General features: G+C 36.5%; 55 protein-coding genes, 1 other RNA gene and 1 pseudogene (1 of these 57 running past the window's edge). 20 read left to right on the top strand and 37 right to left on the bottom strand.

Annotated elements, in window-relative coordinates:
• From M2139_RS04180 to rbsK, 8 genes are all read right to left on the bottom strand, one after another.
• On the bottom strand, positions 1 to 489 hold the 5' end (the start) of the coding sequence (locus M2139_RS04180) for an ABC transporter substrate-binding protein (RefSeq protein ID WP_280737551.1). Its footprint begins 792 nt before the window's first position; 489 of the gene's 1,281 nt are visible here — the first part of the coding sequence; its start codon is at positions 487 to 489; the stop codon falls past the left edge of the window.
• A gap of 41 nt (positions 490 to 530) precedes the next feature.
• On the bottom strand, positions 531 to 1,631 hold the full coding sequence (locus tag M2139_RS04175; RefSeq protein WP_280737552.1) for a glycoside hydrolase family 172 protein: 1,101 nt from the start codon (positions 1,629 to 1,631) through the stop codon (positions 531 to 533).
• 71 nt (positions 1,632 to 1,702) lie between these two features.
• Entirely contained in the window at positions 1,703 to 2,524 is an 822-nt protein-coding gene (locus M2139_RS04170) for a carbohydrate ABC transporter permease (RefSeq protein ID WP_280737553.1), read from the bottom strand.
• On the bottom strand, positions 2,521 to 3,444 hold the full coding sequence (locus M2139_RS04165) for a sugar ABC transporter permease (protein WP_280737554.1): 924 nt from the start codon (positions 3,442 to 3,444) through the stop codon (positions 2,521 to 2,523). The genes M2139_RS04170 and M2139_RS04165 overlap by 4 nt, the downstream gene beginning before the upstream one ends.
• A 121-nt stretch (positions 3,445 to 3,565) precedes the next feature.
• On the bottom strand, positions 3,566 to 4,834 hold the full coding sequence (locus M2139_RS04160; protein ID WP_280737555.1) for a sugar ABC transporter substrate-binding protein: 1,269 nt from the start codon (positions 4,832 to 4,834) through the stop codon (positions 3,566 to 3,568).
• A 6-nt stretch (positions 4,835 to 4,840) separates the two neighbouring features.
• Positions 4,841 to 5,434 (bottom strand): SIS domain-containing protein, encoded by a 594-nt coding sequence (locus M2139_RS04155; RefSeq protein WP_280737556.1) that lies wholly within the window; start codon positions 5,432 to 5,434, stop codon positions 4,841 to 4,843.
• Between the two features lie 30 nt (positions 5,435 to 5,464).
• Complete coding sequence (locus M2139_RS04150) at positions 5,465 to 6,451, bottom strand: LacI family DNA-binding transcriptional regulator (protein WP_280737557.1); 987 nt, start codon at positions 6,449 to 6,451, stop codon at positions 5,465 to 5,467.
• A gap of 22 nt (positions 6,452 to 6,473) precedes the next feature.
• A complete protein-coding gene (rbsK, locus tag M2139_RS04145; RefSeq protein ID WP_280737558.1) occupies positions 6,474 to 7,394 on the bottom strand; it encodes a ribokinase in 921 nt (306 codons plus the stop codon).
• A 663-nt stretch (positions 7,395 to 8,057) separates the two neighbouring features.
• On the opposite strand from rbsK, the gene ssrS reads away from it, so the two are divergent.
• The 5 genes from ssrS to gpmA all read left to right on the top strand — a co-directional run bounded on the left by ssrS (position 8,058) and on the right by gpmA (position 11,672).
• Positions 8,058 to 8,251: non-coding RNA, 6S RNA (gene ssrS, locus M2139_RS04140), on the top strand.
• A gap of 86 nt (positions 8,252 to 8,337) precedes the next feature.
• Positions 8,338 to 8,616 (top strand): hypothetical protein, encoded by a 279-nt coding sequence (locus M2139_RS04135; RefSeq protein WP_280737559.1) that lies wholly within the window; start codon positions 8,338 to 8,340, stop codon positions 8,614 to 8,616.
• A gap of 152 nt (positions 8,617 to 8,768) precedes the next feature.
• Positions 8,769 to 9,239, top strand: a complete 471-nt coding sequence (locus M2139_RS04130; protein WP_280737560.1) for a universal stress protein — start codon at positions 8,769 to 8,771, stop codon at positions 9,237 to 9,239.
• Between the two features lie 257 nt (positions 9,240 to 9,496).
• Positions 9,497 to 10,843 (top strand): branched-chain amino acid transport system II carrier protein, encoded by a 1,347-nt coding sequence (gene brnQ / locus M2139_RS04125; protein ID WP_280737561.1) that lies wholly within the window; start codon positions 9,497 to 9,499, stop codon positions 10,841 to 10,843.
• A 142-nt stretch (positions 10,844 to 10,985) separates the two neighbouring features.
• A complete protein-coding gene (gene gpmA / locus M2139_RS04120; protein ID WP_280737562.1) occupies positions 10,986 to 11,672 on the top strand; it encodes a 2,3-diphosphoglycerate-dependent phosphoglycerate mutase in 687 nt (228 codons plus the stop codon).
• 92 nt (positions 11,673 to 11,764) lie between these two features.
• Here gpmA and M2139_RS04115 read toward each other — a convergent pair whose 3' ends face one another.
• From M2139_RS04115 to M2139_RS04050, 14 genes are all read right to left on the bottom strand, one after another.
• Positions 11,765 to 12,943 carry an iron-containing alcohol dehydrogenase gene (locus M2139_RS04115; RefSeq protein WP_280737563.1) on the bottom strand — a complete coding sequence of 393 codons (1,179 nt, stop codon included), beginning with the start codon at positions 12,941 to 12,943 and terminating at the stop codon, positions 11,765 to 11,767.
• A 96-nt stretch (positions 12,944 to 13,039) separates the two neighbouring features.
• Entirely contained in the window at positions 13,040 to 13,747 is a 708-nt protein-coding gene (gene deoD / locus M2139_RS04110) for a purine-nucleoside phosphorylase (RefSeq protein ID WP_280737564.1), read from the bottom strand.
• 19 nt (positions 13,748 to 13,766) lie between these two features.
• Positions 13,767 to 14,582, bottom strand: a complete 816-nt coding sequence (locus M2139_RS04105; protein WP_280737565.1) for a purine-nucleoside phosphorylase — start codon at positions 14,580 to 14,582, stop codon at positions 13,767 to 13,769.
• A 35-nt stretch (positions 14,583 to 14,617) separates the two neighbouring features.
• Positions 14,618 to 15,784, bottom strand: a complete 1,167-nt coding sequence (gene deoB, locus M2139_RS04100; protein WP_280737566.1) for a phosphopentomutase — start codon at positions 15,782 to 15,784, stop codon at positions 14,618 to 14,620.
• Positions 15,785 to 15,960: 176 nt separating this feature from the next.
• Positions 15,961 to 16,914, bottom strand: a complete 954-nt coding sequence (locus M2139_RS04095; RefSeq protein ID WP_280737568.1) for an ABC transporter permease — start codon at positions 16,912 to 16,914, stop codon at positions 15,961 to 15,963.
• Complete coding sequence (locus M2139_RS04090) at positions 16,914 to 18,062, bottom strand: ABC transporter permease (RefSeq protein WP_280737569.1); 1,149 nt, start codon at positions 18,060 to 18,062, stop codon at positions 16,914 to 16,916. Before M2139_RS04090 ends, M2139_RS04095 begins: the two co-directional genes overlap by 1 nt.
• Entirely contained in the window at positions 18,055 to 19,623 is a 1,569-nt protein-coding gene (locus M2139_RS04085) for an ABC transporter ATP-binding protein (protein WP_280737570.1), read from the bottom strand. Before M2139_RS04085 ends, M2139_RS04090 begins: the two co-directional genes overlap by 8 nt.
• 187 nt (positions 19,624 to 19,810) lie before the next feature.
• The gene (locus tag M2139_RS04080; protein WP_280737571.1) at positions 19,811 to 20,914 is read right to left on the bottom strand and encodes a BMP family protein; all 1,104 of its coding nucleotides are present in this window, start codon (positions 20,912 to 20,914) and stop codon (positions 19,811 to 19,813) included.
• A gap of 66 nt (positions 20,915 to 20,980) precedes the next feature.
• Positions 20,981 to 21,376: a cytidine deaminase gene (locus M2139_RS04075; RefSeq protein ID WP_280737572.1), complete on the bottom strand. Its 396-nt coding sequence runs from the start codon at positions 21,374 to 21,376 to the stop codon at positions 20,981 to 20,983.
• Between the two features lies 1 nt (position 21,377).
• Positions 21,378 to 22,043: a deoxyribose-phosphate aldolase gene (deoC, locus tag M2139_RS04070; RefSeq protein WP_280737573.1), complete on the bottom strand. Its 666-nt coding sequence runs from the start codon at positions 22,041 to 22,043 to the stop codon at positions 21,378 to 21,380.
• Between the two features lie 201 nt (positions 22,044 to 22,244).
• The gene (locus M2139_RS04065; protein WP_280737574.1) at positions 22,245 to 23,546 is read right to left on the bottom strand and encodes a pyrimidine-nucleoside phosphorylase; all 1,302 of its coding nucleotides are present in this window, start codon (positions 23,544 to 23,546) and stop codon (positions 22,245 to 22,247) included.
• A gap of 163 nt (positions 23,547 to 23,709) precedes the next feature.
• Positions 23,710 to 24,726, bottom strand: a complete 1,017-nt coding sequence (locus M2139_RS04060) for a LacI family DNA-binding transcriptional regulator (RefSeq protein WP_280737575.1) — start codon at positions 24,724 to 24,726, stop codon at positions 23,710 to 23,712.
• Positions 24,727 to 24,909: 183 nt separating this feature from the next.
• On the bottom strand, positions 24,910 to 25,512 hold the full coding sequence (locus M2139_RS04055) for a class I SAM-dependent methyltransferase (RefSeq protein ID WP_280737577.1): 603 nt from the start codon (positions 25,510 to 25,512) through the stop codon (positions 24,910 to 24,912).
• A 22-nt stretch (positions 25,513 to 25,534) separates the two neighbouring features.
• On the bottom strand, positions 25,535 to 26,098 hold the full coding sequence (locus M2139_RS04050) for a GDSL-type esterase/lipase family protein (RefSeq protein ID WP_280737578.1): 564 nt from the start codon (positions 26,096 to 26,098) through the stop codon (positions 25,535 to 25,537).
• Positions 26,099 to 26,368: 270 nt separating this feature from the next.
• Between M2139_RS04050 and coaA the strand changes: the two genes are divergently transcribed.
• The 5 genes from coaA to M2139_RS04025 all read left to right on the top strand — a co-directional run bounded on the left by coaA (position 26,369) and on the right by M2139_RS04025 (position 30,378).
• The gene (gene coaA / locus M2139_RS04045) at positions 26,369 to 27,292 is read left to right on the top strand and encodes a type I pantothenate kinase (RefSeq protein WP_280737579.1); all 924 of its coding nucleotides are present in this window, start codon (positions 26,369 to 26,371) and stop codon (positions 27,290 to 27,292) included.
• A gap of 66 nt (positions 27,293 to 27,358) precedes the next feature.
• Entirely contained in the window at positions 27,359 to 28,915 is a 1,557-nt protein-coding gene (gene guaA / locus M2139_RS04040) for a glutamine-hydrolyzing GMP synthase (RefSeq protein ID WP_280737580.1), read from the top strand.
• Between the two features lie 120 nt (positions 28,916 to 29,035).
• Complete coding sequence (locus M2139_RS04035) at positions 29,036 to 29,524, top strand: DUF4303 domain-containing protein (RefSeq protein WP_280737581.1); 489 nt, start codon at positions 29,036 to 29,038, stop codon at positions 29,522 to 29,524.
• Between the two features lie 22 nt (positions 29,525 to 29,546).
• Entirely contained in the window at positions 29,547 to 29,759 is a 213-nt protein-coding gene (locus tag M2139_RS04030) for a hypothetical protein (RefSeq protein ID WP_280737582.1), read from the top strand.
• 49 nt (positions 29,760 to 29,808) lie between these two features.
• Positions 29,809 to 30,378: an NAD(P)H-dependent oxidoreductase gene (locus M2139_RS04025; RefSeq protein WP_280737610.1), complete on the top strand. Its 570-nt coding sequence runs from the start codon at positions 29,809 to 29,811 to the stop codon at positions 30,376 to 30,378.
• An 84-nt stretch (positions 30,379 to 30,462) separates the two neighbouring features.
• Here the strand turns inward: M2139_RS04025 and M2139_RS04020 are convergent, their stop codons facing one another.
• Positions 30,463 to 30,774 (bottom strand): hypothetical protein, encoded by a 312-nt coding sequence (locus tag M2139_RS04020; protein ID WP_280739530.1) that lies wholly within the window; start codon positions 30,772 to 30,774, stop codon positions 30,463 to 30,465.
• 260 nt (positions 30,775 to 31,034) lie between these two features.
• On the opposite strand from M2139_RS04020, the gene M2139_RS04015 reads away from it, so the two are divergent.
• Positions 31,035 to 31,514, top strand: coding sequence for a DUF4274 domain-containing protein (locus tag M2139_RS04015; protein ID WP_280737584.1), 480 nt, complete (start codon positions 31,035 to 31,037; stop codon positions 31,512 to 31,514).
• Positions 31,515 to 31,552: 38 nt separating this feature from the next.
• Here M2139_RS04015 and M2139_RS04010 read toward each other — a convergent pair whose 3' ends face one another.
• Positions 31,553 to 32,527 carry a MerR family transcriptional regulator gene (locus M2139_RS04010; protein WP_280737585.1) on the bottom strand — a complete coding sequence of 325 codons (975 nt, stop codon included), beginning with the start codon at positions 32,525 to 32,527 and terminating at the stop codon, positions 31,553 to 31,555.
• A 570-nt stretch (positions 32,528 to 33,097) separates the two neighbouring features.
• Here M2139_RS04010 and M2139_RS04005 point away from each other — a divergent pair.
• On the top strand, positions 33,098 to 34,657 hold the full coding sequence (locus M2139_RS04005) for a MucBP domain-containing protein (protein WP_280737586.1): 1,560 nt from the start codon (positions 33,098 to 33,100) through the stop codon (positions 34,655 to 34,657).
• A 74-nt stretch (positions 34,658 to 34,731) separates the two neighbouring features.
• Here M2139_RS04005 and M2139_RS04000 read toward each other — a convergent pair whose 3' ends face one another.
• From M2139_RS04000 to M2139_RS03990, 3 genes are read right to left on the bottom strand one after another with little or no spacing between them, the layout of a single operon-like run.
• The gene (locus tag M2139_RS04000) at positions 34,732 to 35,949 is read right to left on the bottom strand and encodes an OFA family MFS transporter (protein ID WP_280737587.1); all 1,218 of its coding nucleotides are present in this window, start codon (positions 35,947 to 35,949) and stop codon (positions 34,732 to 34,734) included.
• 27 nt (positions 35,950 to 35,976) lie between these two features.
• A complete protein-coding gene (locus tag M2139_RS03995; protein WP_280737588.1) occupies positions 35,977 to 38,406 on the bottom strand; it encodes a flavocytochrome c in 2,430 nt (809 codons plus the stop codon).
• Positions 38,406 to 39,029: an NADPH-dependent FMN reductase gene (locus M2139_RS03990; RefSeq protein WP_280737589.1), complete on the bottom strand. Its 624-nt coding sequence runs from the start codon at positions 39,027 to 39,029 to the stop codon at positions 38,406 to 38,408. The genes M2139_RS03995 and M2139_RS03990 overlap by 1 nt, the downstream gene beginning before the upstream one ends.
• A gap of 232 nt (positions 39,030 to 39,261) precedes the next feature.
• Between M2139_RS03990 and M2139_RS03985 the strand changes: the two genes are divergently transcribed.
• Entirely contained in the window at positions 39,262 to 40,209 is a 948-nt protein-coding gene (locus tag M2139_RS03985) for a LysR family transcriptional regulator (RefSeq protein ID WP_280737591.1), read from the top strand.
• 58 nt (positions 40,210 to 40,267) lie between these two features.
• Here M2139_RS03985 and M2139_RS03980 read toward each other — a convergent pair whose 3' ends face one another.
• The 3 genes from M2139_RS03980 to M2139_RS03970 all read right to left on the bottom strand — a co-directional run bounded on the left by M2139_RS03980 (position 40,268) and on the right by M2139_RS03970 (position 42,807).
• A complete protein-coding gene (locus tag M2139_RS03980) occupies positions 40,268 to 41,194 on the bottom strand; it encodes an FAD:protein FMN transferase (RefSeq protein WP_280737592.1) in 927 nt (308 codons plus the stop codon).
• A 70-nt stretch (positions 41,195 to 41,264) separates the two neighbouring features.
• Positions 41,265 to 41,957: a DUF2461 domain-containing protein gene (locus tag M2139_RS03975; RefSeq protein WP_280737593.1), complete on the bottom strand. Its 693-nt coding sequence runs from the start codon at positions 41,955 to 41,957 to the stop codon at positions 41,265 to 41,267.
• Between the two features lies 1 nt (position 41,958).
• Positions 41,959 to 42,807: a sigma-70 family RNA polymerase sigma factor gene (locus tag M2139_RS03970; RefSeq protein ID WP_280737594.1), complete on the bottom strand. Its 849-nt coding sequence runs from the start codon at positions 42,805 to 42,807 to the stop codon at positions 41,959 to 41,961.
• A gap of 242 nt (positions 42,808 to 43,049) precedes the next feature.
• Between M2139_RS03970 and M2139_RS03965 the strand changes: the two genes are divergently transcribed.
• The 3 genes and pseudogenes from M2139_RS03965 to M2139_RS03955 all read left to right on the top strand — a co-directional run.
• Positions 43,050 to 43,589, top strand: a complete 540-nt coding sequence (locus tag M2139_RS03965) for a DUF1697 domain-containing protein (RefSeq protein ID WP_280739529.1) — start codon at positions 43,050 to 43,052, stop codon at positions 43,587 to 43,589.
• A gap of 414 nt (positions 43,590 to 44,003) precedes the next feature.
• Positions 44,004 to 44,546, top strand: coding sequence for a MarR family transcriptional regulator (locus tag M2139_RS03960; protein WP_280737596.1), 543 nt, complete (start codon positions 44,004 to 44,006; stop codon positions 44,544 to 44,546).
• A 47-nt stretch (positions 44,547 to 44,593) separates the two neighbouring features.
• A pseudogene (locus tag M2139_RS03955) lies at positions 44,594 to 45,646 on the top strand (ABC transporter ATP-binding protein); the annotation flags it as partial.
• A gap of 535 nt (positions 45,647 to 46,181) precedes the next feature.
• Here M2139_RS03955 and M2139_RS03950 read toward each other — a convergent pair.
• The 4 genes from M2139_RS03950 to M2139_RS03935 all read right to left on the bottom strand — a co-directional run bounded on the left by M2139_RS03950 (position 46,182) and on the right by M2139_RS03935 (position 49,325).
• Positions 46,182 to 46,541 (bottom strand): antibiotic biosynthesis monooxygenase, encoded by a 360-nt coding sequence (locus M2139_RS03950; protein ID WP_280737597.1) that lies wholly within the window; start codon positions 46,539 to 46,541, stop codon positions 46,182 to 46,184.
• Between the two features lie 100 nt (positions 46,542 to 46,641).
• Positions 46,642 to 47,364: an ABC transporter permease gene (locus M2139_RS03945; RefSeq protein ID WP_280737598.1), complete on the bottom strand. Its 723-nt coding sequence runs from the start codon at positions 47,362 to 47,364 to the stop codon at positions 46,642 to 46,644.
• Between the two features lie 27 nt (positions 47,365 to 47,391).
• Entirely contained in the window at positions 47,392 to 48,270 is an 879-nt protein-coding gene (locus M2139_RS03940) for an ATP-binding cassette domain-containing protein (protein ID WP_280737599.1), read from the bottom strand.
• Positions 48,271 to 48,593: 323 nt separating this feature from the next.
• The gene (locus M2139_RS03935; protein WP_280737600.1) at positions 48,594 to 49,325 is read right to left on the bottom strand and encodes a GntR family transcriptional regulator; all 732 of its coding nucleotides are present in this window, start codon (positions 49,323 to 49,325) and stop codon (positions 48,594 to 48,596) included.
• Positions 49,326 to 49,496: 171 nt separating this feature from the next.
• On the opposite strand from M2139_RS03935, the gene M2139_RS03930 reads away from it, so the two are divergent.
• The 3 genes from M2139_RS03930 (at position 49,497) to add (ending at position 52,901) form a co-directional block, all read left to right on the top strand.
• Positions 49,497 to 50,792 carry a PTS transporter subunit EIIC gene (locus tag M2139_RS03930; RefSeq protein ID WP_280737601.1) on the top strand — a complete coding sequence of 432 codons (1,296 nt, stop codon included), beginning with the start codon at positions 49,497 to 49,499 and terminating at the stop codon, positions 50,790 to 50,792.
• Positions 50,785 to 51,804, top strand: a complete 1,020-nt coding sequence (locus M2139_RS03925) for an ADP-ribosylglycohydrolase family protein (protein ID WP_280737602.1) — start codon at positions 50,785 to 50,787, stop codon at positions 51,802 to 51,804. Before M2139_RS03930 ends, M2139_RS03925 begins: the two co-directional genes overlap by 8 nt.
• 95 nt (positions 51,805 to 51,899) lie before the next feature.
• A complete protein-coding gene (gene add / locus M2139_RS03920; RefSeq protein ID WP_280737603.1) occupies positions 51,900 to 52,901 on the top strand; it encodes an adenosine deaminase in 1,002 nt (333 codons plus the stop codon).
• A gap of 44 nt (positions 52,902 to 52,945) precedes the next feature.
• On the opposite strand, the gene M2139_RS03915 is transcribed toward add, so the two are convergent.
• From M2139_RS03915 to M2139_RS03905, 3 genes are all read right to left on the bottom strand, one after another.
• Positions 52,946 to 55,027, bottom strand: coding sequence for a DNA topoisomerase III (locus M2139_RS03915; RefSeq protein WP_280737604.1), 2,082 nt, complete (start codon positions 55,025 to 55,027; stop codon positions 52,946 to 52,948).
• On the bottom strand, positions 54,948 to 55,337 hold the full coding sequence (locus tag M2139_RS03910; RefSeq protein ID WP_280737605.1) for a DUF1033 family protein: 390 nt from the start codon (positions 55,335 to 55,337) through the stop codon (positions 54,948 to 54,950). The genes M2139_RS03915 and M2139_RS03910 overlap by 80 nt, the downstream gene beginning before the upstream one ends.
• A gap of 284 nt (positions 55,338 to 55,621) precedes the next feature.
• Positions 55,622 to 56,479 carry an NmrA family NAD(P)-binding protein gene (locus tag M2139_RS03905; protein WP_280737606.1) on the bottom strand — a complete coding sequence of 286 codons (858 nt, stop codon included), beginning with the start codon at positions 56,477 to 56,479 and terminating at the stop codon, positions 55,622 to 55,624.
• Positions 56,480 to 56,579: 100 nt separating this feature from the next.
• Between M2139_RS03905 and M2139_RS03900 the strand changes: the two genes are divergently transcribed.
• Entirely contained in the window at positions 56,580 to 57,491 is a 912-nt protein-coding gene (locus M2139_RS03900) for a LysR family transcriptional regulator (RefSeq protein WP_280737607.1), read from the top strand.
• Positions 57,492 to 57,671: the final 180 nt, after the last annotated feature.

The following is a 57,671-nucleotide window of genomic DNA, read 5'->3' as shown; positions in this document are numbered from 1 at the left end:
TTCAGCTAGCAAATCAATATCATAAAATAGTGCAACTAAATCTTGTTCGGTTGGTACTGCTATAATTTGCCCTTTTTCATCTGTTACCGCCTCAATTGACGCCGGTGAGTAATCAGCTCGTACGGTTTCAGAAAAAATATCATCTAATGAATATAAAACACCGGCAGTTTTAAAACTACCTATGGTTCCTGGACTAGCAACAAAAATGTCAGGTCCTTCGCCAGAAGCAAATGCTGTTGCCAATTTTGTTCCCATATAATCATCAACGGGTATATTACTGTCGACAATCTTGATATGTGGGTTCTGTTCTTCAAACTCAGCAATTCTTTTTTTGAAAAACTTATCTTCTCCACCATCTTTCGACCAAAAATGCCAAAATTGTAATTCAATTTGTTCATTATTTGAAGCTTCTTCCTTTTTTCCACAAGCAGTAAAGCAGATACTCACAACGCTTAATAAAAAAATGAACCAAAAGACTTTCTTTTTCAATAGGATACGCCTCTTTTCTTTTTTGAAAACAATTTATTTAACTAATAATTAAAGAAATTTTCGGTTTCGCTAGCATGTGGAGCAACAATATCAGGTAATGGTAGGCGTTCTTCGACCGGTAGAATATCATTAAAAGTTTGATGTGGTTCTGTTTGATACCAATAAGCAGTACTACTGTAATCATCACTTCGATGATTATTATGACCATGTTCAATCGTTACTTTGATCGATTTTTCAAACATAACTGGATCTTCAATATGATAACGATATGTCGAAATTTTACCACCCCAATTGGCATCACCACCTAATAATAAACCAAAGTAAGGACTTTGATACTCCTCTGTAGGACACCATGCTGTATTAAAATAATCCTCAGTTCCCGTTCCGTGAAGGGAAGGCGGCCAGGTCTCACCATCAATAAAAATCATATCATCGCCTTCACCGTACCAATTCCAATTGTTAGTAAATCGAAGATTATGAATATTTAAATTGCAGCCAATGTAATGTCCTTTTCCTTCCGTTTCTAATAAAACATAATTATTTTGGCCCGTTGTATTTTTACCACCAAACTCATAAAATGCATTATCCACCTTATCTGAGTCAATACCTTTTGTCACTTCACGATGCCAGTATGCATGGAAACGTAAATTCGTATCTGGAGCATTTTGATATGCTTCATAATCCACATAAAAGTAAAACTTAATTGGTTCACTAGCATTTGATTCAATTTCTATACGTGCCTTCTTCGAAAAAGGCATTGGCAAAAAGCAATTTAAAGCTTGACCACCTTCTGGTCCCATCTGAAAGGGAGCTGAAACATAATTTTTTGTAATACCATGTCCCATTCCAAAAAAATCACCAATCGGAACTTCCACACTCGGTGTTTCTTCATCTTCCCAATACATGCGTAAAATGATTTTTCGATATAAAAACTCTTCCATAATTTCTTCTAAAGGTGCCATGGTCATCCAAATATGGGTAATACAACCTGCTCCCTCTATTAATGCAATATCTTGTCTATCACCTGGGTAAACTTTTAAAAAGTCACGATTACCACCTGTAGTATCATAGCTAGAAACTCGTTTTCTGCTTCCAACTCTTTCCTTACAAATATCTCTCAGTGAACTTCCAAATCCATTCATTATATTTTCTCCTCATTCATTTTATGATATCAAAATCTATTTTGCTATTTTCATCTCAATCAAACTCATACCTATTCCTTCATACCAGAAGTTTTAATACCATCTTTGATATATTTTTGGAATATAAAGAATAGGATAACAGTTGGTAAAGCTGCAATTACTGCCCCAGCTAAAATTAAATTCCAAGCAGTTGTATGTTCTTGTTTAAAATTCGCCATCGCTACTTGAATCACCCATAACTCCTGTTTTTGAGTCACAATAAGTGGCCATAAATACGTATTCCAGTTAGTAACAAAAAAAGTTATTGCTAAAGTAACTGTAATTGGTTTTGAAAGTGGCATATAGATTTTCCAAAAAATTTTGAAATTTGATAAACCATCTATTTTGGCTGCTTCCATTAACGAATCCGGGATATTCATAAAGAACTGTCGATATAAGAAAATGCCATACGCATTAGGTAGAAGTGGCAAAATAACTGCCCACAAAGTGTTCAACAACCCCATTTGTCGTACAATTATAAAAAGTGGAATCATAATAACTGCAAAGGGAATCATCATCGTACTCATGAACCACCCAAAAATCAATTTTTTTCCAGGAAATCGCATTTTCGCAAGAGCATATCCTGCCATAGAGTGAAAAAATAAAGCCGCTATCGTAATTGAAGTCGCAATAATAAATGAATTCAACATACTTCTAAAGAAAAAATCATTATCTAGTACTTCTCGAAAATTATCTAAAGTCAAAATGCTAAAATCTGGAATTAATGACATTTTAAAAATTTCGGAACTAGGTTTTAGAGAACTCAGAATCATTACATAAATTGGAAACAAAAAAACTAGAGCTAATAAAATTGCACAAATATTAATTGTCCATTGTTTCTTTTTACTTCTCATTTAGATGCCCCCTTATCTTCTCCCATAGATTTAAATTGGAAATAAGATAATCCCATAATCAAGAAAAATAGCGCTACTGCCATGGTAGACGAATAGCCAAAATCATACATCGTAAAAGCTTGATCATAGATTCTAAAAACCGTTACTTCAGTAGCTTTTGCCGGGCCACCATTGGTCATAATTTTAATTTGGTCAAAAACCTGAAAAGAGCCAATTGTTGTCACTACTAAAATGAAAACTGTCGTATTTTTAATCTGCGGCATAGTTACGTTAAAAAACTTCTGAAGTGCGTTAGCTCCATCCATTTCAGCAGCTTCATAATACATTTTAGGAACATCTTTTAATGCTGAAATGAAAATCACCATGTTATAACCTACAATTAGCCAGACACCTACCGCAATGACTGCAAATAGTGCTTGATCACGATCCGCTAAAAAGTTCTGATTTTCAAAGCCTAACATTCCTAAAATCTTATTGAAATAACCACGTTTCGGATCATACATAAAAGTCCAAACTAACGCCGCTACTACCGTTGATATTGAATACGGAATAAAGTAAGCCATTCTAGCAAAAACTTCTAATTTTCCTTTTAAGTTGACAGTAATCATCGCTAAGCCTAATGAAATACAGTAAACACTAGGAATGTAAATAATTGCATAAGTCAATGTAGTTTTTAAAGAATTGAAAAAATCTTTGTCTGCAAGTAATCGCTTATAATTATCAAGCCCTGTAAATTGCATATCTGTTAAGCCATTCCATTGATGGAAACTCACATAAATTGCATACAACATCGGAATAAATACGAATATCCCTAAACCTAAAATATCAGGTAATAACATTAAATAAGCGGTAATTGCTTCTCCACGACTTTTACTTTTTGATTTATTTTTAGAAAACATTTTTTCTTTTTTATTAAGCATAACTACCCTCCATTCTTGCTAAAAACATTACTAGTTTATTATCGATTAAGCTTATTAGTAAATATTCCACTAAACAACACACCCTTACCCGTTATTAAGTATAAGGGTGTGTTTGTTCTATTTATTTACTTTCAAAATAAGCTGTTAATTTTTCATCTGCATCTTTAGCAGCTTCTTCTGGTGACATACTAAATAATGCATTCTGGATCATATCACCAATAATATCGGCTACTTTGGGTTCCATAGATAATTCTGGGCGTTCTGTCCCATAAACTTCATCAGTAAAATTAGCTCTTAACCCATCTTGATAAATTGCACCAGCTTCTTCAATAACAGATTTTCTTGGAGAATAAGAGAATTTAACTTCAGTGTTCCATTGAACACTATTCTTAGCATCTTCATCTAGGAATAACCACTGAACAAACTTAGCAGCTTCCTCTTTTTCATCACTTTGAGAGTTAACTACTAATTTCCAACCACCAGCTACAGAAGCAGGTTTCCCGCCATCAGGGATTGGCAATGGAATTACACCAATATTTGCATCTGGATACTCATCTTCTAATGCTTTAATTCCGAAACTACCACCAATCCACATTGCTGTTTCACCATCACCAATTATTCCTACATCACTTGCAAAGCGAGATGGTTTCAAATTAGCGCTACCATCCTCTACCATTTGTTTCCATAGTGTTAATGCTTGAATCATTTCTGGCGTATCCAATAAAGATTTATCATCTTCAAAGAAATCTCCACCCGTTTGCCATACAAATGGCATAAAGCTAAAGTTTCCGTATGCTCCTTTAGTTAAATCATAAGTTATCCCCGACACATCAGAAGTTGTAAGTTTTTTAGCGGCATCAATCATTTCTTCCCAGGTTTTAGGCGGTTCAATCCCAGCTTTTTCAAACATATCTATATCATAGAATAATGCCATTAAATCCTGTTCAAATGGTGCCGCAATAATTTTGTCATTTTTTGTTACATCGGCAATTGACTCTTCTGAATAATCAGCTAACACCGCTTCACTAAAGTAATCACTTAAATCATAATTAATCCCTGAATCAATAAAAGTATTAATAGTCCCTGGGCTTGCGCTAAAAACATCAGGTCCTTCGCCAGTCGCAAAAGCAGTTGTTAATTTCGTTCCTGTATAATCATCAATCGGAACATTAGTTTGAATAATTTCAATATCTGGATTTAATTCTTGATACTCTTTAATTTTTTCTGTAAAGAATTTTCCTTCTCCACCATCACTAGTCCAATGATTCCAAAATTCAATCGTTACTTTACCATCATTTGTATTCTCTTTTTTAGTTTCTTCTTTGCTGCCACAACCACTCAATCCCATAATCAACGCTGCTGACAATGTCAAACTTAAAAATTTTTTCATATTTCTCTACCCCTTTGTTTGTAATTTTTTCCCTAAAGAACCACCAGGATGATACAAATAAAAATCTTGGCTACTAAATTGTTTCATTTCTGAAAGTGTCACACCGATACTATCGCCAATAGCTAACATTATTACCGCACTCGTTGTAGGCGCTAAATTTAAAGTGTCTGCTTCTCGCTCCAGTTGGTAAGCTAATAATTCTTCACAATTTTTTGCTAAAGTAGAATGTTCTTTTGAAGTAAAGGCTACTTTTTTACAACCGATTTTTTTTAACGGTTCTATCATAGCTAAAATTTCTTGAGTTTCGCCGCTGTTAGACATCATAACTACAACATCCTCTGGTTGAACCATCCCTAAGTCACCATGGAGCGATTCTGTACTGTGTACAAAGATGGCACAAGTTCCCAAGCTAGCAAAAGTCGCTGCTAATTTCTTCCCAATATGTCCTGATTTACCTACTCCTGTAAAAACCACTTTTCCTTGGCAATTTTCAATTGTTTTTATAATTGCTAAATAATTATCGTTAATAGCTGCTCCAGCCAACTCTAATCCGTTTCGCTCAGATTCTATGACTTCTTTTGCACGTTTCAAAATATCCATAATACTTAATACACCTTCCAAATAAAATTTTTAACTGTAAATAATATTTTCAATGAGCTTGGTAGTTAACGCATTCGTTTCTCCTGAAATTTTCCCTTGTAAAAGCATAGCTGCTTCCTTACCAATTTCATAAGGGAACTGATGAACTGAAGTAACAATATTTTTTGAAAAAACATCTTGAAAATCAATTTGTCCATAGGAAGCTATTGGATATAATTCCGTATTTTTTAACTCATCCGACTGATAAATTCCATGTATTAAACCAGTAGTCATTGTATTATTTAACGAAACTATGCCACAACCTTGCGGATAGCTAACTTGTAACCGCTTAAAAATCTGCTCTGCCAAATGTTCATTATATTCTCCATTGTAATAATCAAACTCAACATCTGCTTCATCCAAGGCTTTCGTAGCACCTGCAATTCGTTCATAGCCAATCGAAAGATCTTCATAACCACCTAACAATACCAATTCTTTTTTCTTATTAATTTTCAAAAAGTTTTTTGTCAGATTATACGCAGATTCATAGTTATTTTCTCCAATATAATCAACAGTATTATTTAATTTTATGCGACGATCTACAGTGATAATATTCATCCGCATTCGTAAAAGCTCTCGTATAAACTCTTCATTATTACCGATTGTTGCTAAAACCACCGCTTCTGCATTACTTTCAAACAATTTTCTTAAAATAGCTTTTTCTTTTTCTGGATTATCATCTGAACTAGCAATGTAGAAAACGTACTCCGAGTTCCCAAATTGATCTTCAATTCCTTTAATCATTTTCATAAAGAACTCATTGGTAAATGTTGGAATAACAATACCAATTACATTGCTACTATTTTTTTTCAAATTTGAAGCCGCAGTATTAGAAAAATAATTTAACTCTTTAATAGCTTTTTGAACTTTTTTGCGATTATCTTCAGTTACTGTGCCTAAGTTATTAACGACGCGAGAAACAGTCGCTATTGAAACATTAGCATGTTTGGCAACTTCTTTAATTGTTACTCGCTTCATAGATACCCCTTCTCTCTTTTCGCTAGCATTTATTTCTGAAAGTTTCAAGCTCTGCCATCGTAGGTAAAGATTGAATTGCTCCAATTTTCGTAACTGTCAATGCTCCAACTTGATTCGCTAATGTTAGTATTTCAGATATTTCCCACCCTTCTGTTATTCCATAAGCTAGCGCACCGTTGAAAGAATCTCCAGCAGCTACTGTATCCACTGCAGCTACTGAATGTGCTGGTGATTGAAATACTTCTAGATTTTCATTTAGCCAAAGTGCTCCTTTTTCGCCTAAAGTTACAATTACATTTTTTACACCTTTCTCGATAAGCGTAGTCGCAGCAAAAACTACGTCTTCTGTAGTATCTACTGGTAGATTAGTTAATGATGCTAGTTCAGATTCATTCGGTGTCAAAAATGATAAATTAAATAAAGTTTTATCTAATAGTGGATAGGCTGGTGCAGGATTTAATAATACTGGTAGATTAATTTTTTTTGCGTATTCAATAATCTCAAATGTCAAATCATAATCCATCTCTAATTGTAAAACCAACAACTTCGCATTATCTAGTGTTGCTTTTATTGTTTCAAAATGGTTGCTGTCAAAAATATGATTAGCTCCTGGAACAACGATGATTCGATTATTTCCCTCTTCCTCTACCCAAACACAGCCAACACCAGTTGCTGCTTTATCCGTCATAAAAAGTTGTTGTACATCAACACCAGTACTAGCCAATATTTGCTTTGCTTCTTTTCCGAAATCATCTTCTCCTACCATACCAATAAAAGAAACAGATTTTTCCAAACGTGCAATCGCAGCTGCTTGATTTGCACCCTTTCCGCCAGCGTTACGAATAAAGCTCTCTCCAATAAGTGTTTCACCATCTTTCGGTGCTCGTGTACATCTCGTTACCAAATCCATCATGAAACTACCGATAACTACTATTTCTGCCATGACTAACCTCCTTTTTAGAATTGTTCTATCAAATTAGAAGTAAACGTTTACTTCTAATTTATATAGAAAACGTTTACTCAGAATAAAAGAAATATCACCACTCTCAGAAAACGTTTACTTCATTTGACAAAAGCATACACTCTCCCACTAAGTAAAATCAATAGAAAAAAAGTTTTCTAATATTTTTCTTAAGCCTTATTTTTAGCAGTAAAGTTTTTCTGTATTTTTTAATTACTTGATTTATCAGCTATTTATATCACTTTGTATTAATTTCTTGTCTCTTATCGAAGAATTCCGCCGTTCAGAAAACGCTTTCTCGAAACTTTTGTATCTATGTTAAATAGTATTATGATTGTTTCAAGTGTGAAAATCTCTCTTAAAAAAAACATTTGTCATATTACAGAGAAAGCTTAAAAACTATGTTTTTTTATTTATTTACTAAGAGAAAATTTTCTAATTATTTTCTTAACTATTACTTCCGTTAAAAATTTGACTTTCTAATAAATAGTAAACAACACCTATTAAATATCAAAAATATGAAAAAAATCTCTTTTGAGATAGCTTTGACTATTCTTTTTCAAAGGCTGACAGAGGCATATAACAAATAGAAAATCACAATCATCTTGATTGCGATTTTTGCTACTCTATGCTAAGATAAAGGTGGGAAATCTGTGATGTACGAGTTGTCTCTTTTGTGTGTTGACCGAACATTTTTATTGATATTTCGGGATCTATTTCATGTCAGAACGGGTAGCATGCCTTCTCATTTGGTAGCTCAATGTTCAGACCGTAGAACCCACCTGCTTAGATTGCGGGATCAATACTATAGGACGAAGAACGGCATCGACGGAGATTACCCTTTGATAGTGAATAAAGCAATTTGCCTTGGCAAGTTGCTTTTTCTATATTTAATAGCTGGGTTTGCATTGAAAGGAAGTTTACTATGATTTTTATCACCATGATATTTTTTGCACTTGTACTATTTTTAATTAGCTATTTTCTGATTGTTAATCCGACAGTCTTTTTATCATTAACTGGCGATAGTTCTGAAAATCGGCAATTTTTAAAACACTGGGGCTTTATTTACATTATTTCAGGCATTGCTTCGATAGTTGTTAGTCTTTTTAACAATAAAGGAATTACTTTGATTTTATTGTTAGCGATTATTATTTTATCAGGAAGCTTTAGCATATTTTTCTCTAAAAAGATGAAAGAAAACTAGTTTTTCACTACTCTTTTATTTAATTTCAACAAAGCATTACTTTTTTCTTGAAAAATGATAAAGAAACCAAGGGGAATTAGTTTTATTTTTCGTAAAAGTATTCTACAATGAAAGTGTAGCAAGATAACAAAATTTCGAGAGGAGTGTTTTCTATGTTCCAACAATATAAAAAAATTATGGTTGCTGTCGATGGTTCTGCTGAAGCTGAATTAGCTTTCAAAAAAGCGGTCAATGTTGCTAAGCGAAATGAAGCTGAATTACTTTTAGCTCATGTTATTGATACTCGTGCTTTCCAGACGGTTTCTTCTTTCGATGGCGTGTTAGCTGAACAAGCTACTGAAATGGCAAAACAAACTTTAAAAGACTATCAAAATGAAGCTGAAGATCACGGCGTTAAATCTGTAACTACTGCGATTGAATTTGGCTCTCCTAAACCAATTATCGCTAAACAAATGCCAAAAGATCATGAAGTTGACTTAATCATGTTAGGTGCGACTGGCTTAAATGCTGTCGAACGGCTATTTATCGGTTCTGTTTCTGAATATGTTATTCGTAACGCTGCTTGTGACGTTTTAGTAGTTCGTACCGATTTAGAAAATAAATTACCTGCTCCAGAAAAATAAGTCTTAACTAAAATTTACTTTTGCGTTGTCCTCGCTAAAATGCCGAGGGCAACTTTTTTTATTTGTTTAAATTCCTTACTGCTAAAAAATATCAGTTTTTTCTGAATATTGCGTCTTTTTAAATAACATTCATATGTTAACAGGCAAAGCGCCAACTTTGCTTCCTACTTATTTCCATCACCTATCAAAAACATTGAATTTTCTGAATATATGTGTTACTTTTTATAAAAATATATTTGTAGGGAGCTTCCAATCTAGTGGATAAAAAATTACAGTTTAAAGATTATTTATTTATCGGTTCTATGCTTTTCGGTTTGTTTTTCGGAGCGGGCAATTTAATTTTCCCGGTTCATATGGGACAAGAAGCTGGGAATCAAGTTTTTGCAGCCAATTTAGGCTTTTTAGTAACGGGGATTGGCTTACCTTTTTTAGGGGTGGTCGCTATCGGAATTTCTCAAAGTGCCGGAGTTTACGAATTAGCTACGCGGGTTCATAAAAAATATGCTTTTATTTTTACTTTATTACTTTATTTAGTGATTGGGCCATTTTTCGCAATGCCTCGTTTAGCAACAACTTCTTTTGAAATTGGCTTGGCCCCCTTTATTCCTGAAGGAAATCAAAAAATTGCTTTAGCCCTTTTTAGTATTGCCTTTTTCGCAGTTGCTTGGTTTCTTTCTCGTAAACCTTCTAAAATTTTAGATTATGTGGGGAAATTTTTAAATCCGCTCTTTTTATTACTGTTAGGCATTTTAATTATTTTTGCTTTCATCTCACCATTGGGCAGTGTCGCAAATAGTGTTGTGCAAGAAAGTTATCAAGAGCATACTTTTTTAGTCGGTTTTACGCAAGGTTATAATACTTTAGATGCTTTAGCTTCGTTAGCTTTCGGGATTTTAGTTGTTAACGCAGTGAAAGAATTAGGGGTAACTAAACCTCGCAATATTACTTTAGGAATGATTAAATCTGGAACAATCAGCATCTTTTTAATGGGTGTTATCTATACATTACTTTCTTATATGGGGACAATGAGTTTAGGAACTTTCCCAATTTCAGCCAATGGCGGGATTGCTTTAGCTGAAATCGCTCAACATTATTTAGGGACAGCTGGCGGTATCTTGTTAGCGCTAATTATTATTGTAGCTTGTTTAAAAACTGCAATCGGTTTAAGTACCGCTTTTGCAGAAACTTTTGTGGAATTATTCCCTAAACGCAGCTATCTTTTCTTTGTTACTTTAGCTTGTGGCTTAGCCTGCCTTTTTGCTAATGTTGGTTTAACTAATATTATTGCCTTATCAATTCCTGTATTAATGTTTATTTATCCATTAGCTATGACTTTAATTTTATTAACATTGATTAGTCCTTTGCTAACTAATTATAAAATAATTTATCAAACTACCACTGCTTTCACTTTAGTCGCTGCTATTTTAGATGCTCTTAATGCTTGCCCAGCTGCGATTAAGGATACTGCTTTAGTGAAACAGCTCTTAACTTTCGGCGCCAACTACTTACCATTTTTTGATTTAGGCATGGGTTGGGTGTTGCCCGCTGCGGTTGGCTTCATCATCGGTTTTATCATTAGCCGTTTCAAAAAAGAACCGCAATAATCTAGCTCTTACAAAAAACTTTTCAAACAAATAGGGAAATTATTTTTTTCTTTATGATTTCCATAGCATTTCTTCGTGAAATTATGTACAATAATAATGGAATTGAAAATTTCAGAAACTTTTTATTAAAGGAGCGTTTTACATGCCAAAATTAGTTTTTTCTCGTCATGGTCTTAGTGAATGGAATGCTTTAAACCAATTTACTGGTTGGGCAGATGTTGATTTAGCACCCCAAGGTGTTGAAGAAGCCAAAGAAGGTGGCCGCAAAATTAAAGAAGCTGGCATCAAATTTGATGTTGCTTATACTTCTGTATTAACTCGTGCTATCAAAACTTGTAACTACATTTTAGAATATTCAGATCAATTATGGGTGCCTCAAGTTAAATCTTGGCGCTTAAACGAACGTCATTACGGTAAATTACAAGGTTTAAATAAAAAAGAAACAGCTGAACAATATGGTGATGAACAAGTTCATATTTGGCGTCGTTCTTACGATACTTTACCACCATTAATGACAGCTACTGACGAAGGTTCTATTGCTAACGATCGTCGTTATGCAATGTTAGACCCTCGCGACGTTCCTGGAGGAGAAAACTTAAAAGTTACTCTTGAACGTGCTTTACCATTCTGGCAAGATCAAATTGCCCCTGCTTTATTAGATGGCAAAACTGTTTTAGTTGCTGCTCACGGTAACTCATTACGTGCTTTAGCTAAACATATCGAAGGCATTTCTGACGACGATATTATGGATCTTGAAATCCCAACAGGTCAACCATTAGTTTATGAATTAAACGACGACCTAACAATTATCAAAAAATACTACTTATAATATAAAATGTGAAGAGACTTGTTTACTCAATTCACTTTAAAAAAAGATTGTTGCGATTACCGCAACAATCTTTTTTCTTTACTCATCCGCTATTAAAGATAGCTAGATTCAATTAAACAATCTTGTAAAATCCCCACCACGTCAGCCGCTGTCATTGGAACATAAGCACTATTTTCAATATCGCTATGCTTAACGGCTTGTTGGGCCATTAATTCAAATTTTTCTTCATCAATCCCCACTTCTGGTAAAGTCATAGGGATGCCACAAGCTTTGAAATAGTCATATGTTTTTTGAATACCGATTCGCGCTGCTAATTCATCCACGCTTTCTGTTACTTGCCAAACATTGCGGGCATATTGGGCAATTTTAGTCGCTGTTTTTTCGTTTAAAACATATTTCAACCAGCGAGGCGTTAAAATCGCTAAACCAATTCCGTGAGTAATATCATAATAAGCACTTAACTCATGTTCAATTGGGTGACAAGACCAAGCGCCGCCTTTACCACTACCGGTTAAACCGTTTAAAGCTAAGGTACTGGCCCACATTAAATTGGCACGGGCATCATAATTGTTTGGTTCCACTAAAGCAATTGGACAATTTTTAATAACTGTCTTCATTAAACCTTCGGCAACAAAATCTTGCACGTCAGTCCCTTCAGTATTTTTGAAATAATTTTCAAATAAATGACTTAAAATATCCGCCGAACCAGCTGCTGTTTGATATTTTGAAACGGTGAAAGTATTCTCTGGATCCAAGAAAGAAACTTTCGGCAACATTTCCCAGCCGCCAACGCCGATTTTTTCATTGGTATCCCAATTACTGATCACGGCACCACGATTCATTTCGCTACCGGTAGCTGCTAGTGTTAAAATATCAACTAATGGTAATGCCTTACCAACGTATTGCCGATCTTTAATAAACTCCCAAGGATCTCCTTCATAAAAAGTAGCTGCCGCAATCACTTTTGAACAGTCCACGGTTGAGCCGCCACCGACTGCTAAAATCACATCAATTTGTTGTTCACGACATAAAGCAGCGCCTTTTTTAACTGTTGTTAAACGAGGATTGGGTTCCACGCCAGCTAATTCTACAATTTCAAAATCTTTTAATAGCCTTTGAATTTTATCATATAAACCATTTTTCTTAATGCTGCCACCACCGTAAACTAGCAAAACTTTTTTACCGTATTCAGCTAAAACTTCTGGCAATTCTGCTAAACGTTCTTTGCCAAAACGAATATCAGTTCCTACACAAAAACGAAAATTATCCATTGTCGATTCCTCCTAAGCTCTAATTCATATTAAGATATTTTCTTCATGATAAAACAAAAAATTGCAGATGAAAAGGAAATCATCTGCAATTTTTGCTTATTTACTAATCGCCACTTCTAAGCCGACTTCAATCATGTCGTTGAATGTTGTTTGTCTTTCTTCAGCCGTTGTTTCTTCACCAGTGATTAAATGATCACTAACTGTCATTAAAGCTAAAGTTTGAACGTTGAATTTTGCCCCTAAATAATATAAAGCAGCAGCTTCCATTTCAACCCCTAAAACCCCTAATTCTGCTAATTTCATAGTTTCAGTTGTATCTTCTTTATAGAAGCTGTCTTCAGAAAGAATATTCCCTACATGAATATTAAAGTTTTTGGCTTTCCCAACAGCATAAGCTTTCAATAATAAATCAAAGTCAGCAATTGGTGGGAAATGGAAAACTTGGAAGTCTTTTTCAATCATTGATGAGCTAGTCGCCGCAGCTTGTGCTAAAACTAAATCGCGCACATGAACATCTTTTTGAATCCCACCGCAAGTGCCCACACGAATCAAACGTTTGACATCATAAAAATTAATTAGCTCATGGGCATAAATGGTAGCAGAAGGCATCCCCATTCCTGTTCCTTGCACAGAGACCCGTTCACCTTTATAAGTTCCGGTATAACCTAACATGCCGCGCACTTGATTATAGCAAACGGGATTTTCTAAGAAAGTTTCCGCAATATATTTTGCCCGTAAAGGATCTCCAGGTAATAAAATTTTATCAGCAATTTCGCCAGCTTTCGCTTCAATATGTGTACTCATGAAAACAGTCCCTTCGTTTTTATAAAATAGCTAAGGTTTCTTTGACTAAAGCTTTAAATTCACCTTTCACTCGTTCAGTTGTTTCTACAACTTCCGCGTGATTTAATTCTGATTGCATACCAGCCGCTAAGTTGGTGATGCAAGAAATTCCTAAAACTTTCATGCTCATGTGTGCCGCTACAATTACTTCTGGCACCGTCGACATGCCTACTGCATCCGCTCCTACTGCTCTGGCAAAACGAATTTCTGCTGGTGTTTCATAAGTTGGACCAGAAAAGCCCATATAAACACCTTCAGTTAAATGTAAATTCTTTTCAACGGCAACAGCTTTAGCTTTTTCTTGATATTCTTTACAGTAAGCTTGTGACATATCAGGAAACCGGGGACCCATTGCTTCATCATTTGGCCCGATTAATGGATTGGTGCCCATATAATTAATGTGGTCGTTAATCAACATTAAGTTGCCAGCTGCAAAACTTTCATTAACGCCACCAGCTGCATTAGTCACGATTAAAGAATGAATACCTAAAGCTTTCATCACTCGTACAGGATAAGTTACCGTTGCCATTGAATGGCCTTCATAAAAATGGAAACGACCTTGCATCGCTAAAACTTTTTTACCTGCTAAAGTGCCATAAACAAGTTGCCCAGCATGTCCCACCACTGTTGAAGCTGGAAAATGCGGAATTTCTTCATAAGGAATAGCTACAGCATCAGTAATTTCTTCTGCTAACTCTCCTAAACCAGAACCTAAAATCAAACCAAAAGCAACTTCCTTGACCCCTTTTCCTTGAATAAAAGCGACCGTTTCATTAATTTTTGTTTGTAAATCCATGCCTGTTTATTCCCCCTTTAATATTTATCTAAAAATTATTTTAATAAATTTAAGAAGCTTGTGCCGTTTTCGGTAGCAGCCACTCCAAAATTTTCAGCAATCGTTGCAGAAATATCAGCAAAATGACCTTGTGGCAAGTGGCCTTGGCCGCTCATTTTTTTACTGTAAGCTAGTAATGGCACATATTCTCGCGTATGATCGGTGCCAGGGAAAGTTGGATCGTTTCCGTGGTCGGCGGTGATTAATAATAAATCATCTTCTTGCATCGCTGCCATAATTTCTGGTAAGCGTTGATCAAAGTCTTCAATCGCTTGACCATAACCTTCAGGATCGCGACGGTGGCCATATAAAGCATCAAAATCAACTAAGTTAGTAAAGCTGACACCAGTAAAATCATCGGCCATAACTTTTAATAATTGATCCACGCCGTCCATATTGCTTTTCGTGCGAACGGCCGCTGTCATTCCTTGACCGTTAAAAATATCGTTGATTTTGCCAATCGCAATCACATCTTTCCCGGCTTCTTTTAAAGAATCTAAAACAGTATGACCAAATGGATCTAAAGCATAGTCATGACGATTACTTGTGCGCTTAAAGTTGCCAGGTTCTCCCAAATAAGGGCGGGCAATAATACGGCCAATCATATAAGGTTCATCTTTAGTAATTTCTCTCGTATACTCACAAATCCGATATAGCTCTTCTAACGGGATAATTTCTTCATGAGCTGCAATTTGCAAAACAGGATCTGCTGAAGTATAAACGATTAAATCACCGGTTTTCATTTGATGTTCACCAAAATCGTCAATTACAGCGGTCCCACTATAAGGTTGGTTACAAACAATTTTCCGACCTGAAAATTCTTCAATTTGTTGTAGTAATTCTTGCGGGAAACCATCAGGGAAAACTCGGAATGGTTTTTGAATATTTAAACCAGCAATCTCCCAGTGACCAGTCATAGTATCTTTACCTACAGAAACTTCTTGCAATTTTGTAACATAGCCTTGATGTTTTTCAACAGCAGCTACGCCTTTTAAGGGGGCAATTGTGCCTAAGCCTAATTCTTCAAAGTGGGGAACAGTTAAACCAGCCGTTTCAGCAATATGACCTAAAGTATCCGCGCCAACATCACCAAATTTTTCAGCATCTGGTGCTTCTCCAATTCCGACAGAGTCCATCACAACTAAATGAATGCGTTTAAACATTTCGGTTCCTTCTTTCTTTATTTTTTAAATGACAGGAGCTTGTTTTTTATTTTTAACAATCTCCCAACATCGGGTTCACTATAAAAATTTACAGCTAAGTATAATGCAAACGTGTGCAGTAAGACAAAATAAGAGCGAGCTAAAGAAAACTTCCCATAGCCCGCCCTTTCGTAACTTTATTTTGATTTAATATAATTTTTACCGTTTGCTTTTGGTCCTGATGCTTTACCTAAGAATAATACTAATACGACAATTGTCAACACATATGGTGCTGAATGAAGATAAACATCTGGAATAGCCGAGATAATTGGCAAATTACCACCAACAATACTGATATTTTGAGCAAAGCCAAAGAAAATTGCTGCGCCCATTGCCCCTAGTGGATTCCATTTACCAAAAATCATCGCTGCCATTGAAATGAACCCTTGACCAGCGATTGTGGTTACCGCAAAACGACCAGAGATAGATTGCGCATAAACCGCGCCACCCATTCCACCAAGGAAACCAGAAATCAGTACACCAGCATAGCGCATCACATAAACATTAATCCCTAAAGTATCAGCAGCTTGAGGATTTTCCCCAACAGACCGCAGACGCAAACCAAATTTTGTTTTAAAAATGATAAACCAAGAAATTAACGCAACTAAAATAGCAAAATACGCTGGTAAAGAAGTTGATTTAAAGAAAATCTTACCAATAACCGGAATATCTTGTAAAACAGGGAAAGAAAAATACCCAAAGTTACGATTAATATTATCTGTTTGACCTTTACCATATAAAACTTTTACTAAAAAGACCGCTAGTGAAGGTGCCATTAAATTAATAACCGTCCCACTAATAACATGGTCTGCTCGCAAGTTAATCGTTGCAATAGCATGTAAAAGTGAAAATAGCATGCCGGCTAAACCACCCACCAACATTGAAATCCATGGCGTCCAAGCACCAAATTGATCAGCGTAAGTTAAGTTAAAAACGATTGAGCTAAAAGCCCCCATTACCATAATTCCTTCTAACCCTACATTAACTATCCCACTACGCTCAGAGAAAACACCACCTAAAGCAACTAAAATTAAAGGAGCTGAATACAGTAATGTTTGCGTGACAATTTGGGCAATCATTGAAATACTCATTAGCGTGTCCCTCCTTTTGGTTGTCGCTGTGGTTCTTCATTTACCAACGTAGCTGCATGTACTTCATTTTTCTTACTAGGAAATTTACTTAAAAGTAAACGAATCACATAACTAATTCCCACGAAGAAAATAATCGCAGCAATCACGACATCAACTAATTCAACCGGAATCCCAGCAAACTGCATTCCTTGACCGCCTAATTTTAAAATACTGAAAAGTAAAGCCGCTAATAAAATCCCAATGGAGCTACCAGAACCTAATAAAGAAACCGCCATCCCATCAAAACCGATACTTAGTGAGCTGCCTTGAACGAAGAAGTTTTGGAAAGTCCCCAAACCTTGAACTACGCCCCCTAAACCAGCTAAAGTACCAGAAATCATCATTGAAATAATAATTGTTCGTTTGCTACTCATCCCTGCATATTCAGAAGCAAAAGGATTTAAACCAACGGAACGAATTTCAAAACCTAATGTTGTCTTTTTCATTAAGAACCAAACAACGACTAAAGCGATTAACGCTAAAATAATTCCCAAGTTTAAACGAGAACCATTTGTTAACTCAGTCATCCAAGTTGTTCGTAAAGAACCATTGGCGCCAACAATTTTGGTAACCCCTTTGTTACTCATAATTCCATCAGCCATAACATTATTTACAATATGTGTACTCATATATAATAAAATATAGTTCATCATAATCGTTACAATTACTTCACTGGTTCCAAAGAAAGCCCGTAAAATTCCGGGAATCGCTGCAGCAAGCGCGCCAGCTAAAGCACCAACAATCACCGCAACAGGAACCACGACAATTTTAGGCATATCAGGCATTGATAAAGCTACCCAAACACTGGCTACCCAACCACATAACGCTTGGCCAGAAAGCCCGATATTGAAGAAACCAGCTGAATTAGCTACCGCAAAACCTAAACCGGTAAAAATCAGAGGTCCAGCTGTTACGAAAATTTCCCCAATACTTTTAGGATTCAAAGCACCTGTTTGAGGATTCAAGAAAGTTGTTCGCAGCATCTGACTATAGCCTTCAATTGCATCATAGCCGGAAGCCCACATAATAATCGCCCCTAAAATAAAACCAAAAACAACAGCTATAACTGGGACTAACAAATTACGCATTTTTTCAGATCGATTATTCAACAGGCTCACCTACTTTCTGATTTGCTAGCTCGCGTCTTGCTTCCTCTAAAGAATAACCTGCCATCATTAAGCCCAGCTCATTTTCTGATGTTTCTTTAGGATCCACAATCCCAACAATCTCACCTGCATGTAAAACCGCAATCCGATCAGAGACATTTAAAATTTCATCTAATTCAAAACTGATAATCAAAACTGCTTTATGGCGATTTCGTTGTTCAATCAAACGTTGATGAATATATTCAATCGCCCCCACATCTAAACCACGTGTAGGTTGTGAAACAATTAATAATTCTGGATTACGATCAATTTCTCTAGCAATAATGGCTTTTTGTTGATTCCCACCAGATAAGGCCTTAGCAGGTACTAATTCGTTGACTGTTCGCACATCATACTCTTTAATCAAATCTCTAGCATGATCATTCATTTCCCCATAATCTAAAATTCCACGTTTACTCATAGGTTCTTTATAATAAGTTTGTAAAGCGATATTTTCTGATAAAGACATCTCTAAAACCAAACCATATTTATGGCGGTCTTCTGGTACGTGACCAACACCTAATTCCGTGATTTTCCGCGGACGTTGGTTAGTCATATCTTCATCATCAATAATAATTTTGCCACTTTCAACTTTACGTAAGCCGGTTAAAGCTTGAACTAACTCAGTTTGACCATTGCCGTCAATACCGGCAATACCTAAAACTTCTCCCGCTCGGACTTCAAAGCTTAAACCTTTAACTGCTTCTAAGCCGCGGCTTTCTTTAACCACGATATTATCGACTGATAAAATTACTTCTTGCGGATCCGCTGGTTTTTTCTCTGTTTTGAAGGAAACAGAGCGGCCCACCATCATATCGGCTAATTCTTGTGAAGAAACGTCTTTCACGTTTACCGTATCAATACTCTTACCACGACGAATAACGGTACAACGATCAGCAACTTTTTTAATTTCATCTAATTTATGGGTGATTAAAATAATTGATTTGCCTTCTTTGATTAAGCCATGCATAATTTCGATTAACTCATCAATTTCTTGGGGCGTTAATACCGCTGTCGGTTCATCAAAAATTAAAATATCCGCACCACGATATAAAGTTTTTAAAATTTCTACCCGTTGCTGCATCCCTACAGAAATATCACAAATATACGCATCGGGATTAACATCCAAACCATAACGTTGTGATAGCTCTTCGATTTCAGCTCGCGCTTTTTTGTGATTCAAAACACCTAAATTAGTTATTTCACTACCTAAAACAATATTTTCTGTAACAGTAAAAGCGTCGACTAGCATAAAGTGCTGATGCACCATCCCAATTCCTAACCGATTTGCTGCTGTGGGACCGTTAATACTTACTTTTTTTCCATTCAGTAAAATATCCCCAGAAGTTGGCTCTAACAACCCTGATAATATATTCATCAAAGTTGATTTCCCAGCACCATTTTCCCCCAATAGTGCATGAATCTCGCCTTTACGAAGTTGCAAATTAATATTGTCATTTGCTTTAAATTCTCCAAATTGCTTGGTAATATTTCGCATTTCAATGACTAGATTTTCTTGGGCCACTTTTTTCACATCCTATCATTTTCTTTTTTAGGTTTTTTTCTTCTAACAAAAAATGCAATTAGAATTTTTGCCTTAGCCAAACAGAAAGACTTGCTTTCTGCTTGCCTAAAACAAAACAACTTTGTCAAATTAAATTATAGGATAGCCTTGTTGCTAAACAACAAGGCTATCTTAATGTCACTCTTTATTATTTTGCTGGTTCTTCAGGAACTTCTACGTCACCTGCGATAACTTTTTCTTTAGCGCCATCAACAGCTGCTTTAGCTTCGTCTGATAATTGGCCTTCTGTCAAGTCAACCCCACCATCAGTTAAACCATAAACTAAATGTTCGCCGCCAGGGAATTTGCCATCTAACGCACGGTCACAAATATCTTGTACAGCAGCGCCTACACCTTTAAGTGTTGATGCTAATACACAGTTGTCTTCTTTACCGTCTTTAGTTGTGTAAACACCTTCAGATGATTGATCGCTATCAACACCGATTACCCAAACTTTATCAGATTCACCCATGCTGTTTAAATCTTTAGCTTCTTGGAAAACACCAGCGCCAGTCGCGCCTGAAGCATGGAAGATTACGTCGATACCACTTTGATACATTGCAGCAGCTAACGCTTTACCTTTAGCAGCATCTGCAAATGAAGCAGCATATTTAACATCAACTGAAATGTCTTTACCTAATTCTTCAGCTGCATCAGCAACCCCTTGTTCAAAACCTGCTTGGAAGCGACCGATAACGATGCCTTCTTCCCCACCAACAAAACCAACTTTATCAGTTTGTGTTGTGTAAGCAGCAGCATAACCAGCTAAGTAAGCTGCTTCGTTATCTTTAAAAGTTGCAGAAGCAACGTTGTCAGCACCTTCAATTACGCTATCAACGATTGTAAAGTTAGTATCAGGATTTTGGCCAGCAGCCGCTTCAATTGAATCACCTAATAAGTAACCAATCCCAAAAATATTTTGGAAACCTTGTGAAACACCAGAGTCGATATTCGTTGCATAGTCAGCAGCATCGCCTGATTGAATGTAAGTATAACCGCCTACTCCTTCAGGAATATCGTGTTTTTTACCCCATTCTTGCATACCTTCCCAAGCTGATTGGTTAAATGATTTATCATCTACCCCACCAACGTCAGTGATAATTACTGCTGTAAGAGCTGCAGTATCTTTGCCGCCATCTGTACTCCCTGAGTCAGCTGTTGAGCCGCCTTTGTCTCCGCCACCACATGCAGCTAACGCTAGTGTTAGTCCTAATGTAGCTACGCCACGACTAAATAATTTTGCTTTTTTCATTTCTGTAAAGCCCCCTATTAATATAGTTTTTATTTTTTCAACAGTCAGCGACTGATTGAACCAAGATTAAAGGTCCTTGCCTACAAAGGCATAAGGTAGCAATTCTGCTACAGTTGTTTCTTTCAGCGTACCATGGTCACCAATTAAAGTGACTGGCATTTCTGGCTCACAAAATTCAGCCATCACTTGACGGCAAGCCCCGCAAGGTGAAATTGCCCGCTCAGTATGACCAGCAATTACTAAATGAGCAAACTCCCGTTCCCCTTCGGAAACAGCTTTAAAAATTGCTGTTCGTTCGGCACAATTACTCAGGCCATAAGAAGCATTTTCAATATTCAGACCTTGATAAATTTTACCAGCTTTAGTGACTAAACAAGCGCCTACTGGAAAATGTGAATAAGGAACATAAGCTTTATCTAAAGCTGCCGTTGCCACATCAAGCCATTCTTGTTTTGCTTGCATATTAATACCCCGCTGTACCAGCAGCGTCAGACATAATGGCAACCCCAGCACTTGTTCCAATTCGGGTAGCCCCTGCTTCAATCATTGCTAAGGCATCGGCTTCGCTGTAGATGCCACCAGAAGCTTTAACGCCCATTTCAGGGCCAACAGTTGCGCGCATTAAGCGGATATCTTCCACTTTAGCACCACCAGTTGAAAAACCAGTTGACGTTTTAACAAAATCAGCCCCCGCTACTTTAGCTAACTCACAAGCTTTAATAATTTCATCTTTTTCAAGTAAAGCTGTTTCGATGATAACTTTCACTAAGGCTTGATCTTTCGCAGCATTCACCACGGCTTCGATATCTTTTTGAACAATATCATATTGTTGGGCTTTTAAAGCACCAATATTAATCACCATATCTACTTCATCCGCACCATTTTTAATAGCATCGGTAGTTTCAAAAGCTTTGGTTGCAGAAGTATTAGCCCCTAAAGGAAAGCCGATTACGGTACAAACTGCCACCGGTTCCCCTTGCAATTGTTGGCTGGCGAAAGCCACCCAAGTTGGATTAATACAGACAGAATAAAAATGATATTTTTTAGCTTCTTCAATAATTTTTAAAACTGTTTCTTCTTTCGTATCCGCTTTTAACACGGTGTGATCGATCATGCGATTGATTTCCATCGTTTTTATCGCTCCTTTTATTTTTTACGCAGTGGCTGTTTGCTGAATAGTTTCAAGTCCTGCTAGCCATAAAAGTAGCGCTAGCTTTCTTCACTATCACTTATTTATGTTTTCAGCTAACGCCTGCGCTTCTTATTTAAATTTAAAAGTTCAGCCTGACAAAATTTTGACTGGTCAAAATTCTGAAATTAGCAGCTAAAACTACTCTGTTATTATATCATGAATTAGTGGTGGTTCATCCACTTGATTACCAATTTCTATATTATTATAAATTAATCTGGTGACCTCGGCAATATCTTCTGTATTACTATAAATAGTTAAGAGTGATTCGCCCTCAGTTACGGCATCGCCAACTTTTTTATTCAAAACTAAACCAACAGCGAAATCAATACTGTCTTCTTTCGTTTTGCGGCCTGCTCCTAACATCATAGCAGCAATCCCAATTTCATTGGCAACAATTCGGCGGACATAACCTGACGTTTTGGCTGGTAATTCAATTTTATATTTGGCAGTCATTAATTTAGCAGGTTCTTCAATCACCGATAAATCGCCACCTTGATTAGCTACCATTTCTTTAAACTTCGCAAAGGCTGCGCCACTGGTTAAAGCCGCTTCTAACATCTCACGAGCTTCAGCTAACGTTTCGGCTTTTTTAGCTAAAACTACCATTTGGCTACCTAAGGCATAACACATCTCAACTAAATCAGCTGGCCCGCGACCTTGTAGCGTATCAATCGCTTCAATAATCTCCAAGCTATTGCCGATTGCTCGCCCTAAAGGCTGCGACATATCAGAAATTACCGCCATCGTATTGCGCTGCGCTAATTTACCAATTCTTACCATAGTTTTCGCTAAACGTCGGGCTTCATCAAGATTTTTCATAAAAGCACCATCGCCAGTTGTTACATCTAAAACAATTGCATCGGCACCTGCCGCAATTTTTTTACTCATAATTGAGCTGGCAATTAACGGAATTGAACCAACAGTAGCCGTTACATCTCGTAAAGCATATAATTTTTTATCAGCCGGCGCTAAATTCCCTGACTGACCAATCACGGCAACATGGCTTTCATTAACAAATTTAACGAAATCCTCATCGCTTAATTCCACTTTAAAACCGGGAATCGCTTCTAATTTATCAATCGTGCCGCCAGTATAACCTAACCCGCGACCAGACATTTTAGCAACCGTCACGCCAACACTAGCAACCAACGGCGCCAAAATCAAAGTTGTCGTATCCCCCACGCCGCCAGTCGAATGTTTATCAACTTTAATCCCAGCTAAGTGTGATAAATCAATCACTTCGCCAGAATTAGCCATCGCTAAGGTTAAATTCGTAATTTCTTCATCCGTCATATCTTGATAATAAATCGCCATTAATAAGGCACTCATTTGATAATCTGGAATAGTGCCATTTGTATAGTTTTCAATAATAAATAGAATTTCTTCTTTAGTTAAAGCATGACCATCTCGTTTTTTCTCAATTAAATCGACCATTCTCATATAAAAAATCCCCCTTGGTTACAAACACAACTGTTACTTTCCTTATAACTATTTTTTCGCTTACTAATGGCACTGAAAATCCCTCTTAGTAAAACATTTTACTTGTTGATAAACCAAGCTGTAAACGATTTCCAAAACATCATAAAACATTCTCACTTAATTGTCAATTCTTAACAGGCGCGACACTTCCCCGCAACAAAAACTCCGTAGCAAACAGTTTGTTTTGCCCTTTAGTTTGCGGAAAATCAATGCGGTCCACTAAAAATTTTGCTGCATAAAAACCAATATCAAAACTTGGTTGATAAATAGTTGTTAAAGTCGGTACCGCAAACTCTGAAATTTCCACGCCATCAAAGCCCACTACCGAAATATCATCAGGAACTTTTTTACCAATTTCATGAATCGCTTGATAGCAACCTAATGCCATTTCATCATTACCACAAAAAATCGCGGTAATCTCTGACTGGGTTGCCAACAATTCCTTAGCTGCCCGATAGCCACCAGCAACTGTCAATTCCCCTTGGGTCACATACTCCTTGCGAAAAGGAATTTCCGCATCTAACAAAGCTTGCCTATAAGCATCCGTTCGCTCGGTTAATTGATAATAACCTTGCATTTCCCGCAACATGCCAATTTCCCGATGCCCAAGCGCCAACAAAGTTTCCATCGCTTGATAAGCACCACTGTATTCCTGTACGATTAAACGGTCTATTTTTCGTTGATTAATACCCCGGTCAATCAGCATCAAAGGCATTTTATCAAAAAAACCACTAGTTAACGATTTTTCAGCCGGCAAAACATGGGGCGTGGCTAAAATAATGCCATCCACCGAACGATAAATCAGCTCGTCAATATATTGTAATTCTTTGGCCTGACTATGCTTTGAATTGCACAACAAAATCATGTAGCCTAAGGGATTAAGATAACTCTCCACCCCTTCAATAATCTTTGAAAAAAACAAATTCGTCACATCAGGCACAATCATACCAATCGTTTTTGAATGGCGTTTAATCAGATTTGAAGCAAAAAAATCCGGCTTATATTGCTGCTCTTCAACAATACGTAAAACTTTTTGGCGGGTTTCCTGACTAAAACGACTGCCTTTATGATTCAAAATTTGCGAAACGGTGGTAATCGAAACGCCAGCTAAGTCAGCAATTTCTTTAATTGTTAACTTCACCGCTTCACCTCCAACGCAATCAAAAAATCTGCTTTTTTCACTCATTACTATTTTACCAAAAAATCTACAAAAATACTCCTTAATTTTTACCAATTTAGAAAAATATATTTCGCCATTTTTAAAATTTCAGCAACAACAAAAAAGAGCGCGAAACAATCTGCTTTTTGTCTCACACTCTCTGTTTTATTCTTTAACACTTTTTAAAATATAGTAACCTTTATCTTTGGTAACAATTTCCACGTTGCCGAAAACTTCTTGCATTTTTTTCTCAGCGCTAGGGGCTCCTTGTTTTTTCTGAATCACGACAGTTAAGGTGCCACCAGTTTTTAACAAGGGTTCAGCGCCACTTAAAATTTCATGAACGACTTGTTTACCAGCCCGAATCGGCGGATTACTAATAATCGCAGCGTAACTTGCTTGGTGCAACTCTTCGTAAATATTAGAAACGTGAATATCAACGTTATTCACTTGGTTTTTAGCCGCATTTTCTTGCGCCAAAGCAACAGCTCGTTGATTAATATCCACCATTTCTACCGGCAACTCATAGGCTGCCGCTAACGCCAAGCCCATTGGTCCATAGCCACAACCGACATCTAATAACGTTCCCTCTGGCAAGTCGACTGGTGAAAAAGCTTCTATTAACACCCGCGAGCCAAAATCCACCGTACCTTTTGAAAAAACACCGCTATCAGTTGTAAAACGAAAATTCTTTCCTAACAATTCAAACTGCCACTCCGCTAAGTTATGGGCGGTTGTCGGCTGCTGTGAATAATAATGATTTGTCATTCTGCTTCCCTCAAATTCCTGATTAATTGCTATCTTTCAACATTTTAACCTTTAAATCTCTAGCAATCAAGGAAGATAATAAATCATAGCCTGCTTCGGATAAATGTAAGCCGTCCGTTTGTAAAAATTCATTCACCCCAGGATAAACGGTCATATGCTGATACATATTTAAAAAACTAACGGTTTCTTTGCCCACCGCCTCAGCTGCTGCCACATATTGTTGTAGTAAGCTTTGGTCTACAGAACGAATATAAGTAGGCCCCACTAATAAAACTTTATCGGCGCCCAGTTGCTCCACTATTTTTTGCAGATTTGCTTGATATTCTGCCACCGCAACTTTTTCATCAATAATATCATTATCGCCAAAGAAAACCACCACTAAATCAGCGTTTTCTGCAGCAATCGTTGCTAACCGTCGCAAAGCATCCCGAGAAGTTTCGCCATTCACCCCATGGTTCACCCACTGATTATCAGGAAAACCCATGTTGCTTAAATGTTTCGCCGTCATTTCCGTTAAAATATCAGAATTTTGATAATTTAAATAGCCACCAGTAATACTATCACCAAATAAAACAATTTTCCTCATCAAAAATCACATCCTTTTCTCTACAACTTATACCTCTATCATACCACGAAGCTTTTTTTCAACAAATCAAAAGCATTTATGATGAAAAAAAGTGTTTGTCCTGCTAATTTCTGTTATAATAAGCCCAATGATAATCGCAAAGAATAATCAGATTAACACGCTTACTCAAAAAATGCCTGACACCACTTTAATTAACAAGTGGCCTACCAGCTTCACCAGCATTTAATAACAGCGAGCTACTTCTTATGAACTAGCTAAAAAGGAGTCCTCATGAAGGAAAAAACAAATTATTATCGGATTGCTCGTGATGAGTGGCAAGGCTTTTATCGCAATGGCAAAGCTCCTCTAACTGAAGAAGAACTAGATAATATCAAGGGTTTTAATGATAAAATTTCCATTCAAGATGTTCAAGATGTTTATGTGCCTTTAGCCCATTTAATCCAACTATATAAAAAAGAATATGAATCACTATCATTAAGTAAAGGCCTTTTTCTCCATAAATATTTACCAATTTCCCCTTTTATTATCGGGATTTCAGGAAGTGTTGCTGTGGGAAAAAGTACCACCGCCCGCTTAATTCAAACGATTTTATCTCGTACTTTTAAACGCAGTAACGTCGAATTAATTACAACGGATGGTTTTTTATATCCTAATCACGTTTTAGAAGAGCGGGGCATCATGGACCGCAAAGGTTTTCCCGAAAGTTACGATATGGAAAAATTAATTGATTTTCTTAATCGCGTAAAATCTGGCGAAGAACAAATCGAAGTTCCTATTTATTCTCACAGTGTTTATGATATTATTGAAGGAGAATTTGCTTACATCAATCAGCCCGATATTTTAATTGTCGAAGGAATTAACACCTTGCAATTACCTGCCAATCAACAAATTTACGTCAGTGACTTTTTCGATTTTTCAGTTTTCGTTGACGCCGACCCTTTGTTAATTGAAAAATGGTACTTAGAGCGTTTCGGCGCCTTGTTAGATTCCGCCTTTTTAGACCCTGACAATTATTATTATCAATACGCCATTGGCAATCGCGACGATGCCTTTCAAATGGCTCGCGGTGTTTGGAAAAATGTCAATTTGAAAAATTTAGAAGAATACATCTTGCCGACACGCGGCCGAGCGGATGTTATTCTGCATAAAACTGAAAATCATATTATTGATGAAATCTACATGCGGCGTTATTAATCAACTAGCTTTTCAGAGGGAAGCTCCTCTTGAGATAAAAAACTAAAATGAATCGAGGTCGATACTGTGACAAACGTTGCCAAAATGACAAACGTTGAAAAAATTATTGTATTAGATTACGGTAGTCAATATAATCAATTGATTACCCGACGAATTCGTGAATTCGGTGTCTTTTCGGAACTATTAAGCCACCGCATCACAGCTGACGAAGTTCGTCAAATGCAGCCTAAAGGAATTATTCTTTCTGGTGGCCCTAACAGTGTTTACGATGAAAATGCTTTTGGGATTGACCCTGAAATCCTTGAACTAGGGATTCCAATTTTAGGGATTTGCTACGGCATGCAACTATTAACTTATAAATTAGACGGCAAAGTTGAACCTGCGCAAAATCGGGAATACGGTAAAGCAGAATTGGAAGTTACGGCTAAAGACGCTTCGCTTTTCCAAAGCACACCTGCTAAACAAGTAGTGTGGATGAGCCACGGTGATTTAGTCACTGCAATTCCGGAAGGTTTTGAAGTTGTCGGCACTAGTAAAGATTGTCCGATTGCTGCTATTCAAGATTTGAGCCGCAATTTCTACGGCGTTCAATTCCACCCAGAAGTGCAACACTCAGAATACGGCAATGATTTATTACGTCATTTTGCTTTTGATGTTTGTCAATGCACTGGCGACTGGAGCATGGGTAGCTTTATTGATATGGAAATTGCTAAAGTCCGCGAAAAAGTCGGCGATCGTAAAGTCTTATTAGGCTTATCCGGCGGAGTTGATTCTAGCGTCGTTGGGGTTTTACTACAAAAAGCGATTGGCGACCAATTAACATGTATTTTCGTTGACCACGGTTTATTGCGTAAAGGCGAAGCTGAACAAGTAATGGAAAGCCTTGGCGGAAAATTCGGTTTAAACATCATTAAAGTTGATGCCAAAGAACGCTTCTTAACTAAATTAGCTGGCGTTTCTGACCCAGAAGAAAAACGCAAAATCATCGGCAACGAATTTGTCTATGTCTTTGACGACGAAGCCACTAAATTAAAAGGCATTGATTTCTTAGCGCAAGGTACCTTGTACACTGACGTTATCGAAAGTGGTACCGAAACAGCACAAACAATCAAATCCCACCACAACGTTGGTGGCCTGCCTGAAGATATGCAATTTGAATTAATCGAACCTTTAAATACGTTATTTAAAGATGAAGTTCGCGCACTAGGAACTGAATTAGGGATGCCTGACGAAATCGTTTGGCGCCAACCTTTCCCAGGCCCTGGCTTAGGAATCCGCGTCCTTGGTGAAATTTCTGAAGATAAATTAGAAATCGTGAGAGAATCTGATGCTATCTTACGTGAAGAAATCGCTCTAGCTGGCTTAGACCGCGATATTTGGCAATATTTCACAGTCCTACCTGGTATGCGTAGTGTTGGGGTGATGGGTGATGGCCGAACTTACGATTACACAGTCGGAATCCGGGCGGTAACTTCTATTGATGGTATGACCGCTGACTTTGCAAGAATCCCGTGGGATGTGTTACAAAAAATCTCCGTTCGTATCGTTAATGAAGTCGGTCACGTCAATCGAATTGTGTATGATATTACGAGTAAACCCCCAGCAACAGTCGAGTGGGAGTGAGTTTACAAACGTTGATATGTCAACATTTGTAACAAATAGCGCTGCAATTTATCCCTGAAAAGTCAGTCAGAAATGGCTGGCTTTTTAACTTATACACTGTAGACATGGAGAATGATAAAAATGGAAATTGATACAAAAAAGATAGTTGAATTTGCGACTAATGGCGTCACAATTTTTTTGAATGATAATCCTACTTTAGAGTTTTATGCTTTTGCATTCGATTGTAATGCTGAGGATGCCGAAATCAATTTATGTTTCAACACCGAAGAGGCTTTCTCAGAAACATTGTCACATTATCAAACAGGAAATAATGCTGACTATTACAAAAACGAAGAGAACATCCAGCGTTTAAAATTCAATACAGGAGATTGGAAATTCCAATGTTTCGATACTCTTTATGTATTTGATGATGAAGAACTAACAACTATTTTTAATAACCTTTATCCTAATGGTGTGCAAGATGATTACCAAGCCTGGAAATCTTTCATAAAAAATTCACTTGAATCCTTCACCCAGACTCTTATTCAGTTTTCGAAAACTGATGTGTTTAAACTACCAACTTTAAATTCTATTGTATTGACCATGATGAGGATGTTGAAGATGCTTTGAAAAGAATGAAGTAATTGACTATTTGAATCATTTCAATTTAAAAGACAGTAGTATTATTTCCATTACCAATAGCTCCAACTCAACTATTGCCAAGCTTTCTGATGTTAATATCCCTTACTATGTCTCTCGGGAAGAGTTGGATGGCGCCGATATTACTTCTCAAGTTCCTGCTTTATTTACTATTGAATATTTGGCAAAAGAAGTTCGCAAGAAAATGAAGCAGAAAAAAGGATAGTTTTTTTTACTACTATCTATATTTTCATTATTAAACGGAGGGTACCCCTATCAACATATTAATCATTTACGCTCATCCCAATAAATCAAGCTATAACAATGCCATACTGGAAACTTTTAAAGAAAATATTTCCGCTGCTCATCATTTTAAAATTCTTGATTTGTATCAAGAAGATTTTAATCCTGTACTTTATTTTGATGAAAATAATAGAAGGCGTGATTTACAATTCGACCCAACTACTCAAAAGTACCGAGATGATTTGACTTGGGCAAATCATTTAGTTTTTATTTATCCGATTTGGTGGAGCAGCATGCCAGCTATTTTAAAAGGCTATATTGATCGAGTATTCGCAAAAGGATTTGCTTATGAATACAAAGGAATTCGTCCAGTTGCTTTATTAACTAATAAAACCGCAACGATTGTAACGACCCATGATACACCTAATTTTTATGTTAAACTATTTCAAAAAGATTATGGCAAAGTTCTAAATAAACAAATCCTTAAAATGTGTGGTATCAAAGTAACTTCTACACTTACCATGCCATTTCTTCGTAATGCCAACGAAACCAAACGAGAAAATTTTTTACTGCAACTAGCCAAACACGCTAAAACTTTATAAACTAAAACAGGAGCATCAATCAGCCCCCCCTAATTGATGCTCCTGTTTTTTTCGTTGAAATACTTCATCACTTAAATTAATTTCCTAAACTCTTTCTCTTTTAGACTCATAAGCAAGAATAACAATCATCATCAAAAAAACGGGCATTGCTATAAAAAGTCCATACACACTGCTAAAATAAGTTGTAAAACCTGTTTGCGAAATAATATACTCAACAGGTGTAATAAGCATTCCTAATATAACAGCGCTGACTATTGAAAGCATTAGTAATAAATTCGACTGCTTCGTTTTAAGGAAAATTAATAATCCACCTAAATATATAATAAATAAAATCAGAAATAACTTATCAGAAAATATATATTGAAAACCATTCAGCTTCGTTAACTCAAGCGCCATCTCATCAACTGAATATCCCCAAGGAAGAAACAAGCTAAGTAAACACTAAAATGATTTTTTTCATGACTACTCCTCCGATAATTAGTGTTGTCCCTTTAAACAGTATCTAACTATAAATATAAACTAAAATTCAGCAAAAACAAGCAAGTTTCTTATAAGTCAAATTATTTAGAAAAAAAGCACCGTTACTTGTCTATCACTTATATTAAATTAAATAGCCAATATGATATAATTGTTCAAAAATCAAAGGAGCCTCAACAATGAGCCTTACAGAAGAAGAATTTGAAGAACAACTCGCTGATTTGCTAATCAATTACTTAGAAAATTGTAGCCCTAAACAAATCTACCAAGCTCTTTTAGGGTGGAATTTTGATAATCCTAAACAAGCAATTGCTTGGATTGCCAGCTCACCCAAAACTGATAAAGGTTCAGCTTTATTATTGTTTTGGCTAATGGAACCTGATTTTGCTTATCAATTTGACACAAGAGAAGAAATGCTCAATAAAAGTAGTTGGTACGCAGAAAATTTTGATATCGTTGAAACCTTAGAAAAAAATTATTTGTCTAACTTTTATAAACAGCAAAATTATGCTTATACCCCGCCAGCTTATTTTCACGATAATGCCATGAAACGAGCAATCCCTAAAGAACTGTTTATTCCTTTAACTGGTGAAGAAGTGCCAGAGCCAACTGATTGGGAAGATGGCTTTCCAGCAGAACTACAAGCAAAAAAAAAATAAGCGACTGTCTCTTCATAGAGCAATCGCTTATTTTTTAACTACGCTTTCTTTAATTTAATTGGCAAATATCTTTGCATTTGGCGATAACCTAAGCCTTTTTCGATATCTTGTTGATAAGCATTTTCTTCATCTAAATAAGGCATATTAAACATAAAGCTGCGACTTTCATCCAACTCAAAATTAGTCGTTTCAATCCATTGCAGAATTTTATCTTGCACTTTGCGAATACTTTCATCATCTTCATCAATACTCACCGCCATCGCATACAAACCACCAGGGAAATCAACAATTTCCAGCGGGCTAACATCTTCTTGACGAAGCTCATCATTAATCGCACAAATCATTTCACCAGTATCGTCATTTTTTACCATTGTAAAATCTAAGCAATCAAAAATGACTGGTTTAAAGGAATTATAATGTTGCCACAATTGAAACATATAGCCACCAGGTTTAAATAATTCTTCCCAAGAGTGCGCGCCTGATGACAAGCCTCTAAAGGCCGGCACTCTAACCACCATCACATCGGGAACTTTTTTATCTAATTTATCAGTAATTTCAATCAAACGGTGAACATTATTAGGCTTGCCTACATAATCCACCTTGACAATTTGCGTTTCAATTTCTTTGGCTTTGTCATAAAGTTGCTTAATATCAGAGTTGTCAGTAAAATTAATGCGTTCAATTTCTTGAATAAAATCCAACACGATTTCCTTTAACTCTTGTAGCAGAGCCACTTCATCATCAATATTTTCAACTTTTTTCCCTAAAACATCCAAAATAAGTTCCGAACTAGCAGAATCAAAAATTCGCTTAATATCTTTGATGCTAATATTTAATTTACGCAAAATCAAAATCTGCTCAATGCGACGAATCGCGTTTTCATCATACATCCGATAAGCCACATCATCATTACGAATACTCGTTAACAAACCCATATCCTCATAATAACGTAAAGTACGCGCCGTAACATCATATCGGCTGGATACATCTCTAATTTTCATTAATTCATTCATACTTTTCATTCTCTCCTTCGATAAGTTATCTCCATAATACAGGCTTACCCAAAGGAAGGGTCAAGAGCTTTCCGATAAAAAATAAAAGTTGCTTTCTGATTTCTAAAAAAACACCTCATTTCACTCTACAGCTCATTTTGTAAATAACTATTTTAACTGGCTTTACCTTATTTGCAAAAATGCTTGCAGCCCCTTACTTTTCATAAAAACTCACAATTGTTATTTTTATCTTTCGCTTTTCAGCAACAATTAAATAACAATGATTTTTTCAAATTCGTTTGACATACACAAATATTAGTCATACAATTATTTTATGAAATAGTTCTTCACTGAAAAAGCACATATTACCTACTCTATTTCACAAATGTTTTTCAAAAGAATAAAAAAGAACGTTATTTGTACGACGCATCTACAAAATGATTTTCTCAAAAAAACTAATCCAACAAAATAAACCACTGAGAAAATCAGAATAGATTAGTTATTTATATCACTTATCTATTTTACTGTTCAATATTCTATTGACTAACATTTACCATTAAAAACTATTTATAGTGAAAAAGGAGAAAGCAATTGAAGAAAAAAAGTTTATTAGGATTATTAACGCTGGTTACTACATTGACATTAGCGCCAACCATGGCTGAAGCAAAAGATTACAACGAAATGCATCGCCTTTATAACCCTAACTCTGGAGAACATTTTTACACAGCTAACGCTGCAGAAAAACAACAATTAGTCAACGCTGGTTGGCAAGCTGAAGGCATTGGTTGGTACGCGCCATTAAGCGGCAACGCCGTTCATCGCTTATACAATCCTAACGCCGGCGATCATCACTATACCTTGAACCCAGGTGAAAAAGATAACTTGGTTAACTCTGGTTGGCGTTATGAAGGCATCAGTTGGTATTCTGACACCAATAAATCGCAACCGATTTATCGTGCCTATAACCCTAATGCCCAAACTGGCACCCACAATTATACTGCTAAAAATGCTGAACAAAACAGCTTGCTTGCAGCCGGTTGGAATAATGAAGGCATCGCTTGGTACGGTATAAAAGATGAAGCGACCGAAGCGCCAAAAGTTCGGACAACTTTAACGATTAAATATCTGGACGAACAAAATAAAGAAATTAAAACAGCCACGACTGATACTCGGACAGAAGGTACAACTAAAACTTACTCAGCACCAACCATTACTGGTTATCAAGTATCTGGCAGCACCACACAAAAAGTTACCTTTACCAAAAAAGATCAAACCATTACCTTTCGTTACAAAAAGAATGCTACGGAAGTTCAAAAGTATACCGTAACAACTGAATACAAAGATACAACTGGTAAAAAAATTCAAAATTCAACTGAACAATCTGTGGAAAAAGGCAAAGCTTACACAGCTAAGGCACCAACGATTTCAGGCTATACTTTACAAGGAAATAGCTCACAAACATTAAATAATATTACTAGTAATAAAACAATTGTCTTTACTTACAAGAAAAATGATCCAGCAAAAGTATACTCTACTTTAACCATCAAATATGTGGATGAGCAAAACAACGAACTACAACCAGCAACAACTGATCGCCAATTAGAAGGTACAACTAAATCTTATTTTGTCCCCTTCATCATTGGCTACCAAGCATCAGGCAATATCAATCGAAAAGTTACCTTTACAAAAGAAGACCAAACACTTACGATTCAATACAAAAAGATTAGTACTGAAACGCAAACGTACACTGTAACTGTTAAATATCAAGATACCGATGGCAACAACATCAAAGATTCTGCTAGCGCTACAGTTGAAAAAGGTGCCTCTTATACAGCGACAGCACCAACTATTTCCGGTTATAATTTACAAGGAAATAGCTCACAAAAATTAGACAATATCACTAATAATCAAACAATTGTCTTTACTTATGAACAAACTAGCGAACCTGAAAAATACACTGTTACAGTCTTTTACGAATCGACTGATAACCAATTTTTAGGCTTTGGCCCAACTGTTCAAGTTGCTCCTGGGACATCTTTCGTTGATGAAGCAAAAGAATTTGCTGGTTATACTTTAAAGAGTGCAGAAACGCAAACTGTTACGATTAATAAACATACTTTGATTACTTTTCTTTACGAAAAAGAAAACTAGGTAAATTTATCAGCTATAAAAAGAACCTCTGACGGTAATGTGTCAGAGGTTCTTTTGCCATTCTAGTTTCACTTTTATTTAGCTGTTTCACTTTTACGCAGACGCATATAAATTAAATTTAAAATCAAGCCAATAAAGGCTACGACAATCGCTACATAAAAAGCTTTAGTGAAGTCACCGTTATCGCTAGCTGCCATGCTCGCTGCAACTCGTGGCGCAAAGAAAGCTGCTACTGAATAACCAGTGAAAATAATGCCGTAGTTCACACCTTGATTGACTGGTCCATAATTTTCAATAACCATTGGTGGAAAGACACCCATTACGCCACCGAAACACAACCCTAAAATAATGATTCCTAAAGCAAAACCAACTTGTGAAGAAAGGCTCACTAAGATACCAAATGCTACCATAACGGCAATTAAAATAATAGTCAATGTCCGATTGCGACCGATTTTATCAGAAACAGTTCCCCAAACAACCCGACCAGCACAATTACTTAATGAATATAAACTCACATAGAAAGCCGCAGTTCCAGCAGAAAGTTTAAACATCTGTTGACCAATAACAGAAGCGTTTGAAGCAATCATCAAACCTGAAAAAGCACCAGTGAAGAACATTAAAAAGATTAAATAAAAATAAGGAGTTTTTAACATTTCAACCCAGTTTTTATTAACCGCTCCACCATTTCCTTTAGTTGCTGGCGGTGTCCACCCTGCTGGTTGATAATCATCAGGTGTATTTTTGATAAAGAAACTAGCAACTAAAATGATGACGAAGTAAGCAATTCCTAGTGTCTTAAAAGCTTGTAAAACATCATAATGCTCTACTAAATAGTTTCCTACAGGAGCAGCGATAATTGCTGCTCCACCCATTCCAGCAGTGATAATCCCTGAAGCCAAACCTTTTTTATCAGGGAAAAGTTTAATCGTATTACTTAAACAACCTGAGTAAGCCAAGCCTTGCCCTAAACCACCGATAATTCCGTATGTCAGATAGAGCATCGTAGGTGTTGTCGCCATACCAGTTAAGAAGAAACCTGCACCAAACATCAAACCACCAATGGTAATTGTCCATTTCGCTAAACCTCTATCAGTTAAAAAACCACCTAAAATCATTGGCACTGGGCTAATTGCTGCATTTATTGTAAATGCCATCATAATTTCTCCCATGCTCCAACCTCGAACAGCACTCAAAGGTCCTGCAAAAACGCTAAATGCGTAAACGGCACCTGTACAAAGTAAAACAATTGTCGAAGCAATTAAAACTTGTACACGGTTAATTTTATAATTCATTTTATTCCTTATCCCCTTATAATTGTTTTATTTAGTAAATAAATCTTTAATCGCTGTCTTACCGGCAATACGGCCAAAAGTAAAGATATCAGTTAATGAATTCCCACCTAAGCGGTTACCGGCGTGAATCCCACCTGCAACTTCACCCGCCGCATACAAACCAGTAATAATTTCACCATTTTCTGTTAAAACATGAGTTTCTGTATCAATTTTCAAACCACCCATCGTATGGTGAACAGCTGGTTTACGCGGTGTTGCATAAAATGGTGCGACTTCTACTTTCAAATCGAAAACATCTTTGCCAAATTCTGGATCTTCGCCAGCATCAACATAACGATTATAGTTTTCAATGGTTTCTTTAAAGACTTTAGGATCCATTTTTAATTGTTCTGCTAACTCTTCTAAAGTATCCGCCCGGAATAAAGTACCGGCTGCAACTTGTTTATCCAGTTTTTTTGGGGTTGTATTATAGGCTGTTTTCTTGATTTCATTATCAGCGATTAGATAGAACAAACCACCATTGTCAATCGCTGCTTGCGTCAATGTATCACGGCTACCATATTCATTAACAAAACGTTTACCAACTTGATTCACCATAACGAAGTTTTGTGGTGGCACTTGTAAACCACTGAAAAGAGCACCTGTTTCCGGATCAGAGACCGGCATCATTTGTGAAAAGCCCATGCCAACTAAATCAGCCCCAACGCTTTGACCTAATAGAATTCCATCACCAGTAATAGCTGGTGAATTTGAAGTTTTGATATCATCAGCAATTTCTGACCAATAAGTATTATATTCTTTCAACATTTTGGTATTGGCACCAAAACCACCTGTAGCTAAAACAACTGCTTTACCCTTGATTGTGATTTTTTTACCATTTAGGCCTTCGCCAACAATCCCACTGATTTGATTATCTTCAACAAGCATTTCTTTAACCGCTGTATCAGTAATAATCATGCCCCCGTTAGCTTCAACAAAAGTTTGCAAGGCTGAAACATAAGCGTAACCTTCACTTTTAACTGGTTTATGACCACGACGCCATAGTGCACCAACCGGCATACTAACATCTTTTTTATCAAATTCAACACCAATTTCTTCTAACCATTTAACAGATTCCAATGATTGATCCGTTAAAGTTTTAACTAAATCATATTGACCATAAATTTTATTTCCTAATTGGTCTGTTCGTTTACCACCTAAATAAGTTTGCATACGATAGAATAAGTTAGAATCAAACAAGTAGCCTTCATGCTCTCTATTTTCTGCCAAATAAGCTGAAATTTGTTTTTTCATTTCACGGAAATCTTCAAGATATTCTGGATCAATGGTTGCTTCATCTAAAGCTGCCATTTCTGCTAAGGTATGTTCTTCACCAGAAATTGCTGCAAAAGTTTTTTGCCATTCAGGATCAGCAGCATTCATCGGGCCACCTGTCCGTACGGTATTACCACCAACAGCTGGGAATTTTTCAACAACAATCACTTTTTTCCCTGCCTGTAAAACGCTAGCGGCAGCAGTTAAACCAGCTCCACCAGCACCAACAACAATTACATCCGTTGTATATTCAGCATCTTCGGTATCAGCTGAACTTGGGGCTTTCGGACGTTTCCTTAAAGCATCAGGATTAGCACCAGCCATTTTAACAGCTTTTGCTACGCCATCAATTACACCATTACTAGTTACTGATGCTCCAGATAAAGCATCAACATTTAAAGTTTGCCCTTCAATAATCTGTTGGGGAATTCGTGTAAAGACGACATCTGCAATCCCTTCTGATTCGCCAGAAGTATCAATTGAAATATCTTCAATTCTTTTTTCTGATAAAGTAACAACCATTGGTAAATCGCCATTATGCCCTGGTGCAGTTACTGAAAATTCTCCTGGTTCAAAAGTAACTTCTTCTGGCACATTTAGTTGATTAGCAATTTCAGTGAAGCGTAGGAAACGCCAGAAACAGCTATCTAAAAAGTCAATTGTACCTTCAACTTTTAAATTTCCCTTTTCGTCAAACGCTTGATGTGCTCTACCTAATAAAAACTCAGAACCTGGCATAACTGTTGCGTTAACTCCTGGAGCATCTAAAACTTGACGTAAATGTAACTGTGCTCTTGAAGAACCTTGCACATCATAAGAAGCTCCTACAATCATCACTGGTTTGCCATCAAAAGGATGTAAATTAAAAGATAACCACTCTAAAATACTTTTTAATGCAGAAGGAATTGAGTGATTATGTTCAGGTGTAGCAATAATCACGCCATCCGCTTCGCTGATTTTTGTGTTGAAGGATTGAATTAATTCACTGTTTGATTGATCTTCTGATTCATTAAACATCGGTACATTAGTTAACTCTAAAATTTCAATTTCAGCTTTATTTGCAAAATGTTTTTGCATAAATTGTAATAGCATACGGTTGTATGATACTTTTGCATTCGTTCCAACAATTCCAATAAGTTTCATTAACAATTTCCTCCTTCAGCTGCATGTTCCCATGTAAATTTTTTATTGCGGTCAGTCGTAAAATGATGATTCGCTTTTAATTGATTGATCATTTTTACAAAAAGCATAAATTCATCAAAGCATTCTTCAAGTTCCAGCATTTTTTCTGGATAAAGCAAATTCCCTTGGCCATCAAAAGCACTTAAAGAGCGACCTAATAAAAATTCTGAACTAGGCATAATCCGCGCCTTTAATTCTGGAGCATCTAAAATTTGACGTAAATGTGCCTGCGCTCTTGAAGAACCTAGAGAACCATGAGAGGCTCCAACAATCATCACTGGCTTATCAATCAGTGGACGAGTGGTATAAGATAACCATTCTAAAGCACTTTTTAATGCCGCTGGAATTGCATGGTCATACTCTGGCGTACTGATAATTACGCCATCTGCTGCTTCAATTTTTGCAGATAACGCTTGAACTGCTGTTGGTACAGCATGATCTTCAGGTTCATTGAAAGCAGGTAAATCTTTAATTTCACAAATTTCTAGTTCCACTTTTCCAGCAAAATGCTGCTGCATAAATTGTAATAACTTACGATTGGTTGAAGTTGCTGAATTTGTTCCGACAATTCCGATAAATTTCATAAAAACTCTTCCTTTCCTTTTGTGCTAAAATGTACAATCCCACCTAAATAAAACGCTTAAAGTTTTTTATTAATAGCCTAGCTAAACCACTTTTCCACTAATTATTATGGTAAAATAAAGTACATACTTCCTTCTACCTTGAGTGTAGAGTAGGAAGAATCATTTGTGAAATATTTATTTAATTATCAAGTGATAACCAATTACTTATGGAAAACATCAGGAGGTACTTTCGATGGCGCTTATTGACTCACCACAAATGCTCCAATACATAGATATGCTGTTAAAGCACGGGAACTACACAAAAGCAGCTAAAGTCCTATACATCTCACAACCTTACTTAACTCAAACTATCAAAAAGGTAGAACAAGAACTGGGGATTGAAATTATCAACCGTCACTCTACTCCTTTACAATTAACCGAAGCTGGCACAATTTATTACCAATATTTAAGTTCTCTGGAAACGAAACAAGATCAATTCAAAAAAAAGATCGCTAAATACTCCACGCCTGATTTAACGATTATTCGCATTGGCATTTTACCTAGTTTAGGAACTTATTTATTACCTTTATTTTTAACAAAATTTTTAGCTGAAAATTCTCATGTGAAAATTGAATTAATAGAGACGATTCCAGCTGAAAACGAGAAAAAATTATTAAATGGTGAAATTGATTTTCTTATTGGTCAGAATCCCGAAACACTCTCACCAAATTTAACTGTCAATCATGTTGGCGACCACGGTTATTATGCTGTCATTCCTGCATCAAGTCAGCTTTATCAAGAAGGCACCTTATGGCTACCAGCTAACAGCATTCCGCTAAAAAAATTATTGGCGCAAAATCTAATTTTAACTGCTCGTGGTTCAGCGATTCGACGTCAAGTGGATTACTTATTTCAAAAATATCGCATCCAACCAACTATCGTTATTGAAAGTGCTGATATTTTTACTGTGGTAGAGCTGGCAAAAAGCAATCTTGGCGTGACTTTTGTTCCTGAAAGTGTTAAAACCAACACTTTGGATACCCAATTCAATCTCTACCCACTGCCTTTGGAGTCACTGTCTTTAGCTTATTTTATTGCTCATCGTGCCAATAAAAGCCTGATTCCTGCTGAAAACACCTTGATTGACTGCTTTATTTCATCTTTAGAAAGTAGTTTAAAAAACAGCCTCCTTGAAAATTAAAACAAAGAAACCACGAAACTTTCTTTTGAAAAAAGTTTCGTGGTTCCTTTTAATTATTTTATTTAACAATTTGCAAATTAGTAGTCTGTGCCATCAAGCCTGCTGTCGTTACAACCAGACCTTCAATTCCGGGTAATTTCTCCACTGAACGAATCATTTCTGTTGATTTTTGACCATATAAACGAGTTGTCCAAATTTCACCAGCTAGTGAATGCTCAGAAACGATTGTTAAACTAGCTACATCAGTTGTGATTGGGTAACCAGTTTGGCTATCAAAAATATGATGATACGTCTTTCCAGCAAACTCAAATTTTCTTTCATAAATTCCCGAAGTAACTACTGATTGATTTTTTACTTTTAAAACAGTTAAATAATTACCTCTTGGCAAAAAGGGATTTTGAACTCCTACTCTCCAATAACCATCTGCTTGATTAGGCGATTCCCCAAAAGTTAATACATTTCCCCCTAAATCAATAAACCCTGCTGTCGCGCCTTGCATTTGAAAATATGCGATAATTTTATCAGCAAAATAGCCTTTCGCTAAGGCACCTAAATCAATCGCCATCCCGGCTTTCTTTAGATAAACGGTCTTTTGGGTATCATCAATCAAAATATCAGCGACATTGATTCGAGATAATGCCGTTTGAATTTGTTTTTCAGTCGGTCGCTTAGCATCTTGAAAGCCTATCCGCCAAGTTTGAATTAACGGACCAATCGCAATATTTAAGAAACTATCTTTTGCCATACTCTGAGCTTTACCAATTTTTATTAGCTCTAATAAATCAGCTTCAACTTGAACAGGTTGCTGACCTGCTTGTTGATTGATGTGCATCAAATGAGAGTTAGGATTATTGGCGCTAAAACGTTTTTCATAGTCCACCAATTGCGCTTCCGCTTTAGCTAGTAAAACTTCTGGTTGTTCAGCTTGAACCCACATCTGGATTACCGTCCCCATTAAATGGATGGTGCGTTTTCCTTCAGCCATTATCCAACTCCCTCATTTCCACATATTTCTTTCATTATTCTAGCTTAATTAAAATTATGAAACAAGCTGATTATTTCTTCCGCTCAGGCATCTTAAAATCAACCAATGCTTTATTTAGAAAATCATTAAAATCTTTCATTAATGCAAATTTTTCCGCAAGCAAATTAACTAAATTATCCGCCGTTAGTAGCTCTTGGTCAGTAATTTTATATTCCAAATACCAACTTTTGTACTTCAAATATTCTGCAATGGCTGAATCCGAATCATAAGCTTTAGGTACATTCTTCAATTTGGTTCCCTTAACAGTGAAGTTTTCTTTAAACAAATCATTATTGATAATAGCTTCAAATTCTTGGGGATGCGCTGATAAATAATCCCGAATTTGATTCGTAGCTTCACTAAACTGGTCAGTAAACAGCCCCCCACCGACAAAAGAACCATCATTAGGCTTAATACAAATAAAATATCCTACCGGAATAGGCAGTTTCCCTGCTGGTGCAATATGTGCCCGAAAAATCGGATGATAAGGTGTTTTATCCTTGCTAAAACGTAAATCCCTTACTTGTCTAAAAGTTAATTCTTTTGGAGCATGAAATTTAATGGTATAATCAAAATTCATAATTTCATGCTCTAATTCTCCGACTAAACCTTCAAAAGCTAAATTCGCTTGTTTACGCACTTGAGTATTTTCATGAAACCACTCTCTGTTATTATTTTTTGAAAAACCATCAAGAAAAGTTAGTATTTTTTTGATATCTGACATATTATCCCTCCTGTGAAAAATTTAATAATTGTTCTACTTCTGCTGTTGATAGCAACTGGCTAATAAAAGTTTTACTATCCACTTTAGCATGATATAAAGGTAATTTGTTAAAGACATCGACCTGGTCTTCAACATCTTCCATGATATTTTTATGGACCTCCAAAATATCTTTATCTAGTACAACTAAATTCGTATACTCCAAATTTTTGGGCTTTAAACGTTCACACTTAATCGCGTACTCAATTCGTTGATTACAACGACAAGTTCCCCCAGCATACTCGCAATGTTCAAATAGAAATGCTTGCATTTTTTTACGACTGCGGGAAAGTCTTTGCCGATAATTTTGCGGTGATAAACCTAAAATTTCACTAGCCCACTGACTATTTATCTTAAACATCGTTCCCAGAATAAAAACACAGCGATTAAGTGGTGTTAAACATTGCAACATCACATTGGTACAAGATAGCTTCAGCTCATTTGTCAGCGTTTCTCGCTCTTCCTGATTAAAGGCATCCTCCACGCTTTCATTAACTTGGGCTTTTATATCATTTCCATAATAAGTAAAAGTTAAAGGATACTGGGCGAACATCGATTTTTTATAATCAATCAGATAATTGGTCGTAATTCGATAAACCCAAGTTTCAAACTTAGCGTTCATTTTAAAGGAAGCCAAATTAGTTATAATTTTAATTAAAACTTCTTGCGTTGCATCTTCAGCATCCGGAATTGTCCCTAACATCCGCAAAGAAATATTAAAAACAAAATCTTTAACTTCAACTAAAATCTCTTCAAGGGCTTCACGCTCTCCAGCCAAGGCTTTAGCAATTAAATCATTAATCCTTTTTTCCATTTCAAAAATTCTCCTTTCACTAATTAGACTGCGCTTTTTTAAAACTGTGACACTAAAATCGAGAATTTTTTTTAAAATTAATGTCTAGCTTTTTTTGACTAATAATCATTTATTATACGCTTTAAAAAAAGATTTTTCATAATTATTTCTGCAGAAACAGCGGTCAAACTGTTAGTAAAACCTATATTTTGCTTTGTTTGTATACTATACTAAGGCTATTAACAGAAAAGCAGGTGTTTTTATTGGAAAAATATATCGCTCTTTTACGGGGAATAAATGTTAGTGGTAAAAACAAAATTGCCATGCCTGAACTAAGAAAAGTCTTTGAAGAATTTGGTTTTACAGATGTAACCTCCTATATTAATAGTGGTAATGTACTTTTTACTACCGCCAATCAATATAAAACAGATTTGATTCGTAAAATCGAAACCCTGATAACTGAAAAATTTATGTTAGAGATTCCCGTGACTGTTGTTTCTACCAAAGAGCTAACTGCTACTTTGGCGCATGCGCCCGCTTGGTGGGATATTGATAAAGAAGCTGTCAACTATGCGATTTTTCTTATTCCACCAATGGATATCGCAACAGTATTTGCAGCTGTCGGCGAAATTAAGCCTGAATATGAACAAATCGACTATCATGAAAATGTCATTTTTTGGACTGCTCCTTTAAAAACTTTTCAAAAGGCTAGATGGTCCAAAATTGCCAGTTCAGCCGCCAATAACCACGTTACGATTCGCAATGCCAACACGGTCAATAAATTATTAAAAATGGCAGAATAAACTTACTTATTTAAAAGTTAAGAGAAATATATGTTTACTAATTTTGGGTTTTCTTACATCGGTTTGCTGTTTATCATGATGTTAACTATCCCTAATCTTATTTGGACAAAAAATCAGCCACAGGATTATAGCTTTGAAAATGAAAACAAAATACTACTTATTTTTGAAAGAGTTGGTCAAACTTGCGTAACAACCTTAGCTTTATTGACTAAATGTTTCAATAAACTAAAAATCCATAGCAAAAACAATAAGAAATCCCATCAGAAAGCCACTACTGATTGGGTTCTTTGTTGTTCTTTGTATTTTAGTTAGTTTTAAACTTAGCAAACTAACTAAACGTGATTATAATTTATTTCGTTAGTTAAGAACAAAACTAACTATTCAATTATAAAATCAATTTGGAGGGAAAAATAAATGCATGAAAATAATATTTTAAACAATTTAACCAATATCGCTCGGCAACCTTTTTTAATCTTTGCAAACCAAGTCGATGAAAAAACTGATAACGCCCTTGAAACCTTACAATTACTTGCTAAGGAAGAGGAAGTTACCGCTGGTCGCATCTCTGAATATTTAGATATCAAGCCTTCCAGCGTCACTCAAATTATTAAAAAACTTGAAGAAGCCGGTACAGCCGAAAAAGTTAAATCACAAAAAGATGCTCGCGTTACTTATGTAAAACTAACAGCAAAAGGTCGTGAAAGCTTAGAATATCGCGGCAATATTTCAGTAAACCTAAGAGATGAATTGTTTAAAGATTTTACTGAAGAAGAACTAACAAAATTAGATAATTACCTAGCTCGTATGGCAACCAATGTTTCCAGCGAAGAATTTCAAGAAAAATTAAATAAGATTTTCGGTGACGACCAACGCTGGCAACAATTCGAAAAAATGTCTGCTCATTTCGGTCGTGCTCGCGGACAAATGTTAGACCGTAGCGGCTTTAATGATTTTTGAGGCGGCTTCGGTGGCAGTTTTGACCGCTGGAACAGGGGGCATAGATAATGGCTGGAGGCGGCGGAAGACCTATTGGTGATGCTACTCGCAAAGATGGCACCAAATTTTCTTTAAAACAGTTTACAAAATTAATTACCACAACTAAACCAAAATATCATCTTTTAATCAGCGGCGTACTCTTACTCATGATTTCCTCTAGCGTGCAGATTTACGTTCCGCAATTAGCTTCCACCTTAGTCAATACGTTTTCAAAAGGAATTGACTATGCTTTATTGATTAAAGTTGCATTGCTATTTATAGGTTCAGCACTAATTTCAGCATTAGGCGGTACGATTTTAGGGATTTTTGGCGAAAACATTGTTAAAAAACTTAGAAAAAGTCTGTTGTTAAAATTAACTACTCTAAAAGTTAGCTATTTTGACACCGTCAAAGCCGGCGAAATTTCCAGCCGCTTAGTTAATGACACTTCTCAAGTAAAACAATTAGTCGCAACAACTTTCCCACAAACTTTATCAAGCATGATTTTGGTAATTGGCTCTGTTTATATGATGATTCGGATGGACTGGCGAATGTGCGTTGCCATGTTAGTTGCCGTACCTATCGTGATGTTGGTGATGATTCCGATTTTTAGTTTCGGTACAAAAGTCGGTCATTTGCGCCAAGATACATTAGCTAAATTTAACGGTATCGCCAGCGAAACCCTTAGCGAAATCCGTTTAGTAAAAACTTCTAACGCAGAAAAACAAGCGCAAGTTCACGCCAATAAAGAAGTCGATAAATTATTCGAAGTTGGCAAAAAAGAAGCGACTTTCGATGCCACTATGCAACCGTTTATGTTAATGATTATGATGACGATGATTTTTGGTTTACTCGCTTACGGCATGCATCGCATCGCCATCGGTGCTATGGAAATCGGAACATTGATGAGTTTTTTTATGTATCTATTCAATTTAATCGGTGCTCTACCAAATATCGCCACCCTTTTCACTGAAATGGCCAAAGCAGCCGGCTCAACAAAGCGGGTTCAACAAAGCGGGTTCAACAAAGCGGGTTCAACAAAGCGGGTTCAAGAGTTGTTAGATGAAGCATCAGAAGATTTCCAAAGCGGCAACTTAGTATTGAAGCTGATTATCTATGTCAGTCTTACGCTACCTTGTCCCTAAGCTCCATCAAATGGGCTTTGGAAATGGGAACTCCAGAAGCTATCGAGGTCATCATCTCCGCTTATATTCGAGGCTTACCGGCTATGATTTTGCCTCCTTGGTCTGAAACAATTCAAGATAAGTAACTAACGCTTTCAACAATGTAAGCGTATCATCAGCAGGATTCTTTCACCACCGACAAAGTAAGCGGCATCATACCTTTAAGCAACAATCTCCATTCTTTTTGTTACTTATTGGTACAAAAGCACCAGAAATAGCGCTTACCTCCCAGTGCTATTTAATTTAACGGGGATGCTGACTTAGCTATGTTGCATGCGGTAATAAGATTCCTTCTATTTTCGATTGTGATGAACTCAGCAGGCCTTCATTCGTTTACCGTTTTAGGAGAATTTTTTGACTTTTTAAAAATTCTTTAGAAAAGTCAAAACAGCAGCACCCTTTAAAAGGATGCTGCTGTTTTATATTGCTCTTATCAATATTTATTCTTCAATCGTTCTCCCAACACTTTATCATGAGGTGCGATTAAACATTTTTCAATGCTTTTCCAGTGAGTCTCATATAGTTGTTTTTGTGCTTTACCATAGCTTTCATCGTTATCAAACTCCCAATAATGGGCGTATTTCACACATTTAACAATGCGTGTTAGCTTATCAGGTGGCAGACCTTCTTTAATGGTTTTCATTTCTTTTATATAATGGGTGCGTTCCATCAATTTAAAAGCTAGACAGCCTTCCATTTGAGCCATTAATTTTGCGGCGTCCGCCATAACGGTTTCAAATGCCTCTGTTTTGTCAGGTTTCACTTGATAAATACTGATTTCTGAAAAACTCATTTTAGTTCCTCCTTTAAACTTGTTAAAACTAACATAGCATAAGTATATACATAATTAAACAAAAAAATCCAAGTGACTTATCACTTGAATTTTTCATTAGTTATTTCAACGCTTTTTTCCTAAAAATCAGACCACTACTAATCAAACAGACCACACCACCCAATAAAGCGACAGTGATATAGGCGATAATTTTTGCTTGGGTTAACTCTGCAAAATGAATCATGGTGTTTAAATTAGTAAAAATAAAGTATTCACTAATGAAACTCAAAGGTTCTGCTAAAACTTGCAGCAACAATTGCAATAAATTATCCCCCATAAAAAGCAAAGTCACAAAAGCTAAAACAGCCATCGTGTTGGTAGGAAAAAGATTAAGCAACAATAAAAGTAAAGCGCTAATCGCAAAATAAAAAGGTAATTGTAAGGCAATCACCGGTAATAGCTGATTGAAAAGCAAGCCATTACCTAAAATTAGTGATGCTAAATTGAAACCGACCACAAAAATGGCAATTTCGACAATCGTCCAAATACAAATCAGCAACCATTTACTGATGAAAAATTTTAACCGACTAGCACCAGCAATCAAAGTGTTATTGATGGTGCGGTTATTAATTTCTTGACCCCAGATTACCGTCAAAACCACCGTTAAAAAAATTGGAATAAATAAACTACCAATTACTAAAGCTTGTTCACTGGCCACTTCTCCGCCAGCATCTTTTCCTAACCATGCTAAACCAACCGCTAAAACTAATAAAATGATACTGCTAATCACGCCTTGTTGCCCTTTAATAATCCGATAAATATCGGCTCTAATCATTGCTAACATTTCCTAACACTCCTCGTAAAAATATTTTTATGCACGCACTAAGTTCAAATAGTAATCTTCTAATTGTTGTTCATTCACAGAAAATTCCGTGACATAAATTCCAGCTGCGAATAAACCAGCTGAAATGGCTGGCATCGCCGCTTTTTCTTCCATTAATTTTATTTTTTCACCCTGATATGCAAGCGTCATGCCAGCTTTATTTAAAACTTCAACCGCTGTTTGATTATCTGAAGTATCCAACAATAAACTTTGACTGCAGGCGGCAATTAATTCCGCTTGGGTTAGCTCTTTAATTAATTTTCCCTGATTGATAATGCCATAGCGGGTAGCTACTAAAGAAAGTTCTGACAAAATATGGCTAGAAATTAAAATCGTCGTCCCCTGCTCTTGATTTAAACGTTGAATAATTTCACGAATTTCCACAATGCCTTGAGGGTCTAAACCATTAATCGGTTCATCTAAAATTAAAAAATCAGGTTCGCTTAAAATAGCAACAGCAATTCCTAAGCGCTGTTTCATACCTAAAGAATAGTCTTTAAAAGTTTTATGCGAATCCACATCCCCCAAACCAACAAATTGCAAAACTTCAGCTACCCGCTCTTTAGGATTAGCAATTTTTTGTTGGTAGCAATAAGTCATTAAATTATCTTTGGAGGATAAATACGGATAGCAAGCCGGCCCTTCAATCACTGCACCAACTTTAATTTTCTCAGTGGTAAATTCAACAGTCCCAGCAGTTTTTTCATTTAAGCCAGTAATCGTTCGCAACAAGGTCGTTTTACCCGCCCCATTTCTGCCAATAAAACCATAAATATCTCCTTGATTAATCGTCATCGTCACATGATCCAGTGCATCTTGCTTTTTATATTTTTTTGATACATCTTTCAAACTTAAAAGACTCTTCATTTTTTACATCCTCTCTACTTTTCAACTAATACCACTTAACAAATTCATTCTACCAAGCAAACCTAAAATGACTATTAACCAAATATTAACTGTTTATTAACTATAAAGCGGAGTGAGTTGTTCTGCACCCGAGCAAAGTGCAGAATAAAATTATAGTGGCGTTTTCGGCCACGAGTTTTATTCTCACTTTGTCGAGCGGTGCAAACTCACGCAGCTAGATTACATAAAAAGCGAAGCGGGCTCGTTCAGCCGCATCCTCTTCCCAAAAACAAAAAAGTAACACCACTCTTTTACAAGAGATAGCATTACTTTTTTTCAAAAGCTTATTTATTTGCACTAACTGAAGTATTATAGGTAAACTTCTGATAGTGATTTCTGACAATTGTATACTCAAATGGAATGCCCGTTTCGGTAAAGACGATTTCTTCTGAAACAGTTACGGGTTCATAAGGCGTTAGGTTTAACTCTTTTTGATCTTCTTCGTTGGAAGGTAAAGAAAAAATAGAAACATAAGAGTTGGTTAATAAAATATTCATTTCTTTAATTGCATAATCATAAATGGAATCTTTGGCGATTTCTTTATTCAATTTAGGAAAAAGTTGAATAGGAATATAGTTTGTTTCAATGGAAACCGCAACTTGATCAATATAACGGACCCGTTTAAAGTGATAAGTAAAGTCATCGCTAGATAATAGCAGGCCTTTTCGTACTTCTTCTGGGGGTAAAACGACTTCAAAAACTAAAATTCTAGAAGTGATTTTTTTCCCTTGTTCCGAAAATGATTTCGTTAAGCCAATTGGGCCTCTTTTTTGATGGCTGTAATCGGTGTAGTTCTTTTTAAATAATAAGTTTACAAAAGTACCTGAACGGGCTTTTCTTAAAAGTAAACCGTCTTCCACCAAAGAATCAATGGCTTTTTTCATAGTGCTACGACTGACGTTAAATTCTTCACTTAAAATCCGTTCGTTAGGTAACTTGCCTGTGGGATAAAGGTCTTCAAGAATATTTTGCTTTAGCTGATTGGCTATTTGGTTATATAAATTAAGAGAATCCATCGCCGCCTCCTATTGTGAATATCATGAATTAATCTCTATTATAGCTAAGAAAAAAACGTTTAGCAAATAAATTGGAACGTACCAGTTTTTTTATTGGTTGACACCAATAAAAATAAATGGTTTAATACATATGAAAGTGCTTTCGATAAAAAAATAAAAGGAGACCCACTCATGAAAAAATTAACAGCCGTTTTAGAAAAGTATCTGTTGCCTTTAGCTGATATCTTCAGTAAAAACCGTTACTTAGTCGCAATTAAAGACGCCTTTTTAATCTCTCTGCCCTTTACTATTTTTAGTTCTATTTTTACAATGCTTGTTAATCTGCCTTTTTTGCCTAATTTGATTGGTGATGAAAAAGTTGCTCAGTTTCAAGCTTTTGTTTCACCAACCGTTTCCTTAACGATGGGGGTTATTTCCTTTATCGTCGCTGTCGGTATTGGTTATAGCTTATCAAATCATTATAAAGTAAACCCAATATATGGCGCTTTAGTGGGTTTGCTTGCTTTTATTATGATTACACCAACTACGATTACCGCTGAATCTGGCGAACTTGTAGCGGGGATTTTACCTCTCTCTGAAATTGGTGCAATCGGCATGTTCTCTGCAATTATCATCTCGATTATTACAACGGAAGTTTATCGCTATGCCATTCAACACAACTGGATAATTAAAATGCCTAGTAGCGTACCGAAATTAGTTGCGGACTCTTTCTCTTCTTTCATTCCGGTTGCAGTAGCTTTAATCGTGGCTTTTGGCGTACGAAAAGCTTTTGAAATGACTTCTTTTGAAACTATGAATGCTTTAATTTATCAAATGCTTCAAAAACCATTAACTTCTTTAGGGACTTCTTTACCAGCCACTATTATTGTTGGCGTCTTAGTGAATTTATTCTGGTTCTTCGGTTTACACGGCCACGTAATTGTTGGGAGTGTGATGGTGCCGATTTGGAACTCACAATCTATCGATAATTTAACAGCTTTTCAAGCTCATGAAAAATTACCTCATTTAGTAACTGGGCAATTTACGGATTTCTTCGTTTTAAATGGTGGTTATTTATCAATTCCGGTTTTAATTTCACTATTGTTCTTTTTCAAAAAACGGTCAGATTGGCGTGATTTAGGAAAAATCGCTTTAGCTCCTGGTATTTTCGGCGTGTATGAACCTCTTATTTTCGGTTTACCAATTATGTTGAATCCGGTTTTATTTATTCCGTTAATTGCGACACCGATTATTACTACTACGATTTCTTATTTTGCTATGAGTGTTGGCTTAGTGCCTTTCACAACTGGGGTGGCGTTACCTTATACCATGCCGTTAGTGATTAGTGGCGCGATTGTAACCAACTCACTACAAGGGGCGATTTTACAACTATTCTTATTAGTTATTTTAACTTTTATGTGGTATGTCTTCTTGAAAGTTTTAGATAATCAAAAACAAACAGAAATGGAGCAAATGATTCATGAATAAAGAAAAAATGCTGGGTGCCCTTTATGGCGCAGCAGTTGGTGATGCCTTAGGTGCACCTACCGAATTACGAAATACCACGCAAATTCTAGCTACTTTCGGTGATTATGTAAAAGAATATACGGTTTCTCCTGATGATACTTTTGCCAGAGATTATCCGGCGGGAACAGTTACTGACGATTTCAGTATGTCTTATTATTTAATGGGGGCGCTGATTGATAATCAGGGGACTTTTAATGAAAAAATTGCTCAACAAGCCATTATTAACTGGGGCACTGATGAACGCTACTTTGATAAATTTGCCGGTCCAACAACTAGAGCGGCCATTGAAAACATGAAGCAAAATCTGCCAACCGATATTGACCCTTTTGGTTTAATCAATTACAACAGCTTAGCCACCAATGGTGGCGCCATGAAAACTATTCCTTTAGCCGTGGCGGCGCAAGGAAATTTAGAAACAGCCTTGGCTTATACGATTGATATGTGTAAACCAACCCATTTTAACAGCAACGCGATTTCCGCAGCGGCAGCCATTTGTTGTGCGGCTACTACGGCTTTAACCTCACAAGCTACCCTTGATACAATTATTGAAGCAGCTTTATGGGGCGCTCAAAAAGGCAAAGTTTACGGAGAAGAACAGCAGCATATTTCTGTAGGCCCTGATATTGCCTACAAAATTCAAGAAGCGGTAAAAATCGGCAAACAAGCTAAAAACTTCCAACAGTTATTGCAAGATACCGCTAATAAAGTCGGTACGAACTTTATCGTGCAAGAATCCATTCCGGCGGTTTTCAGTTTATTAGTCGGGGTAAAAGGGCAAACGATGGAAGGCCTTTATGCGGCAGCTAATGTCGGTGGCGATACCGATACGATTGCTTCTATGTTAGGTGGGATTTTAGGTGGTTTAAACGGCTTAGCAAGTATCCCGCCAAAATATATTGAAACAATGACCGCAGCCAACTCATCTTTAGCGATTCAAACAACGGTTGCAAAATTCGTTGACTTGTATCTATAATAGTTAAATAAAATCAAGCAGAAGTTGTTGAAAGAATCCCAGCAGTTACAGGATTCTTTCAACAACTTTATTAAAAAGGAAAGGAAGCAGCTACTGTGTTGAATCAAGAAACCATTCAAGCCTTACCAAAAGTTGAATTGCATTGCCATTTAGACGGCTCCATTCAAATGGCCACGTTGGAAAAATTAGCAAAAAAAGAAAATTTACCTCTGGCAGAATTGAAAAAAGCCGTAGCTCCAAAAAAATGCCATGACTTAAAAGAATATTTAGCTAGCTTCGATGTTGTGCTCCCTTTACTTCAAAGTGCCGAAAATTTGCAACTAGCCGCTTATGATTTAGTTGAACAAGCCGTTCGAGACAATATTTGCTATCTGGAAATTCGTTTCGCACCTTTATTACATCAAAAAAAAGGGCTTGCTGTCCCACAAATCATTCAAGCAGTCTTAACAGGGATTCAAGCTGCTCAAAAAGAACATGAGATTCACGTCAATTTATTAATTTCGGCAATGCGTCATCATGAAGAAGCCGCTAATTTGGAATTGATTAACAGCATTAAGCAATTGCAAGCTGACGCTGTGGTTGGTTTTGATTTTGCTGGTGATGAACAGCAAGTCGGCAACGAAAACATTAAAAATTGTACAGATTCCGCGCTTGCTGCTGGTTTGAAATTGACTTTGCACTCAGGGGAATGTGGTTGTCCTCACAATGTTGTGGAAGCCATTCATTTAGGCGCCACCCGAATCGGTCACGGGGTTGCCATAAAAGATAGCCCTGATGCTATGGTGCAGTGCAAAAAAAATCAGACCTTATTAGAGCTCTGCCCTACTAGCAACATTCAAACCAACGCCATCAGCGATTGGTCTGAATATCCGTTGCGTTTCTTTTTAAAGGAAGGCATAAATTGTTGCATTAATACTGATAATCGCACCGTTTCGCAAACAAATTTAGTTAATGAATACAGTTTACTAGTTAAGCATTGTCAACTAAGCTTTGCAGAAATGAAACAATTAAATTTAAATGCCATTGAAGGCTCCTTTGCTGAAGAAAAAGTCAAACAAGCCGTCATTGAAAAAATAATGACTAGTTATCACAATTAAATGTTTAAAAAGTCTTTTGCGTATCATTCGCAAAAGGCTTTTTCTTAATCTTTTTGTTCCATTGCAGCTTTTAAAGCGGCTGCTAAAGGACTTTCTTGTTCTTCGTCAGCTTGATTATATTTTTTCAATAGCTGGCGTTCTTCATGTTTATTGATTTTTTTCTTTTGAGCTTTTTTATCTAGCATTTTTTCGGTTGTCCCGTCGTACTTACAACGGAAGTAGCTACCGTTTTTACCATCAATGATTTCCATTTTCCGATGACATTGCGGGCAACGGTGATTGGAAACTTTTGGGTCTTTGCGGCGGCGATACGAACAATCGTTATTGCTACAAACATAAAGTTTGCCATCGCGACTATTTTTTTCTCGTAAATTTGCGCCACACTCTGGGCATTTCTTTTGAGTAATTGAAAAGTCTTGATAGTTTTGCTGGCTCTCTTTAATTTCACTAACTAACCGTTTCGTATCAGTCGTTACTTGAGCAATAAAATGTTTTTCTGAAACTTTGCCTTCTGCAATTTTTTCTAATTCTCGCTCCCAAGTCGCTGTTAAATCAGGGGTAACTAATGAAGGATTGACTAGCTCTAACAGCTGTTTCCCCTTCGGCGTTACTTCTAAGTGGGTGCTTTTACGCTCCATTAAATCTGATTTAATCAGTTTTTCGATAATTTCTGCGCGGGTAGCTGGGGTTCCTAAACTGAATTTCTCCATACCCCCTAATAAACTTGCTTCTGTTGAAGGTTTGGGTGGGGCAGTCAACTCTTTATTTATCCGTAAATCTCCTTTGACTACGGCGCCTTCTTGCCAATTAAAGTTTGATTTCGCTGTTGCTTCATTGGCTTGTTTCCAACCGGCTGTTAAAACAGTGGTTTGTTTAAAAGTAAATTTCTGATTGGCTTGCTGTACAGTAATCACTTTTTGAGCAGTGGTATGATTTTCGGCAAATAAACCTAAAAAGCGTTGTACGATTAATTGATAAATTTTTTGCTCTTCACCGCTGAGTTTTTCAAAACGTGGCGCTTGCTCAGTGGGAATTAAAGCGTGGTGGTCAGAAACTTTGCTATCATTAAAGACGCGTTTTTGCTGCACTTGCCCGCCGTTTCTGATGATTTGTTTAACTTCTGGATAACTGCCACTTAAAGCTTGCAGGCGTTCTTTCATGGTTGCTTGCATATCTTGCGTTAAATATTTGCTATCAGTTCGGGGATAAGTTACGATTTTATGAAATTCATATAAACTTTGGACTAAAGATAAAGTTTTTTTCGCTGAAAAGCCGTATCTTTGGTTGGCTTCTCTTTGTATTTCTGTTAAATCATAAGGTAAAGGCGCCGGTTCGGATTTTTGTTTTTCGCGAATCTCAATGACTTGGCCTTTTTCTTGATTCAACGTTTTAACCAGTGCTTCTGCTTCGTCACGTTCATGCATCGCTTGGGGATTTTTTAACTGTAAACGTCCGACTTCATCACCTACTTGCAAATCAATCGTGTAGTAAGTTTGCGGACGAAAAGCCGCCAGCTGTTTTTCCTGTTGGCGAACTAAAGCTAGCGTGGGGGTTTGTACCCGTCCAGCTGATAAATTATCGCTATATTTTACCGTTAAAGCCCGCGTAACGTTTAAACCTACTAGCCAATCGGCTTTTGCTCGTGCCAAAGCTGATTGATATAAATTATCATATTCTTTCGCTGGGCGTAACTTTTGAAAGCCAGTTTTAATGGCTTTATCTGTTTGGGAAGAAATCCACAAGCGTTTCACCGGTTTATTAAAACGAACATATTCTAAAATCCAACGCGCCACTAGTTCCCCTTCACGTCCGGCATCAGTAGCAATCACGGCTTCAGAAACATCTTTTCGTTGCGCTAATTGTTTAATGGCTTTTAATTGATGGCCAGTTTTAGGCAAGGGTTTAATGCCTAATTGTTTCGGCAACATTGGTAAAGTTTCCAACTGCCAACTTTGCCAGTCTTTGTTGATTTCTTCTGGCATTTTTAACCCTAATAAATGCCCTAAAGCCCAAGTTACAATTACCGTTGGGCCTTCATAATAACTTTTATGTTTTTTTTTGGCCCCGAGTACGCGACTTAAATCCTTGGCAACACTTGGCTTTTCTGCCAATATTAGCTGTTTCATAAAATTCTTCTTCACTTTCTTCTTCAATTGCTTGATTATTTTTCAGCAAAGCCAGTCCCATATATTGTTGGACGTCTTCACCACAGGCTTCACACCAAGCTTCTTCACCGCTATTCCAAAATGCACAAAGGAAATTACGCCGTGCGCTTAAACAGTCATATTGTTCTTTTAGTAAAAGCCACTGTTCTTTATAACACTGTTTTGCTTCTTCTAAATGTTCAAAATGCCAGTTTTCCTTAATGTCTGATTGCCAGTTTTCAAAAAACCACCACGGCTCATTATCGCCGTACATTTTAATCACTTGGTACATTATAGCAGACTCTCCCTTCTGTTTGTATAAAACTCAAACAATCCTTCACAAGCATGTCAGTTATGCTGGCTTATCTAATCTGCATTTTTTTATATTACTTCCTAGTTCATTCTAGCCAGTTTAAAGAAAATATGCAAGATATCGGTCTTTTTAGCAGCAAAGAAGTCTAAAAAATTAACTTTTTTCCAAATTACTGCTAAAAAAAGCGACTGATTTTTTCAAAAAAATTTTAAAAAAACGGCTTTCTTTAAAAGAAAACCGTTTTTGAACGAACTATTAAATTTTTATTTCACTAATTCTCGTTGTAAATATTCATCAAAAGTAGTTGGCTTGCGACCTAATAACCAGGTTAATACATTGGCGTTGCCGGCAATGCCATATTTTCCATAAGTTTCCGCCAAACATTCAAAAGTTTTCATAAAATAGCTGTCATATTTACCGTTACCAAAATAATCGGCAATATCGGCAACGGTGATTTTTTCAGCAACACTTTGACGATTAGCCGCTTGATTAAACTTAGCGACCATATCGTTTGGTGATAAGAAATCGGTGCCGACCAATTCATAAGTAGCATTTTCATGGCCTGTTTCACTTAAAACTTTCGCTGCAACTTCAGCCACATCTAAAATATCCACATAGCTTAGTTTCGTGCTTAAAGTATAAAAACATTGATAAGAATTAGTTGCGGAAACATTGGCTACATCAAAATTATGCATGTAATGCATTGGTTGTAAAATGGTATAATTCAAGCCGTGAGATAGCCCTTTATAAACCAGATGCTCTTCAGCCTTTAACTTTTGAGTATGTTGTAATAGCGTTGACATCAAGGGATGCGTTACACTCATCATCACAAATTGCTTCACGCCAGCCTCAGCTGCCGCATCCACAAAAGCGTTGGCAATTTCAGCTTCATCATAAACAAACATCGGTGGAATATATAAAACTTGTTCACAACCCTCTAACGCTTTAGCGATATCCTCTTTTGAACGAGCATCGCCGACAAATGTTTCTGCCACGCCAATTTCTTTTAAATTTTCAACTTTCGGACTAATGTCAAAGGCCTTTACCTTTAAGCCTTTCGCGATTAATACCGGAATTACTCGACTAGCTACGCCGCCAGCTGCTGCTGTTACTAAAATCATGATAAAATCCCCCAATATTATTTTTTATACTACCAAGCTTATGTTACACTTGGATTGTGTATTTCTTCACTTAATTTTATAAAAGAAGGTGCTTCGTCCAATGAAAATTGAACATTTACAATCTTTTGTTACTTTAGCCAATACTTTAAACTATACAAAAGCCGCCGAAACGCTTTTCATAACGCAGCCAACGCTAAGTCGCCATATTAAAAATTTGGAAAGTGAACTAAACTGTCAGCTCTTTATCAGAAACACCCGCCAAGTTCAACTAACCAATCAAGGCAATCTCTTTTTGAAATATGCCACCAATATGATTTTTGACTATAAACGGGGCTTGCAAAAGTTAGATACTTTTACTGAAAAAGTGAATCAGCCTTTAAAAATTAGTTTTTTAAGGGGCGGTTCTGAAGCTTACTTATTGCCAATTTTACAGAAGTTCACTGAAAAATATCCGCAAGTTCCGCTAAAACTTTACGACGGTAATCACGACGAACTATTAAAAGAGCTAGAAGCACAACATCATGATCTATGTTTAACCATGATTAGCACCTTAACTGGCGCCAATGATTTGAAGCTGCTACCTTTCAGCCAGTTAAAAACCGTACTGGTCGTTCCTGATTCTCATCCTTTAGCGGTTAAACAAACAGTAACCTTTAACGATTTCACTGAAGAACCTTATCTTTGTGTAAAAAAACAGCTGACCAAAGCTTGGTATGACTTCGTACTTAGTTTATATCTCAGCAACGGTCATTATCCCGTCATCGCTAGCACCTGCCAAAGCGTAACCACTTTACTTATGCAAGTTTCTTTAGGCAAAGGGATTACCGTTTTAACCGAAGGCTGCCGCAGCGCTGCACCAAAAAATTTAAAACTGATTCCTATCGAAAATGCGCAACCTTCACAAATGATTTTCGGCTATCAAAAAGATAACCAAAACCCTAATTTAAAACTATTTATCGACTGGTTCAGCCAACAACCAATGCTTACTGATTACCCTAAGCATACTGTTTAAACATAAAAATTGGAAATAGAAAAAAGCTTTTGATTTATGCAGAAGGTGTATAAATCAAAAAAAGCACAGCACTTATGAACCAAACAAAAGGGGCTGTGACAAAAGTCTCTAACAAAAAACGCATGAAATAACGAAAAATCGTTCATTTCATGCGTTTTTTCTAGTAAAATAAAAAAGAAG

Source organism: Enterococcus sp. PF1-24, from assembly GCF_029893325.1.
Taxonomy (GTDB): domain Bacteria; phylum Bacillota; class Bacilli; order Lactobacillales; family Enterococcaceae; genus HY326.
Note: the sequence above shows the minus strand (reverse complement) of the source record. Positions and strands in the feature narration are given on the sequence as shown.

Coding starts and splice junctions, on each gene's coding strand:
- M2139_RS04175 (WP_280737552.1), bottom strand. CDS start 1,631: ATGAATGGATTTGGAAGTTCACTGAGAGATATTTGTAAGGAAAGAGTT.
- M2139_RS04170 (WP_280737553.1), bottom strand. CDS start 2,524: ATGAGAAGTAAAAAGAAACAATGGACAATTAATATTTGTGCAATTTTA.
- M2139_RS04165 (WP_280737554.1), bottom strand. CDS start 3,444: ATGCTTAATAAAAAAGAAAAAATGTTTTCTAAAAATAAATCAAAAAGT.
- M2139_RS04160 (WP_280737555.1), bottom strand. CDS start 4,834: ATGAAAAAATTTTTAAGTTTGACATTGTCAGCAGCGTTGATTATGGGA.
- M2139_RS04155 (WP_280737556.1), bottom strand. CDS start 5,434: ATGGATATTTTGAAACGTGCAAAAGAAGTCATAGAATCTGAGCGAAAC.
- M2139_RS04150 (WP_280737557.1), bottom strand. CDS start 6,451: ATGAAGCGAGTAACAATTAAAGAAGTTGCCAAACATGCTAATGTTTCA.
- rbsK (WP_280737558.1), bottom strand. CDS start 7,394: ATGGCAGAAATAGTAGTTATCGGTAGTTTCATGATGGATTTGGTAACG.
- M2139_RS04135 (WP_280737559.1), top strand. CDS start 8,338: ATGATTTTTATCACCATGATATTTTTTGCACTTGTACTATTTTTAATT.
- M2139_RS04130 (WP_280737560.1), top strand. CDS start 8,769: ATGTTCCAACAATATAAAAAAATTATGGTTGCTGTCGATGGTTCTGCT.
- gpmA (WP_280737562.1), top strand. CDS start 10,986: ATGCCAAAATTAGTTTTTTCTCGTCATGGTCTTAGTGAATGGAATGCT.
- M2139_RS04115 (WP_280737563.1), bottom strand. CDS start 12,943: ATGGATAATTTTCGTTTTTGTGTAGGAACTGATATTCGTTTTGGCAAA.
- deoD (WP_280737564.1), bottom strand. CDS start 13,747: ATGAGTACACATATTGAAGCGAAAGCTGGCGAAATTGCTGATAAAATT.
- M2139_RS04105 (WP_280737565.1), bottom strand. CDS start 14,582: ATGGATTTACAAACAAAAATTAATGAAACGGTCGCTTTTATTCAAGGA.
- deoB (WP_280737566.1), bottom strand. CDS start 15,784: ATGTTTAAACGCATTCATTTAGTTGTGATGGACTCTGTCGGAATTGGA.
- M2139_RS04095 (WP_280737568.1), bottom strand. CDS start 16,914: ATGAGTATTTCAATGATTGCCCAAATTGTCACGCAAACATTACTGTAT.
- M2139_RS04080 (WP_280737571.1), bottom strand. CDS start 20,914: ATGAAAAAAGCAAAATTATTTAGTCGTGGCGTAGCTACATTAGGACTA.
- M2139_RS04075 (WP_280737572.1), bottom strand. CDS start 21,376: ATGCAAGCAAAACAAGAATGGCTTGATGTGGCAACGGCAGCTTTAGAT.
- deoC (WP_280737573.1), bottom strand. CDS start 22,043: ATGGAAATCAATCGCATGATCGATCACACCGTGTTAAAAGCGGATACG.
- M2139_RS04065 (WP_280737574.1), bottom strand. CDS start 23,546: ATGAGAATGGTCGATTTAATTGAGAAAAAACGAGATGGTCATGCTTTA.
- M2139_RS04055 (WP_280737577.1), bottom strand. CDS start 25,512: ATGACAAATCATTATTATTCACAGCAGCCGACAACCGCCCATAACTTA.
- M2139_RS04050 (WP_280737578.1), bottom strand. CDS start 26,098: ATGAGGAAAATTGTTTTATTTGGTGATAGTATTACTGGTGGCTATTTA.
- coaA (WP_280737579.1), top strand. CDS start 26,369: ATGAAGGAAAAAACAAATTATTATCGGATTGCTCGTGATGAGTGGCAA.
- M2139_RS04035 (WP_280737581.1), top strand. CDS start 29,036: ATGGAAATTGATACAAAAAAGATAGTTGAATTTGCGACTAATGGCGTC.
- M2139_RS04020 (WP_280739530.1), bottom strand. CDS start 30,774: ATGGCGCTTGAGTTAACGAAGCTGAATGGTTTTCAATATATATTTTCT.
- M2139_RS04015 (WP_280737584.1), top strand. CDS start 31,035: ATGAGCCTTACAGAAGAAGAATTTGAAGAACAACTCGCTGATTTGCTA.
- M2139_RS04010 (WP_280737585.1), bottom strand. CDS start 32,527: ATGAATGAATTAATGAAAATTAGAGATGTATCCAGCCGATATGATGTT.
- M2139_RS04000 (WP_280737587.1), bottom strand. CDS start 35,949: ATGAATTATAAAATTAACCGTGTACAAGTTTTAATTGCTTCGACAATT.
- M2139_RS03995 (WP_280737588.1), bottom strand. CDS start 38,406: ATGAAACTTATTGGAATTGTTGGAACGAATGCAAAAGTATCATACAAC.
- M2139_RS03990 (WP_280737589.1), bottom strand. CDS start 39,029: ATGAAATTTATCGGAATTGTCGGAACAAATTCAGCAACTTCAACCAAT.
- M2139_RS03985 (WP_280737591.1), top strand. CDS start 39,262: ATGGCGCTTATTGACTCACCACAAATGCTCCAATACATAGATATGCTG.
- M2139_RS03980 (WP_280737592.1), bottom strand. CDS start 41,194: ATGGCTGAAGGAAAACGCACCATCCATTTAATGGGGACGGTAATCCAG.
- M2139_RS03975 (WP_280737593.1), bottom strand. CDS start 41,957: ATGTCAGATATCAAAAAAATACTAACTTTTCTTGATGGTTTTTCAAAA.
- M2139_RS03970 (WP_280737594.1), bottom strand. CDS start 42,807: ATGGAAAAAAGGATTAATGATTTAATTGCTAAAGCCTTGGCTGGAGAG.
- M2139_RS03960 (WP_280737596.1), top strand. CDS start 44,004: ATGCATGAAAATAATATTTTAAACAATTTAACCAATATCGCTCGGCAA.
- M2139_RS03950 (WP_280737597.1), bottom strand. CDS start 46,541: ATGAGTTTTTCAGAAATCAGTATTTATCAAGTGAAACCTGACAAAACA.
- M2139_RS03945 (WP_280737598.1), bottom strand. CDS start 47,364: ATGTTAGCAATGATTAGAGCCGATATTTATCGGATTATTAAAGGGCAA.
- M2139_RS03940 (WP_280737599.1), bottom strand. CDS start 48,270: ATGAAGAGTCTTTTAAGTTTGAAAGATGTATCAAAAAAATATAAAAAG.
- M2139_RS03935 (WP_280737600.1), bottom strand. CDS start 49,325: ATGGATTCTCTTAATTTATATAACCAAATAGCCAATCAGCTAAAGCAA.
- M2139_RS03930 (WP_280737601.1), top strand. CDS start 49,497: ATGAAAAAATTAACAGCCGTTTTAGAAAAGTATCTGTTGCCTTTAGCT.
- M2139_RS03925 (WP_280737602.1), top strand. CDS start 50,785: ATGAATAAAGAAAAAATGCTGGGTGCCCTTTATGGCGCAGCAGTTGGT.
- M2139_RS03915 (WP_280737604.1), bottom strand. CDS start 55,027: ATGAAACAGCTAATATTGGCAGAAAAGCCAAGTGTTGCCAAGGATTTA.
- M2139_RS03910 (WP_280737605.1), bottom strand. CDS start 55,337: ATGTACCAAGTGATTAAAATGTACGGCGATAATGAGCCGTGGTGGTTT.
- M2139_RS03905 (WP_280737606.1), bottom strand. CDS start 56,479: ATGATTTTAGTAACAGCAGCAGCTGGCGGCGTAGCTAGTCGAGTAATT.
- M2139_RS03900 (WP_280737607.1), top strand. CDS start 56,580: ATGAAAATTGAACATTTACAATCTTTTGTTACTTTAGCCAATACTTTA.